The sequence below is a fragment of the Mesorhizobium sp. M1A.T.Ca.IN.004.03.1.1 genome, from assembly GCF_003997555.1.
Lineage (GTDB): Bacteria > Pseudomonadota > Alphaproteobacteria > Rhizobiales > Rhizobiaceae > Mesorhizobium.
The window spans coordinates 164,857-219,763 of the sequence record NZ_RZTV01000002.1 but is presented as its reverse complement, the minus strand read 5'-3'; the positions used below and the strand labels follow the sequence as shown (position 1 = coordinate 219,763).

Sequence of the window (54,907 nt, the reverse complement as noted above, 5' to 3'; positions counted from 1 at the left end):
CAAATACGTGCTGATCGGCGAGGGCGCGCGCGGCTCTTTGGCCAAGCAACTGATCGACAAATACCAGCTTGCCGACGGCCGCGAGCCAGCCAAGTTCGGCATCGGTCTCAAGGAACTCTGGCAGGTCAAGCCTGAGAACCACAAGCCGGGGCTGGTGCAGCACTCCTTCGGCTGGCCGCTCGACATGAAAACCGGCGGCGGCTCCTTCCTCTACCATCTCGAAGACAACCAGGTGGCGGTCGGCTTCGTCGTCCATCTGAACTATAAGAACCCCTGGCTCTCGCCCTTCGAGGAATTCCAGCGCTTCAAGACTCATCCGGCGATCAGAGGCACCTTCGAGGGCGCCAAGCGGATCGGCTATGGCGCTCGCGCCATCACCGAGGGGGGCTGGCAATCGGTGCCGAAGCTTTCATTCCCGGGCGGCGTGCTGATGGGCTGCGCGGCCGGCTTCGTCAACGTGCCCCGCATCAAGGGCTCGCACAATGCGGTGCTGTCGGGCATGCTGGCGGCCGAGCATGTCGCGGACGCCATTGCCGCCGGCCGGGCCAATGACGAGCTCGCCTCCTATGAAGACGCCTGGCGCGGCAGCGACATCGGCAGGGACCTGAAGAAGGTGCGCAACGTGAAGCCGCTGTGGTCGCGCTTCGGCACCATCGTCGGTGTCGGTATCGGTGGTCTCGACATGTGGCTGAACACGCTGTTCGGCTTCTCGCCCTTCGGCACGCTGAAGCACGGCAAGGCCGACTATGCGACGCTCGAGCCCGCCTCCAAGCACCAGAAAATCGCTTATCCGAAGGCGGATGGCGTCTTGACCTTCGACCGGCTCTCCTCGGTGTTTTTGTCCAACACCAACCATGAGGAAAATGAGCCCGTGCACCTCATCGTCGGCGACATGGCGCTGCAGCAGCGTTCCGAGCACGACGTGTTCGCCGGGCCATCGACCCGCTACTGCCCGGCCGGCGTCTATGAGTGGGTGGACAAGGACGGCAATGCCGCTGCCGATCCGTCCGCCAAGGACGTGCGCTTCGTCATCAACGCGCAGAACTGCGTCCACTGCAAGACTTGCGACATCAAGGACCCGAACCGGAACATCAATTGGGTGCCCCCGCAAGGCGGAGAGGGGCCGGTCTACCAAGGCATGTGAGCCCCACGTCTGGCCGGGCCGGCTCGCCAGCCGCCATCCTGTGGGAGAAGCTGGTTCGAGCCGGGTAAGAGGCGGCACCAAGAGCAATACGGTTGCGACGGCGCAACCTCAAGGCTGTTGAATCCGCTGCCTGCTTGTGTTCCCTTTCCCTGAGGATAGGGAGGAGACGGTTATGCGCCTGGCGGTTCTGACATGCCTTGTCGCGCTCGGCGCGCTCTGCGCGCCGCAGGCTTCGGCCGGCACCAAGGTGCTGGTCCAGACGCGCACCTATGACATTGCCGGCAATTCGGGCGCGGCGCTCATCGAGGCGATGGGCAGCAGGGGCCCCAAGCACGGCTTCATGACGCATGCCATCGCCCAGACCGCCTATACGGCCGACTGGGAGCTTGGCGTTATCCAGGACAAGGGCTCGTGCCGGATACGGCAGGCAAACGGAACGCTCAGTCTCTTCTACACTTTCCCCCGCTTGGCGTCGCCAGCCACGCCTGCATTGAAGGAGCGCTGGAACCGGTTCTTCGCCGGCGTGCGCGCCCACGAGGGAACCCATGGCCGCATTGCCCGGGAAATGATGCGCGTCACCGATCGCTCGATCACCGGTCTTAGGGTCGCTAACGACCCCTATTGCTACAAGGCGCGCAGCGAGGCGCGCCGGCGCATCCAGGCCGTCTATGCCGAATACGAGGCCAGGCAAAATGCCTTCGATGCCCGCGAGCACCGCGAAGGAGGTCATGTCGAGCACCTCGTCGCTGCTTTGATCAGGCCTTAGCGGCACAAGCAGAAACCGGCGATGCGGCGGGAAGCAATGCGACGCTAACCGCCCGTGTTGCCAAGTTGTGCGTTTGCCGCCAGCGCCGACTGATGCTCGTCCTCGGGCTGTCGGCCGTCGGACCGCAACGAGAACTCGATCAGCACCGGCAAGTGGTCGGAACCGGCGTCTTCCAGCCGCGTCGCCGAGTGGATGGTCACGGCGCCCTTGCTGAACACCTGGTCGATCGGCAGGCCGGCGAAGCGCCGGATGAAATCCGGTAGCTTCCGATGGATCCAGGTCGGCCCGGCCGACGGCATAACGCTCAGTCCGCCGAGCGAGGCGACACGACGCACTGCAGCGCTCCACGGCACGGCGTTGCAGTCGCCGGCCATGATGGCGGTTTCGCCGAGCGCGGCAAGCGGCCCCGCCAGCTCGCCGATCTGCCAGTACTGCTCGCGCGGCCACGGCCAGCTCAAATGGATTGCCGCGACATCGACGCCGGTGCCGCCGAAATCGATCGTGGCGGTAGCCATCGCGCCGCGCGGCTCGCAATGCGGCGCCGTGCCGGCGGCAAAAGGCCGTCGCGAGAGCAGCGCGACGCCGAACACGCCGTTGGGGTAAGGGCAGAGGATGCGGTACGGATAGGCGCCGGTGATATAGCCGAGCTCTCTCGTCCACATTCCCGACACCTCGTCGAGGGTGATCACATCAGGGTTGGTGCGGCCGATCAGCGACAGCACCTTCTTGGGCGTCGGATTGTCGAAGCGAAGATTGATCTGCAGCAGGCTATAGACGATACGGTCGGCAGGTTTGGCGACCGCCTGCTGCGGCCACAACCTGGGCAGCGCGCTGGCCGTCGTGGCGAGGCAGGCGAGGGCGAAGAGCAGCGCTGCTGCCGCCTGCAGCCGGTAGGAACTGGCAAGCAGCGCCACCGCCAGCAGCGCCGTGAACACGCTCAGGTGAATACGAAAATGCGAGAACGAATCGAGGGCCGGATGCAGCGCGCCGAGGAATCCGGCCAGCAGCGCGGCCGTGAGTGCCGTCATCGCCAGGAATGCCACCCCAGCCGTCATGTTTGAGCGCGCGCCGCCTGTTGTCATGGTCAGTCGTGTTCTGCCGAATGTCGCCGGCATCTTTTTGCAGCGACATACTCTCGCTCAGGCCTGCTTATCGGCAAAATTGCGGCCCGGGCAAGACGATGAGTTGCCTCGGCTACTGGAAAGCAGTCTCGGAGAAGCTTCTCAACTTGCGCGAATGCAGCCGCTCCATCGGCATTTCGGCCAGCTTCTCCATCGCCCTGATGCCGATGGTGAGGTGCTGCGCCACCTGCCGCTTGTAGAATTCCGTCGCCATGCCGGGCAGTTTCAGTTCGCCATGCAAAGGCTTGTCGGAGACGCACAGCAGCGTGCCGTAGGGCACGCGGAAGCGGAAGCCGTTGGCGGCGATCGTCGCCGATTCCATGTCGAGCGCGATGGCGCGCGACTGCGAAAGGCGCTGCACCGGTCCGCGCTGGTCACGCAGTTCCCAGTTGCGGTTGTCGATGGTGGCGACGGTGCCGGTGCGCATGATGCGCTTGAGATCGTAGCCGGAAAGTCCCGTTACCTCGGCGACCGCTTCCTGCAGCGCCACCTGGATCTCGGCCAGCGGCGGGATCGGCACCCAGACCGGCAGGTCGTCGTCGAGCACATGATCCTCGCGCACATAAGCATGGGCCAGCACATAGTCGCCCAGTGCCTGCGTATTGCGCAGGCCGGCGCAGTGGCCGAGCATCACCCAGGCATGTGGCCGAAGCACCGCGATATGGTCGGTGATGGTCTTGGCGTTGGACGGGCCGACGCCGATATTGACCATGGTGATGCCGCCATGGCCCGACTTCTTCAGGTGGTAGGCCGGCATTTGCGGCAGGCGCTGTGGCGGGGTGCCTTCGCTCGCCGCGCCGGCCCCGGCCTTAGTCACGAGGTTGCCCGGCTCGACGAATTCGCTGTAACCGCCGCCGCCGCTCTCCATCAGCTCGCGGGCCCGCGCCACGAACTCGTCGATGTAAAACTGGTAATTGGTGAACAGCACGAAATTCTGGAAATGCTGCGGGCTGGTCGCCGTGTAGTGCGTCATGCGGTGCAGCGAATAGTCGATGCGCTGGGCCGTGAACGGCGCCAGCGGCCTCGGCTCGCCGAACGCCACCTCGAAAGTGCCGTTGGCGATCTGGTCGTCCGTGCCGTCGAGATCCGGCACGTCGAACAGGTCGCGTATCGGCCGCCTGATCCGCTCGGCAGCCGTGCCATCGACATAGGTGCCCTCCAGGAAGGCGAAATGCAGCGGGATCGGCGTCGTCGATTCCGACACCGTGACCTGGACGCCGTGATTGCGCATGATGAGCCGAAGCTGCTCGACGAGATAGTTCTCGAACAGCTTTGGCTGGGTGATGGTGGTGGCAAAATGCCCGGGCGTCGGCATATGGCCGTAGGCCTGGCGCGAGTCGATCTGCGTGAACGAGGTGGTGGTGACGCCGATCTGCGGATAGAAGGCCCGGTAGCGCCTGCTCTCGTCGCCGCCGGCGGCGAGCTTGGCGAAGGAATCGCGCAGGAATTTGGTGTTGCGGTCGTAGAGCGCCTCCAGCGCCGCGACCGCCTTCTTGGCGTCGTCAAAACTCTGCCTGCCGAAAGGCTCCGGCATGACGACCGATTCGATGGCTTGGGGGTAGATTCGCTTTTCCATGGCCCAATATAGGGATTTGGAAGAGCGCTTGGGAGGGGGAGGCGGGCGCGAAGCCCGCCTTGCGGAGTATTTTTCTCTGGCCGTGTCAGCCACGCTGCAGGCTGACCAGCAGCACGAAGCCGATGCCTGCCTTCTTCGGCGTTGGCGCCTCGATGACCGAACCGGCGTCGGCGCGCATCATCGGCACCGCCAGCACAGGAGCGGCAAGCACCATCAGGATGAGCATCGCACGCGGCAGGAGCCGAAGAGCTTTGAGGGTGGAGGCAGCGATGCGGTTCATGGTGGTCGTTCCGGTTTCGAGTATTGGTCGTTTCAGCGGCCGAAATGGTTCATGCAGTCCAGCCGGCAGGTATCGGGCCATTCGCGGTGAGCGCGCCGGACGGCCGGCTTCGGCCACGAGGATGGCGAAGAACATGCCGAACAGGCTCATCAGCAGGCAGACGATGGTGAAGCGGCGGACAAGCATTGGTCTCTCCTTCAATGGCGAGGAGAATGCCCGAACGCCTCTGAACCGGTTCTGAGACCGGTATTCATCTGCGGTTCAAATTGGCTGATGGGGTCATGACCCGGCCAAGGCCTGCGAAATGCCTTGTCCAGCGCTGCGCTCAGAAACGGCGCTCAAAAAGAAAACGGGGCGCCGGGCCCCGTTTTTGCATCGTCATCCGTTCGACTGTCAGAGCTTGTGCCAGGTCTGGGTCTTGCAGATCAGCCCGCCCAGAACGCAGCCGCTCATTTTTAGCGAGGTGCCGGAAAGCGTCGCCTTGCCGGAATAGGTCTTGTCGGTTTCCGGGTCTGTTATTGTGCCGGTGTACTTGTTGTCGCCGGTCGCCTTGAAGGAGCCGATCGTCTTGCCGGCATATTTGCCGGACTTGAGCGTGATGGAAAACGCCCCGCCGCCGGCGATCGCCGCTGTCGATCCGGCCTGCGTCTTCCAATTGCCCTCGATCGGGTCGGCCGACGCGGCGCCTGCCATCATCAAGGTGGCCGCCAGGGCCAGGCTGACTTTTCGAAACATGCTTGTCCTCCCTTTAGGGTTCCGGCGGGCCTCGTTCCGCCTCTCTGTCCCTTACGCAAACGTAAAGCTAATCCAGCCATCGCCAAAACGAAAGCGGTGCCGCGACGGAAGCTTGTAAGGATTTCGGCCGCGTCGGTCGCTGGAAATGAACGGATGGCGAAAAAGGCTTCGGTTTCCGTGGTTAGCGAAGTCTTGATTCCCGCGCCTCAAATTTTCGACGAATTTGGCGCAGATCGGCTGAATTGCTGGATTCCTATGCTTAACGGTTCTTCGCGTTTACCTCTTGTTTTAGCTTTGTTTTCTTCAAATTAAGCAAGCCATTTAACGACGGATTCAAGGCGAGCCGTCATCCTCGAAAGCATCGAAAGAGCGGCCCGCCCAGGGGAATTCCAGGGACAGAAGGAGGCAGCTCTCGGGAGCAGACAGGGGATTGAAATGGCACGCTTTGAAATGCTTGAAGCCGGCTTCGGCGCCATGGGGGCAACTGCCCAGGCCGACATTCTTTTCGAACTGGGCATGATGTATGCGACCGGCCGCGATTGCGAGACCGACGTCATTGCCGCCCACAAATGGTTCAACATCGCCGCGATCAAGGGATCGCTCCGCGCCGCCGAGCTGCGCTCGGAATTGTCGGCATCGATGTCGAAGGCCGAGATCGCCAAGGCGCTGCGCGAAGCGCGCGAATGGATGACGATGCACTGATTTTGCGGGGTAAGGGCCGGAAGCTCTTAAGGGACAAGGCCGCAAAAGGCCGGTTAACCAGACCAAGAACGCGGCAGGTCAACGAACTCAAGCCGTGCGACAACACAGGGAAGCGAGCGGGTTCAGGTGCGCGGGGCGCCGGGAAGCTCGACTGCAAAAGCCGCGACCGGCCGGGACAAGGCCGGCGCGGCTTTTGCATTTGCGCAGTCTCCGGCTGTATGGGAACGGCGGCTTGGCCCAAGAACTCCCCGTCGGAATGAACCAAATCCCGATACATTGTGCTCTCGACAGTTCCGGCGAAGGGTGAAATTGTCCCGGCTCTCTGGAAGAAGCGTGGCCGGAACGGCCGCGCGCAAGTGGAGGAGTTCTATTGTCATGAAAAGATTGGGTATTTTGAGCGCGGCCGCATTGGGCCTGACGATGAGCGCATCGGTTGCCTTCGCCGACGACATCACGATTTCGGTGGTCGGCCCGATGACCGGGCAGCTCGCCAACATCGGCGACCAGTTCAAGCAGGGCGCGCAGGCCGCGGCGGATGCCATCAATGCCGCCGGAGGTGTCAACGGCAACAAGATCAAGATCGACATCCAGGACGACCAATGCGATCCGAAGCAGGCCGTGTCGGTCGCCAACCGTATCGTTGCCAACGGCGTCAAGTTCGTCGACGGCCATGCCTGCTCGGGCTCGAGCATTCCCGCTTCCGCCGTCTACGCCGAAGCCGGCACCCTGATGATGAGCCCGGCCTCGTCGAATCCGGAACTGACCGACGCCGCGGCCAAGGCCGGCTGGCCGACGATCATGCGCCTCTACACGCGTGACGATGCGCAGGGCGCTTTCATCGGTCCATGGATCGCCAAGAAATATGCCGGCAAGAACGTCGTCGTCCTGCACGACAAGAGCGCCTACGGTCAGGGCGTTGCCGATGCTGTCAAGGCGACCATGAATGCCGGCGGCCTCAAGGAGGTCGACTATGAAGGCATCAATGCCGGCGAGAAGGACTATTCGGCTTTGGTCACCAAGCTGAAAGAGCTCAAGGCCGACGTCGTCTATTTCGGCGGCTACCATCCGGAGGCCGGCTTGATCCTGCGCCAGGCAGCGGAGCAGAACGTCAAGTTCCAGCTGATCATGCCGGACTCGATCGCCTCGCCGGAATTCTGGCAGATCGCCGGCCCGGCCGGTGAAGGCACAATGTTCGTCTTCCCCTCGGATCCGCAGTCGAAGCCGGAAGCGAAGGAGGCCGTGGCCAAGATCAAGCAAGGCGGCTTCACACCGGAAGGTTTCACGCTGTTCTCCTATGCAGTGATCCAGGCGGTGGCCGAAGGCGTCAAGCGCGCCGGCACCGACGACCCGGCCAAGGTCGCCGAGGCGCTGAAGGACGGCAAGCCGATCAGCACCGTGGTCGGCGACGTGATCTTCGACGAGAAGGGCGACCTGAAGAACGCCAGCTACGACATCAACCAGTGGCACGACGGCAAATACGCGCCGATCAAGCCGTAATTCGTTCTGCAGATCGATTGGAAATGGCCGGGATTTGTCCCGGCCGTTTTCGTATGTGCCTTGGCACTGATTTGGAGGCCAGTTCGGCGCTCTACGGCGCCCCCCTGGAGTCCTGCCGCCCCAGCCAGTTTGTCCCGTTGCCGATCCAAGGCGACCGGCAGCTCAGCCCCGTGCGTCCTCGAACCGCACCAGCACCGTGCCGTCGCTCACTTGCGCGCCTTCGGCCGCGATCTCGGCAATCACCCCATCATGGGGTGCGGCGATCGTGTGCTCCATCTTCATCGCTTCGAGGATTAGGAGCGGCTGGCCCTTGATAACGGTATCGCCCGCTGCCGCGCGCACCAGCTTGACCGATCCCGGCATCGGCGCGCGCAGGCTGTCCGACGCGGCCGCGGCCTCATCCGCCTTGGCCAGCGGATCCGGCACCGTGAATGTATATCCGACCGCTCCTTCGAACACCGTGACATGGCCCGGCCAGCGCGCGCTGCGCGGCATGCTCCTGAGGTCGTGCGCGTTGATCGCGTCATGCGGCGCCTCCAGCGCCACCTGGAAGCGGCCGTCAGGCCGCGCCGATACCCGGGCCAGGATGTTCTCCTCGCCGTAACGCAACCGGGTGCGGCGCGCCAGCGTATGGAAATGCGCATAGCCGGCGAGCGAGGACCACGGATCGGCGGCCGGACCCGCCGTGCTTGCGTCGGTCGCTGCCAGCGCCGCCGCGGCGATCGCTTCATCGCTTGGCGGGGGAACAGCGACGAGAGCATCCTGATGCCGGCCGATCAGGCCGGTGTCGATATCGCCCGCCGCGAAATCGGCGTCGGCGGCGAGTGCTGCAAGGAAGGCGGTGTTGACCGTCGAGCCGGCAACTTCGGTTCGGGCCAGCGCCTTGTGCAGCGCGCCAAGCGCGGTGGTTCTGTCCCTAGCGTGCACCACCAGCTTGGCGATCATCGGATCGTAGAAGGGCGAGATCGCATCGCCGGCCCGCACGCCGGTCTCGATGCGCATGGCGGCATCCTCCGGCGGCGTGTCGGGGAATTTGAGATGATAAAGCGTGCCCGTCGCCGGCAGGAATCCCTTGGCCGCGTCCTCGGCGTAGATGCGCGCCTCGAAAGCATGTCCGGCAAGGGCGATCTCGTTCTGCGCCTTCGGCAGTTTTTCGCCGGCGGCGACACGAAGCTGCCATTCGACCAGATCGACGCCGGTGACCATCTCGGTGACGGGATGCTCGACCTGCAGCCGTGTGTTCATCTCCATGAACCAGAAGCGGTCGGCTTTGAGGGCCTCGGAAGCATCGACGATGAATTCGATCGTGCCGGCGCCCGAATAGCTGATTGCCTTGGCGGCCTTCACCGCCGCTTCCGTCATCGCCTTGCGCAGCGCCGGCGTCATGCCGGGGGCGGGCGCCTCCTCGATCACCTTCTGGTGGCGGCGCTGCGCCGAGCAGTCGCGCTCGAAAAGATGCACGACATTGCCGAAATTGTCGCCGAACACCTGGACTTCGATGTGTCGCGGCTTGTCGACATATTTTTCGACCAGAACGCGGTCGTCGCCGAAGGCAGCCTTGGCCTCGCGCCGCGCTCCGGACAGCGCCTCGGAGAAGTCGTCCGGATGGTCGACGCGCCGCATGCCCTTGCCGCCGCCGCCGGCGCGCGCCTTGATCAGCACCGGGTAGCCGATCTCGCGCGCTTTTGTGGCAAGCAGCACAATCTCCTGCGCTTCGCCGTGATAGCCCGGCACCACCGGAACGCCGGCCTTTTCCATCAACCGCTTGGCGGCATCCTTCAGCCCCATGGCGCGGATCGAGGCGGCGGACGGGCCGATGAAGATGAGGCCCGCCGCCGTCACCTGGTCGACGAAGTCGGGGTTCTCCGACAGGAAGCCGTAGCCGGGGTGGATTGCCTCGGCGCCTGTGGCAAGCGCCGCGGCAATGATCCTGTCGCCGCGCAGATAGCTGTCACCGACCGGCGAGGGGCCGATATGCACCGCCTCGTCGGCCATCTCGACATGCAGCGCTCGCGCGTCGGCATCCGAATAGACGGCGACTGTTCGCACGCCGAGCTTGCGCGCGGTGCGGATGACGCGGCAAGCGATCTCGCCGCGATTGGCGATCAGGATCTTGCCGAACATGGAGCCTCCCGAGTTTGCGACGGGCAGCGCCAATTCGGCAGGCGCGGGCCTACTTCGATGCGGCGATCTCGCAGGCGCCGCCCGTAGTCACCTTGTAGTGCGCGCGCGTGGCCAGGCAGGATTTCATCGCCAGCTCTTCCGCAACCTTTTGGGACGGCGCATTCAGGTGTCCACCACAGATGATGTAAGACGACATGATCCGGGCATAAGGCGTGGTCGCGTAGGCTGAATGGCCGCTCGCCGCCAAATAGGCCTTGTACGCCCTGTTGCACGGATCCTTGGGATTGCGTGGGATGTAGGGTGGAAAGCGCTTGTCCCCCTCGCTTCCAGCCAGCGACCCGGCGACGACAGCGCCGCACGAGGCGCATATAAGCATTCCTGCAAGTATCGACGCGGATGCTTTCCGCAGATATTCTCGTATCATTTTTACCCCATCCCCATGAGACAATGCAGGATGAGCAATATCGAATATTTGCCGGCGTCGCTAGATGGTCACTCAAGAATCTCGATCTCGTGAACGGGTGGAACGTCTTTGTCATAAAGTTCAGGCTCCCCCAATCGCAGCAACGGCTGAGCTGTATAGTCTGGCAGTCAGATCGTCGAAGCAGCAGAAAGTGACGGTCTCGGGGATGGCGTTTTCGCCTAGAAAAACAGCAACCGTGCCGACGGCTACTTCGGCAGCCTGATCTTTCGGATAGCCGTAGATGCCGGTCGAGATCGCCGGAAATGCTATCGTTCGACAGTCCTTACCGGCGGCAATCTCCAGCGAGCGCCGATAGCAGGAGGCGAGCAACTCCGCCTCGCTCTCGCCCCCGCCGTGCCAGACCGGGCCGACAGTGTGAATGACATAGCGCGCCGGCAGCCGGTAGCCTTTCGTCAGTTTGGCATCCCCGGTCCTGCAGCCGTTCAGCGTGCGGCATTCGGCGACCAGCTCCGGCCCGGCGGCGCGGTGGATAGCGCCGTCGACACCACCGCCGCCGAGCAGCGAGGAATTGGCGGCATTGACGATGGCATCGACCTTAAGCCTGGTGATGTCGCCGGTATGCACGCGGATCCTATCGCTGACGCCGCTCATCGTCACATCCTGAACACGCCGAACTTCGTTTCCTCGACCCCGGTATTGAGCGCCGCCGAGAGGCTGAGCGCCAGCACCTCGCGCGTCCTGGCCGGATCGATGATGCCGTCGTCCCAAAGCCTTGCCGAAGAATAGAGCGGGTGACCCTCATGCTCGTATTTCATCAGGATCGGCTTCCTGAATTTCGCTTCCTCTTCGGCGCTCCACTCACCGCCCTTGCGCTCGATGCCCTCGCGCTTGACCATGGCGAGCACCGTCGCCGCCTGCTCGCCGCCCATCACCGAAATGCGCGCATTCGGCCACATCCACAGGAAGCGGGGCGAATAGGCGCGGCCGCACATGCCGTAATTGCCGGCGCCGAACGAACCGCCGATGATCACCGTAAGCTTCGGCACGCGTGCCGTGGCGACCGCCGTGACCAGCTTGGCGCCGTCCTTGGCGATGCCGCCGGCCTCATACTTTCGCCCGACCATGAAGCCGGTGATGTTCTGCAGGAAGATCAGCGGAATGCCGCGCTGGCAGCAGAGCTCGATGAAATGCGCGCCCTTCAGCGCGCTTTCCGAGAACAGCACCCCATTGTTGCCGAGGATGCCGACCGGCATGCCGTGCAGATGCGCAAAACCGGTGACCAAGGTGGTGCCGTAATTCTGCTTGAACTCGTCGAACTCGGAACCGTCGACCAGACGCGCGATCACCTCGCGAACGTCATAGGGCTGGCGCAAATCAGTCGGCACGATGCCGTAGAGTTCATGCGGATCGTGAAGCGGTGATACTGGTTTCTGTAAGTTCAGGCTTACGGCCTTGTTCCGATTCAGGTTCTTGACGATGCGTCGGCAAATGGCCAGCGCGTGCTCGTCATCCATGGCATAGTGGTCGGCGACGCCGGAAAGCCTGGTGTGGACCTCGGCGCCGCCGAGCTCCTCGGCGCTGACATCCTCGCCGGTGGCAGCCTTCACCAGCGGCGGGCCGCCAAGAAAAATGGTCGCCTGGTTGCGCACCATGATCGTTTCGTCCGACATCGCCGGCACATAGGCCCCGCCCGCCGTGCAGGAGCCCATGACGCAAGCGATCTGCGGGATGCCGGCTGCCGACATGTTGGCCTGGTTGTAGAAGATGCGGCCGAAATGCTCACGGTCGGGGAAGACCTCGTCCTGGTTGGGCAGGTTGGCGCCGCCGCTGTCGACCAGGTAGACGCAAGGCAGCTTGTTCTGCAGCGCGATCTCCTGCGCGCGCAGATGCTTCTTCACCGTCACCGGATAATAGGTGCCGCCTTTCACCGTCGCGTCGTTGACGACGACCATCACCTCCCGGCCTTCGACACGGCCGATGCCGGTGATGATGCCGGCCGACGGAATATCCTCGCCATACATCGACCATGCCGCGAACTGGCCGACCTCGAGAAAAGGCGAGCCGGTGTCGAGCAGTTGCGCCAATCTTTCGCGCGGCAGCAGCTTGCCGCGGCTTTGGTGGCGCTCGCGCGCCTCGTCCGAGCCGCCTCGCTCGATGCCCGCCGCCTTCTCGGCGATATCGTCGACCAGCGCCCGCATGCGCTCGGCATTGGCGCGGAAGCTTTCCGAGGAGGGGGAGATTTGGGTTTGGAGTGTGGCCACGTTATTCCTCACACCTCTTGATGCCGCAACGCAACCAGTGTAACAGCCCGCACCCGGATGCTGCGTGCGCAGCGCGGCATCTTTTGTACGAATGACACCTCAGGAGGCGACGATGAAAGGCATCGATATGCGTTTCAACAAATGTCTCCCCTCGGCCATGGCCTGACGCCGCCGAAGGGCGGCTTTCCACGTCCCGGATTCGAGCAAAAGGAACACGGCGCCTGCAAGCGCTGTGGGTGTCACTATGTATGTGCGGTTTGTAACGCCGCTGATCCATCCGAAGAGCCGGGTAGAGAGCGGCTTTTTCCATGCGTCCTGGTACTTGTACCGGAATGGCTGCCCGGACTGGATCCATGGCGAACTGGAGGATCAGTTCGACTGGTTCAATCGGCATTTGCCCATTCCTGGCCGGGTTGGGCGGCATTTCAAGCGCCGTGAGCCGATTTGGGGCGTCTGCTGGTTCCACCCGAACGCCAAGGAAGCCATCAGCCGTGCGCGCTATTGCGCCTGGCTGATCGAGGAGGGCGGCTTGCCTGTGCGCTCGATCACGTCCCGGCGCCAGCGTGAGGTTCTGTGGCGCGATGAGCATCAGATCGTCGCCAAGCCGACCGACGACCTGCCCAAGGCGTTCGGCTGAGGTGACGGAGGGAGACATCACACTCCCTCCGCCATGATCTCGCGGCCGATCAGCCAGCGGCGGATCTCGCTGGTGCCGGCGCCGATCTCGTAGAGCTTGGCGTCGCGCAGAAGCCGCCCGGTCGGATAATCGTTGATATAGCCGTTGCCGCCGAGCAGCTGGATGGCATCGAGCGCCATCTGCGTCGCCTTTTCGGCCGCGAAGAGCACGCAGCCGGCGGCGTCCTTGCGCGTGGTCTCGCCGCGGTCGCAGGCACCGGCCACGGCGTAGACATAGGCGCGCGCCGCGTTCATCGTCGAATACATGTCGGCAAGCTTGCCCTGCACCAGCTGAAAACTGCCGATCGGCTGGCCGAACTGCTTGCGCTCATGCACGTAAGGCACCGCCACGTCGAGGCAGGCCGCCATCAGCCCGATCGGCCCGCCGGAGAGCACGGCGCGCTCATAGTCGAGGCCCGACATCAGCACCTCGACGCCGCGCCCTTCCTCATGCAGCACATTCTCGAACGGCACCTCGACATTCTCGAAGACGAGCTCGCCGGTGTTCGAGCCGCGCATGCCGAGCTTGTCCAGTTTTTGGGCCACCGAAAACCCGGCAAAGGTTTTTTCGATGATGAAGGCGGTGATGCCGCGCGAATTGCGCTCCGGATCGGTCTTGGCATAGACCACCAAGGTCTCGGCATCGGGTCCGTTGGTGATCCACATTTTCGAACCGTTGAGCACATAGCGGTCGTTGCGCTTTTCGGCGCGCAGCCGCAGCGACACGACGTCCGAGCCTGATCCGGATTCCGACATCGCCAGCGCGCCGACCTTTTCGCCCGAGCAGAGCGCAGGGAGGTATTTCTCCTTCTGTGCCGGCGTTGCCCAGCGGTTGATCTGGTTGACGCAGAGATTGGAATGCGCGCCGTAGGAGAGGCCGACCGAGGCGGATGCGCGGGAAATCTCCTCCATCGCCACGACATGCGCGAGATAGCCCATACCGCTGCCGCCGAACTCGGCATCGGCGGTGATGCCGAGCAGGCCGAGCGCGCCGAGCTCCCCCCACAGATGTGCCGGGAATTCGTTGGAGCGGTCGATATCGGCCGCGATCGGCGCGATCCTGTCTTGTGCGAAGCGCCTTACGGTATCGCGCAACGCCTCGATGTCGGCATCAAGCCCGAAGTTCAGCGTATTCGTGTACATGGCGTTCCTCCCGGCGCATGACCCCGAAATCGACTTCGATAAGGATAATGCGCGAAATCAAAGTGCCGCGGCCTCCTTTGCGCGTCGGACGGGACGCGTTGCGCTGCCGGCGCCGATCTTCGCGCCGACGAGCCGCCTTGTCATCGAAAGATATGTCGTGGTGACTTCAGAGATCGACAGCCGCTCGCCCGGACGGAACCAGACGATGACGCCGGTCATCATCTGGATCAGCGCCATGGCGGTCAGGCCGACATCATCGATCTCGAAGATGCCGGCGTCGGCGCCGTCGCGCAGGATCGCGCGCAATTCCTTCTCATAGGCCGTGCGCATCTTGAGGATCTGCGTCAGTCGCTCATGCGAGAGGCTGCGCAATTCCATGTTGGAGACATGTGTGGCGCGGCGCCGCTCGATATGGAAGGCAATGTGGTTCTCGACATAGGCGGCGAGCCGCGCCGCCGGATCGGCCGCTGCCGGGCGCGCGTCATCCCAGGCCTTGAGCAGGCCTTCCATATGCTCGCGCATCAGCGTGAACAGCAGATCCTCCTTGGTGGGAAAATAGCGATAGAGCGCGGCGGCCTGCACGCCGACTTCGGTCGCCAGCTGGCGCATCGACATCGCCTCATAGCCGAGCCGCGCGATCAGCCCGACCGCCGCCTTGCGAACGGCCGCCTCGGTTTTTTCGCCATCTGAACCCGTGGTGCGTGCCATGTTTGCCTCTGCCAAGCAGATAATAAAACGAACGTTCAATTAATTCAAGCGGGCAAGCGAAGGTGTTCAGGCCGAAGGGCAATGGCCTGCCATCGGTCTGACGCAAGCCTCGGCTGGATCTGTAGAGCGGAGCGACTTAGTCGCCGCGGAAAGCGCGGCTCGCCTGATCGGTCAGGGGCTTAAGCAGATAGGAAAGCACCGTGCGGTCGCCGGTTCTCAGGAACACCTCCGCCGGCATTCCCGGCTTCAGTTCCAGCGATCCCGCCTGTTTGAGGCTGCTTTGCGTCAGCACGATGCGCACCGCGTAATAGGCGACCCCGGCTTTCTGGTCCTCGATGAGGTCGGGCGAGATACGGTCAACCTGGCCCTCGACTTCCGGCGTGATCTGCTGGCTGAAGGCCGAAAGGCGAAGCGTGGCGTTCTGTCCGATGCGCACCTGGTCGATGTCCTGCGGCGCGACGCGCGCCTCGACCACCAGCGCGTCGGCGCTCGGCACGATCTGCATGATTGCCTCGCCGGGCGCGATCACGCCGCCGATCGTGTGCACGGCCAGCTGATGCACCCGGCCCGATTGCGGGGCGCGGATATCGATCTGCTTCAGCGTTTGCTCGGCCGCGATCTGACGCTCGCGCAGTTCGCTCATCTTGCCGTCGATCTCCCTCAGTTCGCCCGCCACTTCGCTGCGCAGGTCCTGATCGATCTGGATGATCGCCAGTTCCATCTCGCTGATGCGCCCTCGCGTCTGCGCGGCGGCGGCGATCAACTGCCCGTTTTCGCCGTCGAGCCTTGCCTCGGCGCGTTCGCGATCGGCCAGACGCGAGATCGGCACCAGCTTCTTTTTCCAGAGGTCCCGCATGCCCTCGAGCTCGATCTTGGTGAGGGATATCTCCTGCTGCTTGCTCCTGAGCTGGGCCTCGATACCCGCGATCTCCTGACGGAACTGCACGATGCGCTCGCGTAGCTGTGAAATCTTGCCCTCGCGCGCCTGCCGCCGCAGCGCGAACAGCCTGTTCTCGCCGTCGATAAGATGACCGATCTGAGGGGCATGCGCGTTTCCCGACAGCTGCTCGGGATAGAGCACCGCCTGGGCGCCGTCGCGTTCGGCAATCAGCCGGGCGCGGCGGGCAGAGAGCTCGTCGAGACCGTTGTCGACGATGGCGAGATTGGCACGCGCCACCGTGTCGTCCAGCCGCACCAGGACATCGCCCGCCTCGACCGTGCTGCCGTTCTGCACGTTGAGAGCGCCGACGACGCCGCCTTGCGGATGCTGGACGGACTTCACGTTCGAGCCGACGACCAGATGGCCGCCTGCGACCACGGCTCCGGCAAGACTGCTTGATGCCGCCCAAAGGCCGAGCCCGCCGACAAGCAGCGCCGCTGCGATTGCTCCCGCCCGGACGTTCCTGCGAATGGCCTGACGCAAGCGCTGCTGCTGGGGCGAAGCACCTTCGATCGGCTTCGAACCGCGGTCGAGCAGCGCGATCGCGCGCGCCCTGGCGGACAATACGATGTCGCGCACCACGCGCAACGCATCGGCTTTGAAATCGGGAGTTGCCGACCTCATCTCAGCCCGCCGATCCGACCGCATGCAGCGGTTTCGTCACCGGCTGCAAAGCCTGCCGTGCGATCTCGCTCTTCAGCCCGAATGCCTGCTGTCTGCCGCCATTCAGCACCAGCAAGTGGTCGAGCGCGGCGAGGGCGCTGGGACGATGCGCGACCACGATGACGATGCCGCCGCGCGCTTTGATGCCTTCGATGGCACGCGTCAGCGCTTGGTCGCCCGCGGCATCGAGGTTGGAATTCGGCTCGTCGAGCACGACGAGGAACGGATTGCCGAACAGCGCGCGCGCCAGGCCTACACGCTGACGCTGTCCGGCGGAAAGTGCCGCGCCGCTCTCGCCGATCTCGGTTTGATAGCCTTCGGGCAGGCGCAGGATCATGTCGTGCACGCCGGCAGCCTGGGAGGCCTCGATGATCGCCTCCGGCATGGCGTTCTCGTCGAAGCGGCTGATGTTCTGGGCGACCGTACCGGCGAACAATTCGACATCCTGCGGCAGATAGCCGATATGGCGGCCAAGCGCCTGCGCCGGCCACTGCTCGATTGCAGCGCCGTCGAGACGGATCTTGCCGCGCATCGTGGGCCATACGCCGACGAGCGCGCGCACGAGCGAGGATTTTCCGGAGCCGCTCGGGCCGATCAGGCCCATGCCGGAGCCGGCGTCGAGCGAAAAGTCGATATCCTCCAGCAGGATGCGCCGTCCACCAGGCGCCGTCACCCCGACGGTTTCCACAGCGAGTGTCGCGTTTGGCGCCGGAAGCTCCATGCCGCCATCGTCGACCGGAAAGGCGGCAAACAGATCGACCAGCCTCTGCCAGCTCTGGCGCGCGCTGAGGAAGTGCTTCCAATACGCGGTGGCGAGCTCGATCGGCGCCAGCGCCCGCGATGTCAGGATTGAACTGGCGATGATGATGCCGGGCGTGGCCTGCTGGTAAATGACCAGATAGGCGCCGAGCGCCAGGACCATCGACTGCAGCATCATGCGCATGATGCGCGAAGCCGCACCCAATCCGCTCGTCAGGTCGCTCGCCTGCGCCTGCGCCTCGCGGAAGGCGTTGTTTGCTTGGCTCCAGCGCCCGGCCAGCCTCTCGCCCATGCCCATGGCGGCCAGCACTTCGGCGTTGCGGGCGCTCGCCTGCGCGATCGCGCCGCGCCTTGTGCCGAAGCCCGACATTGCCTTGGTCGGGGCGCGGACCAGGCGATCGGTGAGCCCCGTCAGCGCGATCAGCAGCAGCGCGCCGATGAGCGCCGCGACGCCGATCCAGGGATGGAAAAGAAAGCAGATCACAACATAGAGCGGCATCCATGGCAGATCGAACAGCGCACCCGGGCCGGGGCTGGAAAGGAAGCCGCTGACCTGGTCGAGATCGCGTAGCGCCTGCAGGCCTTCGCCGCGATCAGGCGTTCTGAGCGGCAGCCGCACGAGGCAGTTGAAGACGCGGCCGGCGATGAGCTCGTCGATGCCGGCGCCGATGCGTGTCAGCACGCGCGCACGGATCGCTTCGAGGACGCCCTGGAAGGCATAAAGCACGGCGACCAGAATGATCAGCGCCACCAGCGTCGGCACGCTGCGGCTAGGCAGAACGCGGTCATAGACCTGCAGCATGAACAGCGAACCGGACAGCATCAGCACGTTGATGAGGCCGCTGAGGCCGGCGACGGCCGCATACGGGCCGCGGAAGGAGGCGAGCGCCTTGCGAAGCTCGGAAGGTTTCAGGTCAGCTAAAGGCGAGCGTGTCAGATGGTTACCCCCGAAAAAACCGCGCCCGGCTTGAGGCGGGTTGGCGGGCCGCGATCGAGGCGCGGCCCGCGGTCAAGATCAGCCGACGAGTGCCGTCGTTTGATGGTCGGAATGGCCGGCAATCTGCGCCAGGATCTTGGTGATCGCGGACTGCGCCGCATCGGCCGCGTTGGCAAAGACCGGATTGTCGGCCGGCAGGTGGTCGTGCAGCCCCGCTGCCGCCCGTTCCACAGCCTGCTGGACATGGTCCGACAGATCCGGCGCGTTGTCCGGATTGGCGTGCGAGGCGTGACGGAACAAGAATTGGTCACTGTCCAAGGCCACCGCATCATGCTTGGGCGCGTCGGTGGAGTCGGTGAGACCAGGCGTGCCCCGGTCGCCAACAGGATGCTTGCCGAAGAAGTCGGCGAGCCAGTTTTTGGTGCCGTTGCCCGTGTTCGGTCCGCTGGTCGGCGCGGCCGGGGCGTGGCTTGAATCGGATCCTGAATCTTCTGCCGATGCCGTCGCCGCGAGCGTGCCCGATTTCATTGCCGGGTCGATCAGGTCGCGCTTGACGTTCTTGGTGCCGATTGTCGCCGTCTGCGTCGAAGTGGCGATATTGGCGCCAGAAAAAGTGACGTTATAGGTGCCGGGCTTCAGCGCTAGATCATAGCCGCCGGCGGCCGAGGTCGTGGTCTTAAAGGTCTGGCCGGCTGAGTTCCTGGCGGTCACAGTGATGGTGCCCAGCCCTTCGCCCGGATCGTAGAAACGGTCGCCGTCCTTGTCGTCGAAAGCGACGCCGGTGAGGAAGAGATCCGTGCCGCTCTTGGCGAAATCCTCGGTGACGAAGGCGCTGCTGCGGCCCTTGTAGTCGCCGACCTCGAAGGCGAGCCCAACTTCACGGAAGTTGGAATTGAGGATGTTGGCCCGGTGCCCGGGAGAATTCATCAGATTGGTGTGGAGAAGCTTGACCTCGTCGACATAGCCGGTCGGCGCGCGGGTCGTTGCCCAGGCGATGTTCTCGCCCGTGGCCCATGAGCCGCTCAGCGTATAACCGGCATTCGTCATGCGCGTCGTCGGCGACGAACCCCCGGAACCGGTGTGGGAGAATGTGTCGGTGGCCAGCATCCACTTGTCGTGGCCCTCGGCGGCTTCGCTGAGATCGTTGTCGAAGGCCAGGGGCTGGGCGCCGGTCTTGGCGCGCTCAGCATTGATGAGCTCGAGCAGATACTGCTCGTTGGCACTGTGCTGCGGCATCGGATATCCCCGTTGATACTGTTTGGTGAGCCCCCTGATCTCCGTCACCCGCCTTTCCGGCTATGGAGCAAATATGTTCATCATGCGGCGCTAAAGTAACAAATCGGAATATACGCACATATCGTGTGCGTATCGCACCAGAAGCAATGTCGGACGGTTTGCCGATCGGTGGATGGAAGCTGATTTCGGCGGACTTGCCTAGGCGATGATCCTGAAGTCGATAGGTGCACTATCGTCCGTGCGTTCTTCGACCTCGACCCTGATGACCGTCGCGCCCCTAGGCCCCCGCCACAGCCGATCGACCATCGAGTCGATCGCTGCGTCGGCGCCGGCGATGAGCGCCGTGACCGAACCGTCGTGCTCGTTTCGCACCCAGCCCGTCAGTCCGAGGCGCACGGCTTCGTCCCGCGCCCAAACCCGGTAGCTGACCCCTTGCACCTTGCCGGAGATGCGCGCCCGAACGGTTCTCTTCTGCTCGACCATGCTCGTCTCCGCCTTCGAAGCCTTACGGAATCCGGCTCGGCGCCGCGCAAACGCAACGGCTGTGGATCGCCGTTAGTTCCCCCGCGCCGTCGCCAGCGCGCCAGGCAATTCCTCGGCGAAGATGTCGAGCTCATGGTCGAGGCCGACGCTGACCCGGATGCAGCGGTCGAGCCGCGGCGCCATCGGCTTGCGGATGAAGACGTCGCGCGAGAGCAGCGCCTGCATCACCTTCAGCGCGAAGGCGCCGTCGCGGCCGCAGTCTATGGTGACGAAATTGGTCGCCGAGGGCAGCGGCTTCAGACCGTTTTCCTCGGCGATGGCCGCAATGCGCCGGCGCCCCGCGGCCACGCGCGCCACCACCGAATTCAGATAGTCCTGATCGGCCAGCGCCTCGAGCCCGGCGATCTGCGCCATGCGGCTGACGCCGTAGTGGTTGCGGATCTTTTCGAAGTCGCGGATCACTTCCCGTTCGGCCACCGCATAGCCGCAGCGAATGCCGGCAAGCCCATACGCCTTGGAGAAGGTGCGCATGCGCACGACGTTCGGCCGCGCGACGTCGATTGGCGGCTGCGCCGATGCCGGTCCCAGCTCGCCATAGGCCTCGTCCAGCACCAGCATGGTGGTTTCCGGCAGCGCCTCGATGAAGCCGACGACGTCCGGCGCCTCCCACCAGCTTCCCATCGGATTGTCCGGATTGGAGAGATAGACGAGCGGCGCTCGTTCCCTGGCGACAGCGGCAAGCAGTCCGTCGAGGTCCTCCTTGTCGTCGGCGTAGGGAACCGTCACCAGCCGGCCGCCGACGCCGGCGATGTGGAAGTTGAAGGTGGGATAGGCGCCAAGCGAGGTCACCACCGCGTCGCCCGGCGCGACATACATGCGCGCCACAAGGCCGAGCAGTCCGTCAATGCCTTCGCCGACCACCACGTTCTCGACGCCGACATTGTGATGCGCGGCCGCCGCGACTTTGAGGTCGAAATTGTCGGGGTCGCAATACATCCACTGGTCGCGCGCGACGCTCTCCATGCGGGCAATCACGCGCGGCGAGGGCCCAAAGCTGCTCTCATTGGCGCCGATGCGGGCGCGGAAAGGCCGCCCGCGCTCGCGCTCTTGCGCCTCCGGCCCGACAAACGGCACCGTGGTTGGAAGCGCGCCGACGATCGGCGTAAGGGAAGGGCGCGGGCGCATGGCAAGGGCTCGGTTGAGAGGAGCTTCTTGGTAGCGTGGGCGAGGGGTGGGTGCAAGCTGCGCGAGAAACAACGAAGACGCACCATAGCCGGACTAGATTCTCCCGCCCGCTTTTGCTAGCGACGCAGGATGAGCAACCGATTGCCGCCTTCCTGGGCAAAGCACCTGAAAACTCAACCCTCGGCTAAGGCGGCACCGCCGAAAACCGTAGCACCCAAAGCACAGCTGAGGTCCGGTCCGTCTCGCGTGCAAGCCGACGACATGCTGTTGAGGCAGGCGCTCGAGCTTCAGAAAGCTGAGCAATTGCCGGAGGCGGAGGAACTCTGCTTTCGTGTCCTGGCGCGTACCCCAAACCATCCGCTGGCTTTTTACATCCTGGGAACCCTCGGCATCGGATTCGACAACGAGAAGGCTTTGCGGTACTTCGCCCGGGCGGTCGGAGAGGAGCCACGAAATCCTTACTACCACCTTAGTCTCGGTGAGACCTACCTGAAGCTCAGCGAGTTTACGCCGGCAATCAGGCACTTTCAGCAGGCCTTGGCCTTGAAACCGGATCTGGTGGAAGCGCTTTGCGCCCTGGGCGAAGCTTACAAGGCGTTTGACAAGGGAGAAATGGCGCTGCCGCTCTTTGAGAAGGCACTCAAGATCGACCGGGATCATCCTGTGGCCCGGTTGGGATTGCCGGGTGCACTCGCGAGCCTCGGTCGTATGGACGAAGCCGCGGTTCATCTGAAAGAGGCAATAGATCGGCGCATCGCGGTACCGGCTGCCTACAATGCACTTGTACACACGCGCAAATTCACCGAAGAGCCGCCAGAACTCGCGGCAATCCTCACCGAGCTTCGAGATCCGGACCATGGGTCGGAGGGAGCAGCATCGCTCCATCACGCGGCCGGGAAGCTGTTCAACGACCTCCGTCGCTACAAGGAGGCGATGGACCACTTCAAGAAAGGGAATCAAGTCAGGGGCCTAAAATTCGATCTGGAAAACTACCGTCGCTTGGTCGATGCCGTGATCGAGACCTTCACACCCGAACTGGTGGCGTCAATGGCCGCTTACGGCGATCCGTCTGAGGTGCCTGTGTTCGTCGTCGGCATGCCGCGCTCGGGCACGACGCTGACCGAGCAGATTTGCGCCAGCCATCCTGATGTTCATGGCGCCGGCGAGCTCAGCAAGCTTAGACGAATGGCCAATGGGCTAGGCCTCAAATACAGCTCCGACACAGACGTCGGCAAATCGGTCGCGGCGATTACTCCCGAACTGACCAAGACGCTGGCATCGGAGCATCTTGCCTATCTGCGTGAGCGTGCGCCTGACGCGCTTCGAATCGTCGACAAGATGCCCCACAATTTCGAGTTGATAGGGCTGATCGGCATTCTGTTTTCCAACGCGCGCATCATTCATTGCCGCCGCGATGCCATCGACAATTGCATCTCCTGCTTCGTGCTGCAGTTCAATGAAACGCACAACTACAGCGCAGATCTTGAGACACTGGGGCTCTACTACAGAGAATATGACCGCCTGATGCGGCACTGGAACAAGGTTCTTCCGGGCCGCATCTTCGAAAACCGGTATGAGACCTTGATTGAAGATCAAGAGGAGCACTCGCACCGTCTCATAGATTATCTCGGGTTGCCTTGGGACGATGCGTGCTTGCGCTTTTTTGACAGGGACGGCTCAGTAAACACCTATAGCAATTGGCAGGTGCGCCAGCCGATCTACAAGTCGTCCGTCAAGCGTTGGAGGAACTATGAAGGCGAGATCCAACCGCTGATCGAAGCCTTGGGCAACTTGGCTGAGGTTGACCTGTAATTTAGTTTCCTACTAGAAAAATTCTGGCCGGAAGGTACACCGCAAAATCGCTCGTGTGGCGATTGGCAGAACGTTCATTGTTTCGTCGTTCTCTGGCGAAGCAAGGAGGGAAGCGGCACGGCGGAGACCAGGAGCCGGGGCGTGAACGGCGGATTTCTGCCATCTTATCGAGTGCAGCACTGCGCAATGGTGCTTTGAGGAACTGCCCGCAGAAAAGAAAAAACCCGGCAGTTGCCCGCCGGGTTTCGATTTCAGTTGGACGCTGCTGATTAGAACGAACGCTGGAAGCGGAGCATACCGCCGACGCTGTTCTTCTTATTGGCGTTGGTCCAGTTTCGGTCGTCCAGGTCGCCGAATTTGCCATCGTGCAAGTAATCGACCTCGGCCGTAACCGTGAAGCCAGGCACAATGTCGTAGGCGACGTTGGCTGCGACGCCGTAGTTCTTGGCGTCATCAGCAGAGGCCTGGAGGTTGAACGAGGTCTTCTCGTTGAACTTGTAGGTGCCGCCGCCCCAGACTGCCCAGTTTCCGCCCCACTGCTTGTAGAAGTTTCGGTCGATGTGGTCGTCCGACCCGTAGCCGGCCATGAGGAAAAGCGACAGCTCGTTGGTCGCGTTCACATCCAAGCGGACCTTGCCTGCCCATTCATCCCAGGCGCTGTCATAGGCGACGACGCCCGTGATGGCGCCCCAGCCCTGGGTATACTTCACGCCGCCGACAACATGCGGAACATAGCTGTCGATGGTGTCATTGCCCGAACCGGCATTGTAGAGGTAATTGCCAACCCCATCAACAACCGGGCCGCCAGCGGAACCGGACCCTTCTTCCAGCGAGACCACAGCCGAGAAGCCGTTGCCGGCGTCAAAGTAGTACTGGACGACGTTGGTGTCGAAGCCGCCATAGGGAACCAGCGTATCGTTGATGACGTTGCCGGCGTATCCGATGAACGTGTTGAAGGCCGATTCGTCCTTGCCGACGCGCAGGCCGCCGAGCTGGATCCAGGCGAAATTCAGCGTGATGCCCTTGTTACCGGCGGGATTGCCGATCGGCTGGCCGCCGGCGGTGACCGAATCGCCATAGCCGTTGGAATTGCCGAAGTTGATGCGCGTCTCGGTGTAAGTCTTCAACGTGCCGAGCTCGGTCTCCTGGCCAGTCCAGGTCTTCAGCGTAAAGCGGGTGTTCTTGTACCAGGTACCCTGGTCGCCGCCATTCCGCACGTCGAGGCTGCGCGCGCCATCGAACGAACCGACATCGCCGAGGCCAATGTCGTAACGGACATAGCCGCCAATGCGCAGGCAGGTCTCAGTGCCGGGGATATAGAAGTAGCCCGAGCCGTATACGTCGCAGATCTTGACGTATTCAGCCGGTTCCGGCTCGGCGACGGTCACCGCGTCGGCGGCGCGAGCACCGGAAACTGCGATCAGGGCCGCAGCTGAGCCGAGAAGAAGGCTCTTGATGTTCATTTTCTGACCTCCAGTCAGAATCGAACGGCAGCGTCGATTTCACTCGACTGTCACCGGTGTCAGTGCTTTGTTATTGCTGTATTTTTTTGCCGGGTAGCCGCTACCACAGACGTTTGCTGGCGAACGCGTGCCCGGATCCCGATTTGAGATAGCGCTCGAACGAAGTCGCCTTTGCTCGGCTTGAAAGGCCATGTAGGTCACGATTCGCCGCGGCAGAAATTTGGAAGTGTGACTGGACTTTCCTGCGTGATGCTCAGCAATTCGTCGCCGCAGGTCCGATGTTATGCCGATATAGCGCTCGCCGTCCGAAGCCTCGCTCTCAAGCAGATAGACGTACCACACGAACCGGCCCTCCTTCGCCAAGGCTTCGGAGGGCATCCTCTCCGCCATCCTGCTTCGCACGAACGGTTGGGGCCTGTCCTGCGTAGCTCGGAGAGCGAAGCAGGATGCTCGCCGTCCGAAGCCTCGCTCTCAAGCAGATAGACGTACCACACGAACCGGCCCTCCTTCGCCAAGGCTTCGGAGGGCATCCTCTCCGCCATCCTGCTTCGCACGAACGGTTGGGGCTTGTCCTGCGTAGCTCGGAGAGCGAAGCAGGATGGCGGAGAGGATGGGATTCGAACCCACGAGAAGCTTTTGACCTCTACTCCCTTAGCAGGGGAGCGCCTTCGACCACTCGGCCACCTCTCCGTCGCGCCGGTGGATAAAGAAAAGCGCCGGCACAATCAACAAGCCCGCGCCGTAATCGCTGAAAATTCGACGCCGGCAGCAGGATGAGTGTTCCCATGCGGCGATTCCATGGCGATTCCCTGACCACTGACTCGGGCCTCACGCCGCAATTGCGGCCCCTCACTGCCGGATTCGGCCGGGCGGCGGGCCTCATTGGTTAACGAGAGCTTTCGGAGTGAGGCCAAATCGTGTCATTTGTGCAACAACGTCCGGGGATAGCGCCCGGATGGGGCTTCTGCCGATACGATCGTGGTTGAACGCTGCCGCCGCCTGGGTAAAGGTCACGTTCGAAGGAGCGGCGCGGTGCGCATCTTTTTCGGTAAGTGGGGATGGGGCAGGGAACGCTGTCCTTCAGCAAAAAATACCCAGACCCGTTTTTTAACTTTTGACTGGAGGTCAGAAAATGAACATCAAGAGCCTTCTTCTCGGCTCAGCTGCGGCCCTGATCGCAGTTTCCGGTGCCCGCGCCGCCGACGCGGTGACCGTCGCCGAGCCGGAACCGGCTGAATACGTCAAGATCTGCGACGTGTACGGCTCGGGCTACTTCTACATCCCCGGCACCGAGACCTGCCTGCGCATCGGCGGCTATGTCCGTTACGACATCGGCGTCGGCGACGTCGGCTCGTTCGACGGCGCGACGTCTGCCGATGTTGAGGATGGCGGCAGCAACGACACCTTCTACAAGAATGCTCGCTTCACGCTGAAGACCTGGACCGGCCAGGAGACCGAGCTCGGCACGTTGAAGACCTACACCGAGACCCGCTGGAACTTCGGCAACCGCAACGCCGATCTGGGCGCGGACGGCTCCGTCAATCCGGCCTTTAACAAGGGCACTTCGCTGAACTTCGCCTGGATCCAGCTCGGTGGCCTGCGCGTTGGTAAGGACGAATCGGCCTTCAACACGTTCATCGGTTATGCCGGCAACGTCATCCAGGATACGCTGGTTCCCTACGGCGACTTCGACACCAACGTCGTCCAGTACTACTTCGACGCAGGCAACGGCTTCTCGGCCGTGATCTCGCTCGAAGAAGGCGCGGGCGGCGGCACGGATGGTTCCTACGGCGTGGGCACGATCGACAGCTACGTTCCGCATGTCGTCGGCGGCGTGAAGTGGACGCAGGGCTGGGGCGCCATCACCGGCGTCGTTGCCTACGACAGCAACTATGAAGAAGTCGCCACAAAGATTCGTTTGGACGTGAACGTCAACGACGCGATCTCGCTGTTCATCATCGGCGGCTACGGCACCGATGACAACCTGTCGGACCCGACCTATGCCTTCGCAGCTGGCGGTCGCGGCTTCTACAAGCAGTGGGACGGCAACTGGGCAGTCTGGGGCGGTGGCACCTACAAGTTCAACGAGAAGACCTCGTTCAACGCCCAGATCTCGTATGACGAAGGTGAGAACCTCGGCATCGCCGCCAACATCGCTTACGATATTGTCCCGGGCCTGACGGTCACGGCCGAAGTCGACTATGTCAATGCAGGCAAAATCGACGAGCTCGATACCCGTGGCACGAACCACAACTGGACCGGTATTACTGATGGCGACGACGCGATCGGCGGCATGCTCCGCTTCCAGCGCTCCTTCTAAGGGCTGGACTGCTACATCTGAAATCCGGCCCGGGCGTCTCCACGCCCGGGCCGTTTTTGTTTCGCGACTGGATCAACGCAACGAAAGGATGGGGGTGAAAACGGTAAGCTGATCGGGTCTGTAGGGCGACTTTGTGGGATCCGCCGTCGGTGGATGGGGTCGGCCGCCAGATTCGAAAACTCTTGAAAGGACGCTCCCGAGCGGTTACGGCTGAACGCTTAACCACAGGGGGTGTGGCTAAAAATGTCGAACGAAGCGATTCAAGAGGGGGAGCCCTCTGGTCATTTTGCGGTATTTTCTTCTCAGAATTCGAAGTTTAGGTACACCTACAACAAGATCCGGGAAGTAAAATCGTACAGGGTCAGTGAGCTCTTTACAGCATACCGGGACATACTCTGGGATGATGGGCGGCATAAATACAATGTCAGCTCATTCATTGGTGAAATAGACGAGATCCTTCTGGGAGAGCGTTTCAGCACCTTTGACCAGAACACCCTGGACAATCTTGTCGGCACCTTGCGCCAGCGCGGGAACAGCAACGCAACCATCAATCGCAAGATGGCTGCACTCAGCAAGCTGCTGCGCAAGGCTCATAAGATGGGAGATATCCACAGCCTGCCCGAGTTCCGCCGCCAGAAGGAGCGGGCGGGACGGATTCGTTTCCTCGAAAGGGACGAAGAGACAAGGCTGTTCGCCGCCATCAAGAGCCGCAGCGAGGATGCTTACAGACTTTCCGTCTTCCTGGTCGACACCGGCTGCCGTCTCGGCGAGGCGCTCGGCCTGATCTGGAACGACATCCAGGAACACCGCGTCAGCTTCTGGATCACAAAGTCGGGCCGCAGCCGCACCATCCCGATGACCGAACGGGTCAAGGAGGTGATCAAGCTGCCGCCGACCACCGAAGGCCGCCGGCCAAAGGGTCCGTTCACCAAGCTCACCCAGGCGCAGTACCGCGCCATCTGGAACGAGGCGAAGGCCGAAGTCGGTCTTGGCGCCGATGAGCAGGTGGTGCCGCATATCCTGCGCCACACCTGCGCTTCGCGACTCGTCCAGGGCGGCATCGATATCCGGCGCGTGCAGATGTGGCTCGGCCACCAGACGCTGTCGATGACCATGCGTTACGCGCACCTCGCCACCAACGACCTCGATGGCTGCGTCGTGGTGCTCGAGAAGCCGCGCGCCGAAGAGGCGCCGCGGCCGGCAGAGAACTCGGTGTTTGCGTCCCCGTTGACCACGCCGTCACCGACCAAAGCCGCCCGCAAGGAGAGCGGCTCGGAGCCGGCGAAGGCAGGCCGAAAGAGCTCGAAGGGCAAATAGGCGGCACGACACGCGCCGGGAATCTATATTTCAAAACAGGCCCGGGGCGGAGTTAGTCTCGGGCTTTACTTTACGTGGACTTGACTTCGGCGCGATCGAGGAAATCCGCAATCTTCTTCGGCAGGTTGCCGGTTTCCAGCAAGGGCGCGTGTCCCTGGCCTTCCACCGTGATCGTCTCCATGCCGGGATGACGCTTTGCCATCTCCTCGATCGTCGCGGTGGAGAGAAGCGTCGAATTGCCGCCGCGTATGGCGAGCAACGGCACGGCGGCAAGCGCGTTGAACTGTGGCCAAAGATCCGGCAGTGGCTTGCTGAAGTCGACATTGGCCAGGGTCTCGACCAGGGCAGGATCGAAATCGGGCACCAGCCCGGCATCCGTGTCGCGGCAGATGGCGCCAACCATACGCGCCCAGTCGGCATCGGTGAGCGCAGGGAAGCCGGCACCATGCACGCGCCGCTGCGTGTCGACCGCCTCGGCGAATGTCTTCGGCCTCGGCGCGCGATCGAGATATGAGCGGATATGGGCCAGACCTTCCGCCTCGATCACCGGGCCAATATCGTTGAGGACAATGGCTTTCAAGGCGGCCGGCTTCAGCGCGCCGAGCACATGGATGATCAGTCCGCCGCGCGAGGTGCCGATGAAGCCAGCCTCTTCGATACCCAGCGCTGACAAGCCAGCGAGCACGTCGCCGGCTTCGACGCCGACATTGTAGTGGCTGATGTCGGGATCGTAGTCGGATCGGCCACGGCCGCGATAGTCGAAAGCGACGACCTTGCGCGGCGTCTTCGCCTTGCCGGAGAGGTAAAGCGCGAGCTCATGGAAGTCGCGCGCATTGCGGGTGAGGCCGGGCAGGCAAACGATCGGCCAGCCACCGTTCGCCTCGCCATAAATGCGGGCATGCAGTTTCAGCCCATCGGGTGCGGCATAGAAGAAGTCGGAGAAACCGTCGCTCGCCATCGGGATGCTGCTCCTCGCTGAGGTGACCGACAGCTACAGGCGAGGGCGGCCGCGGTCAAATGATGGGAAGGCACGTTACACAACCTTGCCACGCTGGCGGGACAGCATCTCCTCTGTTCTGTCGGACATCTCCCCGCAAGGGGATTTGACTGTCATCTAAGCTTTTACCCATCGCCAAAGCGGCATGAACGAGCCGGCAGCGAAACTGCCAATCTCCAAGTGCGGGAGGTGTCCGGCAGGACAGAGGGGCGCGAAGGATCGCCAACCTGAGGCTTGCATACGCCCCACGGCGATCAACTCCGCCCGTTCACCAGATCCCCGACGATGTCGTATTTGCCGGAAATACGCATCTTGTAGACTTCATAATTCTCCATCACGCGCTGCACGTAACTTCTTGTTTCCGTGTAGGGGATCCGCTCGACCCAGTCGACGACGGCGTCCACGTCCTTGCCGCGCGGATCACCGTATTTCGCCACCCACTGGGCGGCGCGGTTTGGGCCGGCATTGTACCCCGCGAAGGTCAGCACATAGGAGCCGTTGAAGCGGTCGAGCTGCTCGCCGAGAAAAGCTGACCCCAGCGTCGCGTTGTAACCGGCATCGGTCGTCAGCCGCGTTTGCGAGAAGGTCATGCCGGCCTTCTTCGCCAGTTGCTTGGCGGTACCCGGCATCAACTGCAAGAGGCCGCGCGCGCCCGCGCTGGAAATCGCCGCGACATTGAACTCGCTCTCCTGGCGGGCGATGGCATAGGCCAGCGCCTTGCCGGAGCCGGAGATATCGGCCGAATCGGGAATGACACCCAACGGATGCGAAAGCGCACCCACATCGATGCCGCGCTGGGCGGCGATCTTGCCGACCTTCAGCGCCATGAAATGGTTGCCCTGTTTTTCGGCAAGCCCCGCCAGCAGCGCAAGCTCGCCGGGGCTGGTCAGCTGCCCCGCGAGGTCGCGGTAGAGCGTCTCGGCATAGCGGTCATACCCTGCCTCCTGCAGCCGCTTGATCGCTTTCACCGCCTCGCGGCCCTCGAAGCTTTGGCGGTCGGCCGCGCTGGGCGTGGGATGGACGATGCTCAGGGTTCTGAGGCCCACACGCTCGCCGGCAAGCTGGCCGTAGAAGGTGGTGCCGTAGCTGGCTGCCCGGGTGAAATAGTCCTTGGCGCTGCCCGGGCCGCCGACTTCCGCGGCGCGGCCAAGCCAGTAATAGGCGCGCGACAGCGACACCGGTCCCTGGGCGAGCTCGGCGATGCGTGAAAAATGCGAGGCGGCTGCTGCCGGGTCGTTGAGACCGCGCAATGCATACCAGCCGGCATGGAACTCGGCTTCCGCGGCGCTGGCCGCGCTTTCGGCCGCATGCATGGAGGCAATCTTGTAGGCGGTCTTTATGTCGCCCTGATCGACCAGCTCGCGCGAAAGAACGCGCCGCTCCACCCACCAGGCATCGGGATCGACCAGCGCGTCGCGATTGGTCGGCGCCTTCATCACGACTGCCGCGGCATCGGCAAGTTTTTGCTGCTTGCGCAGATATTCTGCCTCGGCGAAGAAATAGCCGGCCGAACGCTGCGCCGCCGGCACCGCCTTCAACAGTTTCGCCGCGTTTTTTTCGCCTTTATCGACCGCCACCCAGGCATCCGCCAGTTGCTGGGCGCCGGCAATGCCGGCGACGCGCAGCGCCGAGGACGGCCGGTCGGCATAGAACATGCGCTCCATGCGATAGCGATGATCGGCCGCAGGGATCAGCGTGCCGAATTCCTTGATGATGGAAGTTTCGTCCTGGGCATCCAGCTTCTCCGTGCGCCAGAAGGGCACCAGCACCGCGCGCGCCGCCGCTTGATCGCCCAGCGCCACCTGCGAGCGGGCAAGGATGATCACGCCTTCCGGCGTCAGCGGCTGGCTGCGGCCGAAGGCCCGCACCACCACTTGCGGCGGCGGGTTCTCGCGATAGAGCGCGCGCTCGCTGTTCCTGCGCAGCGCGATCGTGCCCGGCCATCCAGGCAGCATCTTGGCGGCATCGGCGATTTCGCCGCTCGGCACCTGGTCGCCGCCATAGAGCGCGATCGCCCAGGCCAGAATGTGCCGGTCGAGCGAGGTGGCGGGCAGCGTGTCGCGAGCATTGCGCGCCGCGGCGATGTTGTTCACCGCGAGCGCGTCGAGACCGCTCTTCAATTGCGCGATGCTGGCCGGGGGCTGAGGCTGCTGCGCCTGGTCCGCGGCCGACGGCGAGCCCGGCGCGGCAATCGCCGCCGTCACACGCACGTCGACGCTGCCGCCGATCGCCATACCCGGTATCAGCGCGACGGCCGCGCTCAAAAGCGCGAACAGATGAGGCCGATTTGTCGGCATGTTCCACCCCGGCACATTGTCAGCAGGCAGGGCCTTCGAGGCCGACCCGGAGCCTAAACTTAGGTCGTGAAAGGCTCGTAAACAAAAGGTTATCGAGGCCGTTCGAATTACGCTTGCTGGCACTACAGCAATGCTTGCCGCTGAACCGTGTCGAGACTATGGTGCGCGGCTTCGCTTTCGATTAGAAGGCGTCGAAATTAACGCATCGACAAAACGCTGATGCATGTCGCCCAAAGTGGGCACCCGGCTTTGGGAGAGCGACATGCTTAGACCAACAAAGTCCCAAGGAGTTTGGACAATATGCTGAGAGGCTCGCTGACTGCGCTCGTGACACCGTTCGAAAAGAGCGGGCGTTTCGACGAGAAAGCCTTTCGCGCGTTTGTCGAATGGCAGATCGCCGAGGGCACCAAGGGCCTCGTGCCCGTCGGCACCACCGGCGAGTCGCCGACGCTGTCGCATGACGAGCACCGCAATGTCGTCAAGGTCTGCATCGAGGTCGCCAGGGGCAGGGTTCCAGTTGTGGCCGGTGCCGGCTCCAACAACACCGAGGAAGCCGTCGGCCTGGTGCAGTATGCCGAAAAGGCCGGCGCCGATGCAGCCCTGGTCGTCACGCCTTATTACAACAAGCCGACCCAGCGCGGCCTCTACGAGCATTTCGCAGCCGTTGCCAGGGCAACCAAGCTGCCGATCATCATCTACAACATCCCGCCGCGCTCGGTGATCGACATGACGCCGGAGACGATGGGCAGGCTGCGCCACGACTTCAAGAACATCGCCGGCGTTAAGGATGCGACCGGCAAGGTCGAGCGTGTCTCGGAACAGCGCATGACCTGCGGCAAGGATTTCATCCAGCTTTCCGGTGAGGATGCGTCCGCGCTCGGCTTCAACGCGCATGGCGGCGTCGGCTGCATCTCGGTGACGTCGAATGTCGCGCCGCGCCTTTGCGCCGAGTTCCAGGAAGCCACGCTCTCCGGCGACAGCGCCAAGGCGCTAGAACTGCAGGATCGTCTCCTGCCGCTGCATAAAGCAATTTTCGTGGAGCCCGGCGTATCCGGCGCCAAATACGCCCTGTCGAAGCTGGGCAAGGTCGAGAACGTGGTCCGCTCGCCGCTGGTGACGGTCGAAGCTTCGACCGCCGAGAAGCTCGACGCGGCGCTGAAGCACGCCGGCTTGATTAATTAGGGATGAGGCGCCACCTCTCCGCATTATGAATCAAGTCAAGAAAGCCGACCCCAACAACAGGACGGTCGCCGAAAACCGCAAGGCGCGCTTTTCCTACGAGGTGCTCGACACGATCGAGACCGGCTTGGTGCTGACCGGCACCGAGGTCAAGTCGCTGCGCCAGGGCCAGGCGAACATCCAGGAAAGCTATGCCTCCGCCGAAGGCGGCGAGATCTGGCTGATCAATTCCTATCTGCCGGAATATCTGCAGGCCAACCGCTTCAACCATGAGCCGCGCCGGCGCCGTAAGCTGCTCGTCAGCAAGCGCGAGATGGCCAAACTTGCCCAGAGCGTGGAGCGCGAAGGCATGACGCTGGTGCCGCTGAAAATCTATTTCAACGATCGCGGCCGCGCCAAGCTCCTGCTCGCCATCGCCCGCGGCAAGAAGCTGCACGACAAGCGCGAGACCGAAAAGCAGCGCGACTGGTCGCGCGAGAAGGGACGGCTCCTTAAGGAGCGCGGATAAAGCCACCTTCGATATGCGGGCAAGGCGAGCAGGGAGCCAAGGCTTGAGGAACGGCTTGATTGCCCTGGCCCTGGCTTTCGTCTTTCTGGCGCTTGCCACATGGGCAGAGGGCTTCTTCCGGCACCGTGCTTTCCCGCCGGATCGCGGCAAATTCCCCTTAAGGGGCATCGATGTTTCGCATCACCAGGGCAGGATCGACTGGCCGCGCGTCGCGGCCGACGATGTCGTTTTCGCCATCATTAAGGCGACGGAAGGTGGTGATTATGTCGATGATGCCTTTGCTGAGAATTTACGCCAGGCCCGCGCGGCGGGCCTCGCTGTGGGCGCCTATCATTTCTTCACCTTCTGCCGCCCGGGTGCCGACCAGGCCAGGAATTTCATCTCGGTCGTGCCGCGCGGCGAGCAGCTCTTGCCGCCGGTAGTCGACATCGAGTTCCACGGCAATTGTCCGCGACGCCCTTCGCCCGCCGAGCTGAACGCCGAACTGCTGGCATTCCTTGGCCCGGTCGAGGCGGCTTACGGCAAGCCGGCCATTCTCTATATTACCGATGAGACGGCACCGACCTATGCCGCTCATATCGCGGTTCGCCAGCGCTGGCTGCGCTCTGTGCGGGGGCCGCTGAACGACGACGACTGGGTCTATTGGCAATATCTCGACACAGGCCGTGTCGACGGCATCGACGGCGACGTGGACCTGAATGTGCTGAAGGGCGGGCCGGCGAGGCTGTCGGAGTTGTTTGCCGCGGCGCCGGACCCTAGCTCTTCAGGAAGGCTGCTATCTCCTTGAAGACATCGACGAACATCGCTTCCGTCAGGACACCGGTGTTGGTGTTGTAGCGCGAGCAGTGATAGCTGGAGAACAGCGTGATGCCGCCGGCCTGCTGGCGTCCGCCGTGGCGGAACGGAAGGGTGGCGACTCGCCCGCCCAGCGCCCGCACCGTCGACTGATGCGCGATCGAGCCCAGCGTCAGGATGGCCCGCAGGTTGGCAAAGCGCGCGATCGTCGGTTTGAGGAAGGTGCGGCAGGTGGCGATCTCGGCGCCCACCGGCTTGTTTTCCGGCGGCACGCATCGCACCGCATTGGTGATCGCGGTGCCGACGAGCTCCAGCCCGTCATCGGGCCTGGCCTTGAATTCCCCGCGCGCCAACCCTTGGGCGATCAAAGTTGCGTAGAGCAGGTCGCCGGCATAGTCGCCGGTGAAGGGACGCCCGGTGCGGTTGGCGCCGCGCAGGCCGGGCGCCAGCCCGACGATGAGGAGCCTGACCGAGTCCTCGCCCTCCGGCGGCAGGAAGGTCGGCACCGGTGCATTGAACCAGCCCGGCTCGCGCTGGCGCCAGGCGGCGATGAAGTCGTGCAGCCGCGGGCAAAGCGGACAATCGCGGTCAGGCTCGGGGGAGGGCGCGGCGCTCAAGGCTGCCGCGCTCAATAATCGTCCTCGTCGGCTTCAGCAGGCTCAGGCCGGCGGACCGGCCGTTCCGATGGATCGCGGCCGACTTCGTTCTTCAGCGTCATGAGGTCGATGAAGTGGTCGGCCTGGCGGCGCAAGTCGTCGGAGATCATCGGCGGCTGCGAGGCCATGGTCGAGATGATCGAAACCTTGCGGCCACGCCGCTGCAGCGCCTCGACCAACGTGCGGAAGTCGCCGTCGCCGGAGAAGATGACATAGTGGTCGACGACATCGGCAAGCTCCAGCGCATCGACGGTGAGCTCGATGTCCATGTTGCCCTTGATCTTGCGCCGGCCGGTCGAGTCGGTGAACTCCTTGGCTGGCTTGGTCACCACCTTGAAGCCGTTATAGTCCAGCCAGTCGATCAGCGGCCGGATCGAGGAATATTCCTGATCCTCGACCAGCGCGGTGTAGTAATAGGCCCTGAGCAGGTAGCCGCGTTTCTGAAAGCTCGACAGAAGCTTGCGGTAGTCTATGTCGAAGCCCAGCGCCCGCGAGGTGGCGTAGAGGTTGGCGCCGTCGATGAAAAGAGCGATCTTTTCACGGGGATCGAACATTGAAAAATATCCCTTTTCAAAAATTTCTGTCGTCTAAAAGGACGTGACGGGTAGGCCCGATAATGGTCCCTCTTCCCGCCCCTTTCGAGATAACGCCAGATTTATGGATATCCAAGGGCAGGGCGCGCATTGCAAGCAATTGTGATCGGCACCAGGTAAGCAAGGCGAAGTCCGATATTGAGCCGGGCAGGGGCTCGTGCTTCGGCGGTGCCCGCCATAAAGCTTGTATTTCGGCGGCGTCCTTGTTATGGAGCCCGCCAGTTTTCCATCAAATCCACGCATGAAAGGGGCAGTCCATGGCCCGCGTAACCGTTGAAGATTGCATCGACAAGGTCGACAACCGTTTCGAGCTCGTGCTGCTCGCCGGCCACCGTGCCCGCCAGATCAGCCAGGGCGCGCAGATCACCGTTCCTCGCGACAATGACAAGAATCCGGTCATTGCGCTGCGCGAGATCGCCGACGAGACGCTGTCGCCGGACGACCTCAAGGAAGACCTGATCCACTCGCTGCAGAAGCATGTGGAGGTCGACGAGCCGGAGGCCGAGGGCGAGGCCATCGCCGACCAGACCGGCGCTGCCACCGCTGGTGCCGACACCGACGATGCCGAAGAGAACATCGCCTTCGACCGCATGAGCGAGGAAGACCTGCTCGCCGGCATCGAGGGTCTGGTGCCGCCGGAAAAGAGCGACGACTACTAAGCTCTTGGACACGGGCCTGGATCAAGCATCCGGGACTTCCGTATCGTCAGTTTCGTGGCTATCTATGGGATGCGTCGCACGCCGGTGCGGCGCATCAATCATTTCATCACCGCGAGATTTCGCCCATGATGCGTCAGTATGAGCTTGTCGAGCGCGTGCAGCGCTACAAGCCTGACGTCAACGAGGCGCTGCTCAACAAGGCCTATGTCTACGCCATGCAAAAGCATGGCCACCAGAAGCGCGCCTCGGGCGATCCCTATTTCTCGCATCCGCTGGAAGTGGCGGCCATCCTCACCGAGATGCATATGGATGAGGCGACCATCGCCGTTGCCCTGCTGCACGACACGATCGAGGACACGACCGCCACTAGGGCCGAGATCGATGAATTGTTCGGCCCCGAGATGGGCAAGCTGGTCGAGGGACTGACCAAGCTGAAGAAGCTCGACCTCGTCTCCAAGAAGGCCGAGCAGGCGGAGAACCTGCGCAAGCTGCTGCTGGCGATCTCCGAGGATATTCGCGTTCTGCTGGTCAAGCTCGCCGATCGCCTGCACAACATGCGCACGCTCGACCATATGCCCGAGTCCAAGCGCCTGCGCATCGCCGAGGAGACGATGGACATCTATGCGCCGCTCGCCGGCCGCATGGGCATGCAAGGCATGCGCGAGGAACTTGAGGAGATCGCCTTCCGCTACATCAATCCGGAAGCCTATCGCGCCGTCACCGCGCGGCTCGCCGAGATCTTCGAGCGCAACAAGGGGGTGCTGGACGAGATCGAGAAGGCGCTGTCCGGCCTGTTCGAAAAACACGCGATCAAAGCCGGCGTCAAGAGCCGGCAGAAAAAGCCGTGGTCGGTGTTCCGCAAGATGGAGGCCAAGGCGCTCTCCTTCGAGCAGCTCTCCGACATCTTCGGCTTCCGTGTGGTCGTCGACACCGTCGAGGACTGCTACCGCGCGCTTGGCGCCATCCACACCACCTGGTCGATGGTGCCCGGGCGCTTCAAGGATTACATCTCGACGCCGAAGCAGAATGACTACCGCTCGATCCACACCACCATTGTCGGCCCCTCGCGCCAGCGCGTCGAACTGCAGATCCGCACCCGCGAGATGAACAAGATCGCCGAATACGGCGTTGCCGCGCATTCGATCTACAAGGACAGCGGCGGCAAGCCGAACGGCGCAGCGCACGCGATCTCCAAGGAGACCAACGCCTATGCCTGGCTGCGCCGCACCATCGAGCAACTGGCCGAGGGCGACAATCCCGAGGATTTCCTGGAAAACACCAAGCTCGAGCTGTTCCAGGACCAGGTGTTCTGCTTCACGCCCAAGGGCATGCTGATCGCCCTGCCGCGCGGCGCCACCCCCATCGACTTCGCCTATGCCGTCCACACCGATGTCGGCGACACCTGTGTCGGCGCCAAGGTCAACGGCCGCATCATGCCGCTGATGACGGAGTTGAAGAACGGCGACGAGGTCGAGATCATCCGCTCCAAGGCGCAGGTGCCGCCGGCAGCCTGGGAATCGGTCGTCGTCACCGGCAAGGCGCGCGCCGCCATCCGCCGCGCCACCAAGAATGCCATCCGCAAGCAATATTCCGGGCTCGGCGCCCGCATCCTCGAACGCGCCTTCGAGCGCGCCGGCAAGAACTTCACCAAGGAAAGCCTGAAGCCGGTTCTGCATCGCCTGGCGCGCAAGGATATAGAGGACGTGCTGGCCTCTGTCGGCCGCGGCGAGCTTGCCTCGACCGATGTCATGAAAGCAGTCTTCCCCGACTACAAGGACGAGCGCGTCACGGTCGCGGCGCCCAAGCAGCGCGAGGAAGGCTGGTCCAAGATCCGCAACGCCGCGGGCATGCTGTTCCAGATGCCCGGCCGCGCCGCGCGCAAGGGCAAGGACCAGCAGCGCGACGGTGCGGTGCCCATCCGCGGCGTGCGCGGCGACCTGCCGGTGCGCTTCGCGCCGGAAGGGGCGGTGCCCGGCGACCGCATCGTCGGCATCATTCAGCCAGGAACCGGTATCACCATTTATCCTATCCAGTCGCCGGCCCTGCAGGCTTTCGACGACCAGCCCGAGCGCTGGATCGATGTGCGCTGGGACATCGACGAGCGTACCAAGGAGCGCTTCCCGGCCCGCATCTCGGTCACAGCCATCAATGCGCCGGGCTCGCTCGCCGACATCGCGCAGGTCGTCGCGTCTAACGATGCCAACATCCACACGCTGTCGATGGTGCGCACCGCGCCCGATTTCACCGAGATGCTGATCGACCTCGAGGTTTGGGACCTGAAGCACCTCAACCGGCTGCTGTCGCAGCTCAAGGATAATTCGAGCGTCAGCGACGCACGGCGTGTGAATGGGTGAATAGTAAATAGTGAATAGTGAATTAGGTTGCCTATCACTACCATTCACCATTCACTCATCGCTATTCTATTCACTACTCATTACTCACCACTCGCCAAGAGCATGGAGCGAACAATGAACACCGATGAAGTGCTGGGCATTTTCCGCGAGGCCGGCGCGGTTCTCGAGGGGCACTTCATCCTGACGTCCGGACTGCGCAGCCCGATCTTCCTGCAGAAGGCGCGCGTCTTCATGCATGCCGACAAGACCGAGCGCCTGTGCAAGGCGCTGGCCGAGAAGATTCGTGAGGCGGTGCCGGGCAGGATCGACTATGTCGTCGGCCCGGCGATCGGCGGCCTGATCCCGGCCTACGAGACCTCGCGCCATCTCGGCGCGCCGGCGGTCTGGGTCGAGCGGGAAGGGGGCGAGTTCCGACTGCGTCGCTTCGAGATCGCAAAGGGATCGCGCGTCGTCATTGTCGAGGACATCGTCACCACGGGTCTCTCGATTCGCGAGACCATCGACTGCCTGCGCCAGCTCGGCGCCGAGGTGGTGGCGGCCGCCTGCATCATCGACCGCTCGGCCGGCAAGACCGATGTCGGCGTGCCGCTGATTGCGCTCGCCGAATATGAGGTGCCGGCCTACCCGCCCGACCGCCTGCCGCCGGAACTTGCCGCCATCCCTGCCGTTAAGCCGGGAAGCCGAAATATCTGACCTGGCGATGAATGAAAACAAGCACCTGAGGGTGCCGGTTGAATCTCTTTGCCAGCGAAGCGCGCAGAGGCCCCATGATAGCCGGCATCGATCATTTCGTCCTGACGGTCCGGTCTGTCGAAGCGACTTGCGACTTCTATCAGCGCGTGCTGGGCATGGGGCGGCTGGACGAGCCGAGCCGGCCGACCGCGCTTCTGTTCGGATCGCAGAAGATCAATCTGCACGAGGTCGCTCGCACCTTTGAGCCGAAGGCGAAGGCGCCGACGCCGGGCTCCGGCGATTTCTGCCTCATTGCTGCGGTGCCTCTTGCCGACATCCGCGCCAGCCTCGCAGCCAACGGTGTGGCGGTCGAAGTCGGTCCGGTCGAGCGCACCGGTGCTCGCGGCAGGATGATGTCGGTCTATTTCCGCGATCCCGACGACAACCTGGTCGAGGTCAGCGAATATCGAACTTAGCTGAAAAGCCCAGGCTGACCGCGTCCGATACCTCGGCGCCGCGGTCGCGCAAGGACGAATGGCCAAACATGCTTTGCCCAGTCTTCCTCAGTTTCGCCAGAATGGCGCTCATGTAAGAGCCTGCGGCAGACCATCGCGGCGACGTTTCGCTGTTCCGTGGTCTGGCAATCGCCGCTATAGCAAAGTTTTGTTGCCTTCCTGCGCCGGTGAAGCGCAAGATAATGTTGGCGCGACCCGGCTGGCAGGGAAGCGTGTGTTGGACCAGGAACCGAAACAGAGTGCTTTTTCGACGCCGAGAGCCTGATGGCCTCCTGGAGCGGGTGCGTACTTACCTATGGCCGCGCCGCTCGTTCTCGCGCTCCGTTCAGTATTTCTCCAAGCGCATTCTGCGGCTGAAAGCGACGCCCCATTCGGTGGCCGCCGGAGTCGCGGCAGGCGTTTTCGCCTCCTTCTTCCCGCTGGGCTTCCACTTCATCATCGCCGCCGTGCTCTGCTGGGTGATCGCCGGCAATCTGGTGGCGGCAGCCCTCGGTGCGGTGTTCTTCGGCAATCCGCTGTCCTTCCCGCTGCTCTGGGGCGCGTCCTGGGAGACTGGCAAGCTCATCCTGCATGAACATCTGCCCAGGCATGGGCCGCCGGAGCATCTCGGGGAAATGATGCACACGCTTTCCTTCGCCAAGCTGTGGCACCCGATCCTGGAGCCGATGCTTCTCGGCGCGGTGCCCCTCGGCTTGGTCTTTGGGCTCGTCTTCTATGGTGTCACGCGGTGGGGCATGACCGCTTTTCGCGCGCAACGGCAGCGGCGAATGACCGAGCGAGCCAGGAAGGCCCGGCAGGGCGGACGGGAAGTTCCCGCGGAATGATCATCGGCATCGGCAGTGACCTGATCGACATCAGACGTATCGAGAAGTCCCTGGAACGGCACGGCCAGCGCTTTATCCAGCGTATCTACACCGAGGTCGAGCAGGCCAAGTCGGAGAAGCGCGCGGCCCGTGCCGCTTCCTACGCCAAGCGCTTCGCCGCCAAGGAGGCCTGCGCCAAGGCGCTTGGCACCGGCATGGCCGAGGGCGTCTTCTGGCGCGACATGGGCGTGGTCAACCTGCCCAGCGGAGCGCCCACCATGGCGCTCACCGGCGGCGCTGCCGCCAGGCTGGAAAAAATCCTGCCCAAGGGCCACCATGCGCTGATCCACCTCACTATCACCGACGATTTTCCACTTGCTCAAGCCTTTGTGATCATCGAGGCAGTGCCCGCCGAACAAGCGCCACATTGATTCCATCTGACCACGGGCGGCATGACGTTGCCCAGCGCGCGCCGAGACTCTATACCAACCAACGCACAATCGAGGACGACATGAGCGTGGCTGAAAAATCGCAGAAGAAATCCGGCGGGCTTGGGGAAACCTTTTCCGTCATCATCCAGGCTCTGCTGCTCGCGCTTGTCATCCGCACGCTGCTGTTCCAGCCCTTCTCCATCCCCTCCGGCTCGATGCGGCCGACGCTGCTCGAAGGCGACTATCTGTTCGTCACCAAATGGGCCTATGGCTATTCGCGCTACTCGCTGCCCTTCGGCCCCAATATTTTCTCCGGCCGCATCTGGGGCTCTGAGCCCAAGCGCGGCGACGTGGTGGTGTTCAAGTTCCCGCCGGATCCGTCCGTCGACTACATCAAGCGCGTCGTCGGCCTGCCCGGCGACAAGATCCAGGTCAAGGACGGCCAGCTCTTCATCAACGGCACCGCCGTGCCGCGCGAAAAGGTCGGCCAGATCGACAATCCCGACATCACCGAGGTCGACCGTCCCGTCGACGTCTATCGCGAGACGCTGCCCAACGGCGTCACTTATGACACGCTCGATCTGACGCCCAATTCGATCGGCGACAACACGCGCGAGTTCGACGTGCCGCCCGGCCACTATTTCATGATGGGCGACAATCGCGACAATTCCTCCGACAGCCGCTTCACCGTCGGTTTCGTGCCGGCCGAGAACCTCGTCGGCCGCGCCAACGTCATCTTCTTCTCGATCGCCGACGGCGCAAGCCCGTTGGAAATCTGGAAGTGGCCGTCGCTGATGCGTGCCGGCCGCCTGTTCCATCTCGTCCACTAAGGTCATGGCGGCGACCAAGCGTTTGACCGCCGATGCCCTTGCCGAAGCGCTTGTCGAGCGCACCGGCCACGCCTTCGCCGACCGCCAGCGTCTGCAGCGCGCGCTGACCCATGCCAGCGCGCGTTCGACGCATGCCGGCGTCGACTACGAACGCTTCGAATTTTTGGGCGACCGCGTTCTCGGCCTGGTCGTGGCCGACATGCTGCTCGCTGCCTTTCCGGATGCCGCCGAGGGCGAGCTGTCGCTTCGCCTCAACGCGCTGGTCAATGCCGAGGCGCTCTCCGAGATCGCCGAGGAGATCGGCCTGCCGGAGCTGATCCGCGCCGGCTCCGACGTGCGCAATCTCGAAGGCCGCAAGCGAACCAATCTGCGTGCCGACGCGCTGGAGTCGCTGATCGCCGTGCTTTATCTGGATGGTGGCCTTGAGACTGCCCGCGCGTTTATCCATCGCTACTGGCAGCCGCGCTCGCAGGCGATCGGTGCTGCCCGCCGCGACGCCAAGACCGAGCTGCAGGAGTGGGCGCACCAGGCGGCGTCGGGCGCGGTGCCGGCCTACCGGGTGGATGCTCGCGAAGGGCCCGACCACGACCCGCTGTTCACCGTCAGCGTCAAGGTCGGCTCTTTCGCGCCGGCGATCGGCAGCGGCCGTTCCAAGCGCGAAGCGGAGCAGGCGGCGGCGGCCGCGTTGCTGCTGCGCGAAGGCGTATGGAGCGCTGCATGACCGCCACCGAAACCTCCGAAACGCCTCCTACGCGCTCAGGCTTCGTCGCCCTGATTGGCGCGCCCAATGCCGGCAAGTCGACGCTGGTCAATCAGCTGGTCGGCGCGAAAGTGTCGATCGTCACCCACAAGGTGCAGACCACCCGAGCCATCGTGCGCGGCATCGCCACGCATCACAACGCGCAGATCGTCTTCGTCGACACGCCCGGCATCTTCAAGCCGAGGCGGCGGCTGGACACGGCAATGGTCACCACCGCCTGGGGCGGCGCCAAGGATGCCGATGTCGTGGTGCTGCTGATCGATGCCGAACGCGGCATCAAAGGCGATGCCGACGCCATCCTCGACCGGCTGAAGGACGTCAAGCAGCCGATGCTGCTCGTCCTCAACAAGGTCGACCGGGTCAAGCCGGATACGCTTCTTGCTTTGGCCGCGGCAGCGAACGAAAGAGTGCCTTTCAAGCGCACCTTCATGGTCTCGGCGCTCACCGGCTCCGGCTGCAAGGACCTGCTCGATTATCTTGCCGAGACGCTTCCAGCCGGTCCCTGGTACTATCCGGAAGACCAGATATCCGACCTGCCGATGCGCCAGCTCGCGGCCGAGATCACGCGTGAAAAGCTTTATCTGAGACTCCATCAGGAGCTTCCCTATTCCTCGCATGTCGAGACCGAGAAGTGGGAGGAGAAGAAGGACGGCTCGGTGCGCATCGAGCAGGTCATCTATGTCGAGCGCGAGAGCCAGAAGAAGATCGTGCTTGGCCACAAGGGCGAGACGATCCGCGCCATCGGCCAGGCCGCGCGCGCCGAGATCGCCGAGATCCTCGAGCAGAAGGTGCATCTCATCCTGTTCGTCAAGGTGCGCGAGAACTGGGGCGACGACCCGGAGCGCTATCGGGAGATGGGATTGGAGTTTCCCAACTGATCCATGTCGACCAAAAGCGACGCGGTTTTGGGATAACGACATGCACAGCCCGAAGATAGATATCGACACCGCTCTCGTGCGGCGGCTCGTCGACGCGCAGTTTCCCGAATGGCGGCATCTGCCTGTGAAGCCGGTCGCGTTCGGCGGCTGGGACAACCGCACCTTCCATCTCGGCGACACGATGGCGGTCAGGCTGCCAAGTGCTGCTCCCTATGCGCTGCAGGTCGAGAAGGAGCATCGCTGGCTGCCCAAGCTCGCGCCGCTTCTGCCGCTGCCGATTCCCGAGCCGCTCGCCATGGGCGAGCCGGCGGCGGGCTATCCCTGGCACTGGTCCGTCTACCGCTGGATCGAAGGCGAGACGGCGAAAACCGGGCACATCGCCGACCTTCGCGCGTTCGCGGTCTCGCTCGCTGAGTTCCTCGTTGCCCTGAAACGGATTGATCCGACCGCCGGCCCGGCACCTGGCCAGCACAATTTTTATCGCGGCGGCCCGCTGGCCGTCTATAACGGCGAGGCGAAACAGGCCATCGCTGCGCTTGAAGGCCGGATCGATACGCAAGCCGCCACTGCCGTCTGGAAGGCGGCGCTTGCTGCCGGCTGGCACGGCTCGCCCGTCTGGTTCCACGGCGATGTCGCCTCAGGCAATCTGCTGGTCGAGGACGGCCGTCTGAGCGCTGTCATCGACTTCGGCACGTCGGGCGTCGGCGATCCCTCCTGCGATCTGGCGATTGCCTGGACGCTGTTCGAGGGCGAGAGCCGCGAGGCATTCCGCGCGCGCATCGCCGTCGATGACGCGACCTGGGCGCGCGGACGCGGCTGGACGCTGTGGAAGGCGCTCATCACCGTTGCCGGTCACGACGCCAACCAGGCCGAGGTCGGGAGGCAGCGCCGGGTGATCGACGAAGTGCTCGCCGATCATCGCAAATTGGGATGACGGCGCCAAGCAGGCGCCGCCATCGGTCGAGTATTCATGCAGTGGCAAGTCGCTTCGCCGGCCGTCGCATAAAGCTTTCCGTGCCGTAATAGGCAACGATCGCGATCGCGATGACCGCCCAGATCGCGACGCCGAGCCATTGCTGCTGGATATAGTCGCCGTCGACGAACACCTTGGCGAGGAAGCGTACGCTGTTCTGGTGTGAGACATGCATCAGGATGGCCAGCAATACGCTGCCCGTGTTCTGGTAAAGCCAGGTGAAGACGATCCCGGCCAGCACGACGTTGATCGTGCTGTAGAGGCTGAGATCGCCAAGCAGGCCGAGCGGCAAGTGCCAGATTGCCCATATCACGCCGAGGATCAGGCTGCCGGCGAGTGCTGGGCGACGGCCAAGAAAATGCGGGGTCGCAAAGCCGCGCCAGCCGGGCTCCTCGCCCAGCGGACCGCTGAATACGGCATAGAGCGCGATCATGGGCGCCACCTCGGAGAAGGCCGGAATGTTCCCCCACGACGGCTCCGCCGAACCGAGGAACGGATTGATCAGGATCGAGGCGAGCTGCGTCCCGAACGGCAGGCCGACCGCCACCAGATACCAGATCGGGCGAACGCGCCATTTCACCATCGAGGCGAGGATGGTCTTCACCGCACCCCAGCCGCCGGCGAGTGCCGCGACGGTGAAGCCCGAGATTGCCGGTCCGAAGGTGAACCAGGGAATGCTCTCGCCATGCGACAGATAGAAGGGAATGAACGCCAGCCATGTCAGGCCGAGCGCCAGCGAAAAGAAGATGGTCAACTGGTGCCCGCGCACCTCGCCCAGGAAGGAGCTCATAACGGTCCTCTCATCGGGCCATTGTTGCGAGTGGTCGCCTGCCCGAGAGGTCGACGCTTCGGGAAAAAGCCAGCCGAGCCGCTCGGCGGTCTGCGCCGGTTCACCCGGTCAACGTGCCGGTATTTGGCGCCGGCGCGGCCGAAAAATCCCGAACGGTTTCTGAGAATTTTCCGATATTGCCGCCTCGGCGGCAGCGGCAGATGTTGCCTGCCATCACTGTCAGGACAGATTTTGGGTTGCGGACGGCAATCTTGATTTCGCCGCCCAACAGGTGAAAAGCTCGACGTATGGAATGGCGCGACGAGGGAATCATTCTCGGCACCCGCAGGCATGGCGAAACCAGCGCCATCCTCGAGGTGATGACGCGCGCCCATGGCCGGCATCTCGGCCTGGTGCGGGGCGGCCGCTCGCGCAAGCAGCAGCCGGTGCTGCAGCCCGGCAATCGAGTCGACCTTTTGTGGCGGGCACGTCTCGACGAGCATCTCGGCATCTTCCAGGCCGAGGCGATCGAGATGAACGCGGCCCGGCTGATGGACAGCGCAGTCGCCGTCTACGGCCTGCAGACCATGGCCGCGCATCTCAGGCTTCTGCCCGAACGCGATGCCCATGGCGGCCTTTACGAGGCTCTTGCGGTGATGATCTCCCATCTGGGCGATGCCGATGCCGCGGGCGAGCTGGTGGCGCGCTTCGAATTGCTGATCCTGGATGAGCTCGGCTTCGGCCTCGACCTCAGCCAGTGCGCGGCGACCGGATCGCGGCAGGATCTCGCCTATGTGTCGCCGAAATCCGGGCGCGCCGTCTCGCGCGGCGCGGGCGCGGCATGGCACGACAAGATGCTGGCGCTGCCCGCCTTCCTGCAGCGCGGCTCCGGCGTTCGCGCCGATGCCGCGGCGCTGGAGGACGCCTTCCAGCTGACCGGCTTCTTCTTCACCCGCCACGTCTATGAGCCGCGCGGCATCGAGCCGCCCGACGCCCGCGCCGGCTTCCTCGCGGCTCTGCGCCGGCATCAGGCGGCGGTGAAGGTGATTGCCGGCGAATGAGGCGAGGATCTAATCGGCTCGCCGTCGTTCCAGAAAATCGTCGAGGATGGGACGCTGGCCTTTCAGGATCTTGAGACCGGCGTCTGGGAGTGAGAACCAGCCGGCTTTGTCCACTTCGGGAAATTCCTTCATGGCGCCCGACCTTGGCGGCCATTCCATGGTGAACATGTTGCTCCTGACGGCATTCACATCGATGTTCGCTTCGACGCTCCAGGCGATCACGATTTTACCGCCCGGCTGCTTGTAGCTGCCGACTGGCTGGAAATCGCCGTCGATCGCGACGCCTAGCTCCTCCTCGGCCTCACGCCGAGCGGCCACGAGATCGTCCTCGCCATCGTCGATCAGCCCCTTCGGGATCGACCAGGCCCCTTCATCTTTCCTTGCCCAGAACGGTCCGCCGGGATGGACCAGCAGGAACTCGAGCACACCGGCGGTTTGCCTGAAGATCAGCAGGCCCGCGCTTCGTTGCGGCATCGGTCATCCTCTTGGTAATTCTTTTGAGAATAGCACGAGTATTTCGCGGTCAGCGGCCGGCAATTTGCGGCCCGAGCCTCAGCCGCTTCGACGTATCGCCGTTGGATAAAGCCTGCGGTCGCTGGCAATCGGCGCCGAAACATGCTCGATCTTTGCAAGGCCGGCAGGGCGCTGATTGGGTAGCCGTCTCATCGCCGCATTTGTCGGCCACGACTGGCACGGTTTTGAGGGGAAACCGCCATGTTTTTCGGCCTGATCGCCATTGCCGCCGTCATCGCTCTATTCGTTATCATTTCACGCCAGCAGACGCGCATCGGCCTGATCGAGCGCGAGCTTGGCGCGCTGCGCAGCCTGGTGCTTTCGGGTGTCCCGCAGCCCGCGCCCCGGCCTGGCGAGGCCGCGGAAGCTGCTGCAGGCGAAGCTACCGCCGTGATTGCCGCAGCCGCCACGCCGCCGGCGGGTGAAGCAGCCCCGCAGGCCACAGCCGCCGCGACGCCCGACGAGCCAAGAGCCGAAGCGCCAGCTCAAGCGGGCGAGGGGACTCCGTCCGAACCCGCCGGAGAGGGACAATTGACGCAACCTGCCGCGCCGGCCGAAGCGGCAGTACCTGCAAGGGCCGCCCGCGATGTCGAGACGGCCCTCGGCACGCGTTGGGCGGTCTGGGTCGGCGGCATCGCGCTGGCGCTGGGTGGCCTGTTCCTGATCCGCTACACGATCGAGGCCGGCATTTTCGGCCCCGGCGTGCGACTGACCATGGCCGGCGTTCTCGGTCTTGTGCTGCTTGCCGGCGCCGAGTTCATCCGCCGCACCGGCTTGCGGGTGCCGGTGCAGGGAGCTGCCGGCGCCTACATCCCGGCGATTCTGACGGGCGCCGGCGCCTTCATCCTGTTCGGCACCGTCTATGCAGCCTATGGCATCTACGGCTTTATCGGCCCCGCGCTCGCCTTCACGCTGCTCGGCGCGATCGGCGTCGCCACCATTGCCGTCTCGCTGGTCCACGGCCTGGCGCTGGCCGGCATCGGCCTCGTCGGTGCCATGGTGACGCCGGCCCTCGTCGCCTCGGAGGCGCCGAACCCGTGGGCGCTGTTCGTCTACCTGGCGATCGTGCTTGCCGCCACGGCGGCTATCGCCCGCATCCGCGATTGGAAGGCGCTTGTCGCGGCAGCCTTCGCCGGCACCGGGATCTGGACCATCGTCTACATGACCAATGCACCGGAGGTGAATCTCTCGACGGTGCTGTTCATCAGCCTGGCCTCGCTTGCCGTGCTCGCCTTCGTCTGGCTAGCCGATTTCTTGACTGCTGGCCGCGACGACGCGGAGCCCGGCTTCGACTGGCCATCAATCGCGCCCGGCTTCTTCGTTGCGCTGACCGCGCTCGGGCTGTCGGTCGATCCGGTGTTTGTCAAGGCGGGTTATGCCTCGCACGGCGCGGTGCTGCTCGCCGCGCTGCTGGCAGTGGCGCTCTACCGGCCGCGCGCCTTGCCGCTCCTCTTCGCCGCCGGCCTGGCGACCGCGCTGATCTATCTCGGCATCATCCCGCCCGCCACCATCGGCGCCGACGCGCTGGATGTCGGCCTGGGCGCCGAGCCGCTGGCGGCATCCGACACGCTGACCTTCCGCCTCGGCATCGCGCTTGCCCTGGTCTTCATCGCAGCCGGGTTCTGGGCCGCGCGCCGCTTTGCGGCTGCTGCGCCCATCCGCGCCGCGTCATGGGCGGCATGGGGTGTCATTGTGCCGCTGGTCGTGCTCACCGCGCTCTGGCTCACCTTCGGCGACATCGACCGCGATTTTGGCTACGCGCTGCCGGCCCTGCTTCTGGTGCTCGTCTTTGCCGCCGGCGGCGAGTGGATCGCGCGTGCCGAGGAACCGCCGCTCCGCGGCGGCCCCGCCGTCTCCTTCGCGCTCGGCGGCGCCGGCGTCGCAGGCTTGTTGATGCTGCACATGGCCTTCGGCTCCGGCTGGACGACGGTGCTGCTCGGCGCCGCCGCCGTCGTGCCGGCGCTCGCGACGCGCTGGCGCAGCTTCCCGGTGCTGGGCTGGATCGCGGTCGGCGCGGCTGTCGCCGTGCTCGGCCGCGTCGCCTTCGATCCGACCATCGTCGGCGCGGCGGCACTGTCGACGACGCCGGTCTTCAATTGGCTCTTGCCGGGCTATGGCGTTCCGGCGCTCGCCTTCGGCTTCGCCGCCTGGCAACTCGCGCGCACCACCAACGGACGGCCGCGTCTTGCCATGGAAGCGGCCTCGGCGCTGTTCGGCCTGCTCACGATTGCGATGCTGGTGCGCCATGCCATGCATGGCGGCGTCATCGACACCGGCCCCGTCACCCTTGCCGAGCAGGCGATCTACACGCTGATCGCGCTCGGTGCCGGCGCCATACTGGTCGCCATCGACCTGCGCTCGCCGAGCCCGGTGTTGCGCTATGGCTCGATGGCCGCCGGCGTGCTCTCGGTCGCCTTCATCGTCATCCGGCATTTCGTGGTGCTGAACCCGCTGCTGACGGATGAATCGACCGGCGCCGTCCCGTTCTTCAACCTGTTGTTGCTCGCCTATCTGCTGCCGGCGGTCGCAGCAGGAGCATTGGCGCTTTATGTCCGGGAGAGGCGCCCGAGATGGTATGCCGCGATGCTGGCGCTGGTCGCTTCGCTGCTCGCCTTCGCCTACGCCACGCTGTCGGTCCGGCGCCTGTTCAAGGGCGAGTTCATCGGCCTGTGGAGCGGCCTCGGCCAGCTCGAGACCTATACCTATTCGGCGCTCTGGCTGGTCATCGGCGTGGCGCTGCTGACCGCCGGCGTCTGGCTGAGGTCGCAGGTGCTGCGCATTGCCTCGGCCGTGCTGATCGCAGTCGCCGTGCTGAAGGTCTTCCTCTTCGACATGTCGGAGCTGGAAGGCGTGCTGCGCGCGCTCTCCTTCATCGGTCTGGGCGCCGTGCTGATCGGTATCGGACTTTTCTATCAGCGTCTGCTGACAAGGGCGGCGAGGTTAGGAGCCGACTAAAGGTCAGGCCAGATCGGTCTGCGAGAAGTCGTTGCCTTTGTAGAGCAGAGGTACGCGATAGGCTTTGGCGCATGCGTAGCTGAAGCAGTCGCCGAAATTCAGTTTGGCTGGGTGGCCCACATATCGACCATAATCTTGCGCGGCCCTTACAGCGAGTTCTCGGATCCGCGTGTCCAGCGGGACCTCAACGGCCTTGAGTTCGGCCAGGAAACCCAAGACGATCATTTTACATCGTTCGATCAGGGCGGGTGGTGTCGGAAGCTGGTCGCCGTTTTCCGCTACGGACTTCCTGCGAGCTATCCCAACAATCGCCTCGAATGCGGAACTCGGCGAGAAATAAAGCTTCTCGGCGGCTTCCATTTTCCTAAGAAGGCGGTTCGCATCCGGCTCTTCCGATATGATAGCGATGATAGCGGAAGCATCGAGGAACATCAGAGGTCATCCCATCCTTCGTCCAAGAATTTCTTCATGTCGAAGTCCGGGTCGTCCGGACCGAGCGCCCTCGCTGCGTCCTGATACTTTCTAATGCGCTCGCTTAGTGGGAGGACGGCATGTGCCCGTTCGAGCTCACGCTTGAGCGCGATCCGCACGGCTTCAGTCTTCGTGGGCGCCTTGATCGCGGACTGCAGCTGACGAGCTAGCGCGTCAACCTCGTCATCGCGGATATACAAAGACATTGTCGAATTCCTCCGGCGTATATTCTAAGATGAATATGCAAGATATTCAATGACGAATATTCGATGGCCAGAACCGGTATTCAACCTTGGTTCCGCTTCCGCTCGCGCCGGGAATAAACCGGCATCCGCCGGCGTTATCCAGGTGCTTGGGTACCGGAGCGGGTGGTCCGCTTCGTGCTGGCTGCTTGCGCCGCGTCGGGAAGGCGCGTTCAATCGAGATGGAAGACGACCACGAAACAAGCGGTCATGGACGAGAAGAAGGCAGCGATCCTGAGCGAGATACCGCGTCTGCGCCGCTACGCGCGCTCGTTGCTGCGCGACCGCGATTCCGCCGACGATCTCGTCCAGGACTGCCTCGAGCGGGCGCTTGTGCGGCTCGACAACTGGCAAACTGGAGAAAGCCCGAGGAGGTGGCTGTTTACGATCATGCATCATCTGTTCATCGACCAGATGCGCAAGGGTAACCGGCGAGGCGAGGCGGCAATGTTGCCTCTGGAAGCCGGCGAGGCCCAGGCCGCGCCCGCCGATCAGGTCGAAAGCATAGCCTCGCGCGAGATCATGGATGCCCTGCAGGCGATCGGCCCCGATCGCCGCGCGGCATTGGTCATGGTCGCTATCGAAGGCTTTTCCTATGCCGAGGCCGCCAACATCCTGGGCGTGCCGGCCGGCACGCTGATGTCGCGCATCGCGCGCGGCCGCGAGGAACTGCGTGGCCTGCTGGACGACTCCTCGCGCCGCCGCTCGATAAGGATCGTCGAGCGATGACCCGGCGCGATTTCACCGAACGCGATATCCATATGGCCCTCGATGGCGAGCTGCCGGGCGAGGAGCGCATGGCCTATGACGCCTGGCTCGAAGCCAATCCCGAAATGAAGGCGAAGAGCGCCCGTTACATAGCCGACCGTGCGGCGCTCCGCGCCGCCCTGGCCGGCGTGATGGACGAACCGGTGCCGGCAAGGCTACGGCACGCGGTGCTTGGCGAAGCGCCGGCGCGGACGCCTGCCTGGCGCTCGCGCTGGTGGCTTTCGGCGGCGGCGGCAGCCGTGCTGATGGTCGGCGGGTTCGGTGGCTATCTCGCCGGCATCGACGGCATTGGCCGCAGCGGTGAGAGCGACGACCAACTCGCGGAGCAGGCGATTTCCGCCCATCTCATCTACGCCGCCGAGAAGCGTCACGCGGTCGAGGTGCCGGCAAGCGACAAGGACCATCTGCAGACCTGGCTGTCCAACCGGGTAGGGCTGAAGCTGGTGGCGCCCGATCTCGCGGCCGAGGGCTTCGCACTCGTCGGCGGCCGGCTGTTGCCGGCGGGCGAGCGTGGCAAGGCCGCGATGTTGCTTTACGAGGACGCCAAGGGCGAGCGCATCTCGCTCTTCGTCACCGCCGAATCATCGCAGACCACCAAGGGAACCTATACGGCCGAGGCTGACGGTCCGGAAGCGGTGTATTGGCTGGACAAGGGCTATGGCTGCGCCGTCGTCGGCACATTGCCGCCGGAGCGTCTGTCGGAGGTCGCCAAGAGCGCCTATGGCCAGCTTCTGGCCGGTATTTCGAGCTGAGGAGGCGGCTGTTTTCAACGGCCTACGCTGTTTCGAATTAGTGGTTTAGTTCAAAGCCGTGGTGCTTTTCTGCCGCCGCGGAACCTGTCACAATTCGGCCCTAATCAAGGAGCGATAGCGCTTGATGAAGACCGGCGCTTCGGCCGGGGTGCTGCTTTTGACCGGGGCCGTTTCCTTTAATCCAATCGAGGTTCTCCCAAACCCCGCATGCCTGCCGAGATCCGCAAGGCCCGCGCGTCGGACGTCGATGACCTCGCCGCCATCGAGAAGGCTGTTTTCTCAAGCGATCGCCTGTCGCGCCGCTCTTTTCGCCAGTTGATCGAGCGTGAGACCGCCGAGATGCTGGTGGCCGAGAATGACGGCCATGTCGCCGGCTACGCGGTGGTCTTGTTTCGCAAGGGCAGCGGCGTGGCCCGGCTCTATTCCATCGCCGTCGGTCCGTTCTTCGGCAATCTCGGCATCGGCCGCCAACTGCTGGCCGCGGCCGAAGAGGCGGCTTATGAACACGATCGCATGATGCTGCGGCTCGAGGTTCGCGAGGACAATCAGCGCGCCATCGGCATCTACGAGCAGGCAGGCTACCGAAAAATCGGCCGCGAGCCCGACTATTACGAGGACGGCGCCACCGCGCTGCGTTACGAAAAGACGCTGCGCGGCGATGTCCCGACCAGCACCGGGGTGCCGTTTTACCAGCAGACCTGCGAGTTCACCTGCGGTCCGTGCTGCCTGATGATGGCAATGGCCAATTTCGATTCCGGCTTCGTGCCCGATCCGGTCATGGAAATACGCCTGTGGCGCGAGGCGACCACGGTATTCATGATGTCGGGGCCGGGCGGCTGCGAGCCTTTCGGCTTGGCGGTTGCCGGCTATGAAAGCGGGCTTGCCGCCGAGATCTTCGTATCCTTTCACGGCGCGCTGTTCCTGCAGTCGGTGCGCAGCGAGGACAAGCGCCGGGTGATGGAGCTCGCCCAGGTCGACTTCCGCCGGCGCGCGGAACTTTACGGCATCCCGGTGAATTACCGTCCGTTCGGCATCGACGACATCCGCGCCGCCCTTGCCGAGGGCAAGCTGGTGCTGGTGCTGATCAGCGGCTTCCTGATGTTCGGCAAGAAGGTGCCGCATTGGGTGCTGGCCATCGGCGACGACGGTGACCATATCCTCATCCACGATCCTTGGGTCGAAGACGAAAGGCAGGAAACCATCCTCGACGCCGCCAACATTCCCGTGCCCTATGGCATCTTCATGAACATGGCTCAGTTCGGCCGCGACGGGTTGCGCGCCGCCATCAACCTGGGAAAACGCTGACACAATGACCTGGGTCATCCTAACAGGCAGGCAGAACGATCTCGACCAGGTGGCGACGCCGCACAAGATCATCACCAACCGCGACTATCTCGCGCATCCGGCGCTGTTTCGCGGCCAGCGGCCGAAGGTGATCAACCTTTCGAACAACTACGGCTATCAGAGCCGCGGCTATTATGCCTCGCTGCTCGCCGGATCGCGCGGCCACAAAGTGATTCCGACCGTCGAGACCATGATCGATCTGTCGGAGCGCAAGCTCTATGAGCATGCGTTGCCGGAACTCGAGCTCGCTCTCAACAAATGCCGCAAGGATCTCGACGGAACCTTTCCGACGAAGGTCGCAGTCTTTTTTGGCATCGGGCCCTCGAAAGTTTGGGACCGGTTCACCAAGCTCTTGTTCGACTGGTTTCGCGCGCCGGCGCTCGAGGTCCACATCAAGGACAGCGCCGAATGGGCTTCGATCCGCAAGATCGGCTTCCTGCCGCTCGCGCGCATGAGCGAGGAGCAAGAAGAAGTCTTCCTGCAATGCCTGGAGACCTACACCAACCGCGAGTGGCGCGACACCAAGGGGCGCACGCCGGCGCGCTACACGTTCGCGACGCTCGTCGATCCGCATGAGGAATTGCCGCCTTCGGAGATTTCGTCCCTGCGCTACTGGGCGAGGATCGCGGAGAAGATGGGCGTCGAGGTCGAGCCGATCACCAGGAAGGATTTGGCCAAGCTCGCCAATTACGACGCGCTGTTCATCCGCGAGACGACATCCATCTCCAACCACACCTACCGCTTCGCGCGCCGCGCCCAGCAGGAGGGCATGCCGGTGATCGACGACCCGCTGTCGATGATCCGCTGCACCAACAAGGTCTATCTCAACGAGCTGATGACCTACAACAAGGTGCCGGTACCGCCGACGGTGATGATTGCCGGCACCTCCGATCTGGAGCTCGCCGCCCAGACGCTGGGCTTTCCGCTGGTGCTGAAAATCCCGGACTCATCCTTCTCGCGCGGGGTCAAGAAATGCGAGAACCTTGCCGATCTGACAAAGCTGGCGACCGAGTGGCTGGAGGATTCCGACCTCCTCATCGCGCAGAAATTCATCCCCACCGAATATGATTGGCGCGTCGGCGTGCTCGGCGGCCAACCGCTGTTTGCCGTGCATTACCTGATGGCCAAAAAACACTGGCAGATCGTCAACCACAAGGCCAACGGCAAGCCCGATCAGGGCGGCATCAAGACCTTCACGCTGAAGCAGACGCCGCCGCACGTGGTCGAGACGGCGGTCAAGGCGGCGCGCTGCATCGGCGACGGGCTCTACGGCGTCGACCTCAAGGAAACCAAGGACGGCGTCTTCGTCATCGAGGTCAACGATAACCCCAATCTCGACCATGGCTGGGAGGATTCCGGCGAGAAGGACGAGCTCTGGGTGCGGCTTACGCAATGGTTCCTGGAGCGGCTGGAGCGCACTGGTCGCTAAAGCATTTTGCATCCGGACGGGATCGCCTGGCGTCGCTGAATCCGGCTAAGACAATCAACTGAATGGGGGCAAGATGCTGTTTTTCGTTGTCGAGGATTTTCGCGGCTGCGACCGCAAGGAAATCTACCGGCGGTTCCGCAATCGGGGCCGGCTGAAACCGGACGCGCTTGTCGTTCACCATAGCTGGATCGCAGGCGACATGAGCCGCTGCTTCCTGCTTGTCGAGGCCGATGACGTCACGCTGCTGCAGCGTTGGGTCATCGAATGGGCCGATCTGGTGGAGTTCGAGATCGTTCCGGTAGCAACCAGCAAGGACATGGTCGCGGCCCTGGCCGGGCATCTCTGACTGCTAGGCACCGAGCGCCGGCGACCTGACCGCGCGCACGCATTCCGCGATCAGCCACTCGCGAAACGCCGCCACCACATCGCGCC

General features: G+C 63.5%; 55 protein-coding genes, 1 tRNA gene and 1 pseudogene (2 of these 57 running past the window's edge). 28 read left to right on the top strand and 29 right to left on the bottom strand.

Features of this window, described 5'->3' with window-relative positions; translation table 11 throughout:
• Positions 1-1,144, top strand: partial view of an electron transfer flavoprotein-ubiquinone oxidoreductase gene (locus EOD29_RS07015; RefSeq protein ID WP_127246258.1) — the 3' portion only. The gene continues 536 nt to the left of window position 1, outside the view; 1,144 of the gene's 1,680 nt are visible here — the last part of the coding sequence; its start codon lies beyond the left edge, outside the window; it ends in the stop codon at positions 1,142-1,144.
• Positions 1,145-1,316: 172 nt separating this feature from the next.
• The gene (locus EOD29_RS07010) at positions 1,317-1,910 is read left to right on the top strand and encodes a DUF922 domain-containing protein (protein WP_127246257.1); all 594 of its coding nucleotides are present in this window, start codon (positions 1,317-1,319) and stop codon (positions 1,908-1,910) included.
• A 44-nt stretch (positions 1,911-1,954) separates the two neighbouring features.
• Here EOD29_RS07010 and EOD29_RS07005 read toward each other — a convergent pair whose 3' ends face one another.
• The 4 genes from EOD29_RS07005 to EOD29_RS06990 form a co-directional block, all read right to left on the bottom strand.
• Complete coding sequence (locus EOD29_RS07005) at positions 1,955-2,938, bottom strand: endonuclease/exonuclease/phosphatase family protein (protein ID WP_245475267.1); 984 nt, start codon at positions 2,936-2,938, stop codon at positions 1,955-1,957.
• A 166-nt stretch (positions 2,939-3,104) separates the two neighbouring features.
• Complete coding sequence (locus tag EOD29_RS07000; RefSeq protein WP_245299647.1) at positions 3,105-4,565, bottom strand: AMP nucleosidase; 1,461 nt, start codon at positions 4,563-4,565, stop codon at positions 3,105-3,107.
• Between the two features lie 127 nt (positions 4,566-4,692).
• Positions 4,693-4,887 carry a hypothetical protein gene (locus EOD29_RS06995; protein WP_067321018.1) on the bottom strand — a complete coding sequence of 65 codons (195 nt, stop codon included), beginning with the start codon at positions 4,885-4,887 and terminating at the stop codon, positions 4,693-4,695.
• Positions 4,888-5,280: 393 nt separating this feature from the next.
• Positions 5,281-5,622, bottom strand: coding sequence for a DUF2147 domain-containing protein (locus EOD29_RS06990; RefSeq protein ID WP_127217155.1), 342 nt, complete (start codon positions 5,620-5,622; stop codon positions 5,281-5,283).
• Positions 5,623-6,057: 435 nt separating this feature from the next.
• On the opposite strand from EOD29_RS06990, the gene EOD29_RS06985 reads away from it, so the two are divergent.
• Both EOD29_RS06985 and EOD29_RS06980 read left to right on the top strand, forming a co-directional pair.
• Positions 6,058-6,324, top strand: a complete 267-nt coding sequence (locus tag EOD29_RS06985; protein WP_066997543.1) for a sel1 repeat family protein — start codon at positions 6,058-6,060, stop codon at positions 6,322-6,324.
• Positions 6,325-6,699: 375 nt separating this feature from the next.
• Entirely contained in the window at positions 6,700-7,821 is a 1,122-nt protein-coding gene (locus EOD29_RS06980) for an ABC transporter substrate-binding protein (RefSeq protein ID WP_067321025.1), read from the top strand.
• 162 nt (positions 7,822-7,983) lie between these two features.
• Here EOD29_RS06980 and EOD29_RS06975 read toward each other — a convergent pair whose 3' ends face one another.
• From EOD29_RS06975 to EOD29_RS06960, 4 genes are all read right to left on the bottom strand, one after another.
• Positions 7,984-9,945: an acetyl/propionyl/methylcrotonyl-CoA carboxylase subunit alpha gene (locus tag EOD29_RS06975; protein ID WP_127246256.1), complete on the bottom strand. Its 1,962-nt coding sequence runs from the start codon at positions 9,943-9,945 to the stop codon at positions 7,984-7,986.
• A 49-nt stretch (positions 9,946-9,994) separates the two neighbouring features.
• Positions 9,995-10,369 carry a hypothetical protein gene (locus EOD29_RS06970; protein WP_067321032.1) on the bottom strand — a complete coding sequence of 125 codons (375 nt, stop codon included), beginning with the start codon at positions 10,367-10,369 and terminating at the stop codon, positions 9,995-9,997.
• Positions 10,370-10,489: 120 nt separating this feature from the next.
• The gene (locus EOD29_RS06965) at positions 10,490-11,020 is read right to left on the bottom strand and encodes an O-acetyl-ADP-ribose deacetylase (RefSeq protein WP_127246255.1); all 531 of its coding nucleotides are present in this window, start codon (positions 11,018-11,020) and stop codon (positions 10,490-10,492) included.
• A 2-nt stretch (positions 11,021-11,022) separates the two neighbouring features.
• A complete protein-coding gene (locus tag EOD29_RS06960; RefSeq protein ID WP_067321039.1) occupies positions 11,023-12,630 on the bottom strand; it encodes a carboxyl transferase domain-containing protein in 1,608 nt (535 codons plus the stop codon).
• A gap of 244 nt (positions 12,631-12,874) precedes the next feature.
• Here EOD29_RS06960 and EOD29_RS06955 point away from each other — a divergent pair, with 244 nt between their 5' ends.
• Positions 12,875-13,267: a hypothetical protein gene (locus tag EOD29_RS06955; RefSeq protein ID WP_127246254.1), complete on the top strand. Its 393-nt coding sequence runs from the start codon at positions 12,875-12,877 to the stop codon at positions 13,265-13,267.
• A gap of 17 nt (positions 13,268-13,284) precedes the next feature.
• Here EOD29_RS06955 and EOD29_RS06950 read toward each other — a convergent pair whose 3' ends face one another.
• From EOD29_RS06950 to EOD29_RS06920, 7 genes are all read right to left on the bottom strand, one after another.
• A complete protein-coding gene (locus tag EOD29_RS06950) occupies positions 13,285-14,448 on the bottom strand; it encodes an isovaleryl-CoA dehydrogenase (protein WP_066997520.1) in 1,164 nt (387 codons plus the stop codon).
• A 57-nt stretch (positions 14,449-14,505) separates the two neighbouring features.
• Positions 14,506-15,156, bottom strand: a complete 651-nt coding sequence (locus EOD29_RS06945) for a TetR/AcrR family transcriptional regulator (RefSeq protein WP_127246253.1) — start codon at positions 15,154-15,156, stop codon at positions 14,506-14,508.
• Between the two features lie 136 nt (positions 15,157-15,292).
• Positions 15,293-16,720 (bottom strand): HlyD family type I secretion periplasmic adaptor subunit, encoded by a 1,428-nt coding sequence (locus EOD29_RS06940; protein ID WP_127246252.1) that lies wholly within the window; start codon positions 16,718-16,720, stop codon positions 15,293-15,295.
• A gap of 1 nt (position 16,721) precedes the next feature.
• Entirely contained in the window at positions 16,722-18,431 is a 1,710-nt protein-coding gene (locus EOD29_RS06935) for a type I secretion system permease/ATPase (RefSeq protein ID WP_127246251.1), read from the bottom strand.
• A 102-nt stretch (positions 18,432-18,533) separates the two neighbouring features.
• Entirely contained in the window at positions 18,534-19,691 is a 1,158-nt protein-coding gene (locus tag EOD29_RS06930) for a CAP domain-containing protein (RefSeq protein WP_127246250.1), read from the bottom strand.
• Positions 19,692-19,889: 198 nt separating this feature from the next.
• A complete protein-coding gene (locus tag EOD29_RS06925) occupies positions 19,890-20,174 on the bottom strand; it encodes an acylphosphatase (RefSeq protein ID WP_067321058.1) in 285 nt (94 codons plus the stop codon).
• Positions 20,175-20,246: 72 nt separating this feature from the next.
• Positions 20,247-21,359: a pyridoxal phosphate-dependent aminotransferase gene (locus tag EOD29_RS06920; RefSeq protein WP_095827203.1), complete on the bottom strand. Its 1,113-nt coding sequence runs from the start codon at positions 21,357-21,359 to the stop codon at positions 20,247-20,249.
• A 129-nt stretch (positions 21,360-21,488) separates the two neighbouring features.
• Between EOD29_RS06920 and EOD29_RS06915 the strand changes: the two genes are divergently transcribed.
• Entirely contained in the window at positions 21,489-23,171 is a 1,683-nt protein-coding gene (locus EOD29_RS06915; RefSeq protein ID WP_127246249.1) for a sulfotransferase, read from the top strand.
• Positions 23,172-23,440: 269 nt separating this feature from the next.
• On the opposite strand, the gene EOD29_RS06910 is transcribed toward EOD29_RS06915, so the two are convergent.
• The 3 genes and pseudogenes from EOD29_RS06910 to EOD29_RS06900 form a co-directional block, all read right to left on the bottom strand.
• A complete protein-coding gene (locus tag EOD29_RS06910) occupies positions 23,441-24,634 on the bottom strand; it encodes a porin (RefSeq protein WP_095828819.1) in 1,194 nt (397 codons plus the stop codon).
• A gap of 100 nt (positions 24,635-24,734) precedes the next feature.
• A pseudogene (locus tag EOD29_RS06905) lies at positions 24,735-24,976 on the bottom strand (GIY-YIG nuclease family protein).
• A gap of 257 nt (positions 24,977-25,233) precedes the next feature.
• Positions 25,234-25,324 (bottom strand) — tRNA-Ser (locus EOD29_RS06900).
• 442 nt (positions 25,325-25,766) lie between these two features.
• On the opposite strand from EOD29_RS06900, the gene EOD29_RS06895 reads away from it, so the two are divergent.
• Complete coding sequence (locus EOD29_RS06895) at positions 25,767-26,954, top strand: porin (protein ID WP_095828820.1); 1,188 nt, start codon at positions 25,767-25,769, stop codon at positions 26,952-26,954.
• A gap of 243 nt (positions 26,955-27,197) precedes the next feature.
• A complete protein-coding gene (locus tag EOD29_RS06890) occupies positions 27,198-28,271 on the top strand; it encodes a site-specific integrase (RefSeq protein ID WP_127246248.1) in 1,074 nt (357 codons plus the stop codon).
• Positions 28,272-28,341: 70 nt separating this feature from the next.
• Here the strand turns inward: EOD29_RS06890 and EOD29_RS06885 are convergent, their stop codons facing one another.
• Together EOD29_RS06885 and EOD29_RS06880 are read right to left on the bottom strand one after the other, a co-directional pair.
• Positions 28,342-29,229, bottom strand: coding sequence for an alpha/beta hydrolase (locus EOD29_RS06885; protein ID WP_127246247.1), 888 nt, complete (start codon positions 29,227-29,229; stop codon positions 28,342-28,344).
• Between the two features lie 293 nt (positions 29,230-29,522).
• Positions 29,523-31,565, bottom strand: coding sequence for a lytic transglycosylase domain-containing protein (locus tag EOD29_RS06880; protein ID WP_095800126.1), 2,043 nt, complete (start codon positions 31,563-31,565; stop codon positions 29,523-29,525).
• A gap of 300 nt (positions 31,566-31,865) precedes the next feature.
• Here EOD29_RS06880 and dapA point away from each other — a divergent pair, with 300 nt between their 5' ends.
• From dapA to EOD29_RS06865, 3 genes are all read left to right on the top strand, one after another.
• Positions 31,866-32,747, top strand: a complete 882-nt coding sequence (gene dapA / locus EOD29_RS06875) for a 4-hydroxy-tetrahydrodipicolinate synthase (RefSeq protein WP_095823685.1) — start codon at positions 31,866-31,868, stop codon at positions 32,745-32,747.
• A gap of 25 nt (positions 32,748-32,772) precedes the next feature.
• Positions 32,773-33,252, top strand: a complete 480-nt coding sequence (gene smpB / locus EOD29_RS06870) for an SsrA-binding protein SmpB (RefSeq protein ID WP_067321086.1) — start codon at positions 32,773-32,775, stop codon at positions 33,250-33,252.
• 85 nt (positions 33,253-33,337) lie between these two features.
• A complete protein-coding gene (locus EOD29_RS06865; RefSeq protein WP_245322309.1) occupies positions 33,338-34,039 on the top strand; it encodes a glycoside hydrolase family 25 protein in 702 nt (233 codons plus the stop codon).
• Here EOD29_RS06865 and EOD29_RS06860 read toward each other — a convergent pair.
• Together EOD29_RS06860 and EOD29_RS06855 are read right to left on the bottom strand one after the other, a co-directional pair.
• Positions 34,008-34,679, bottom strand: a complete 672-nt coding sequence (locus EOD29_RS06860; protein ID WP_164747319.1) for a uracil-DNA glycosylase — start codon at positions 34,677-34,679, stop codon at positions 34,008-34,010. The genes EOD29_RS06865 and EOD29_RS06860 overlap by 32 nt on opposite strands.
• Positions 34,676-35,257 carry an NYN domain-containing protein gene (locus tag EOD29_RS06855; RefSeq protein ID WP_066997475.1) on the bottom strand — a complete coding sequence of 194 codons (582 nt, stop codon included), beginning with the start codon at positions 35,255-35,257 and terminating at the stop codon, positions 34,676-34,678. Before EOD29_RS06855 ends, EOD29_RS06860 begins: the two co-directional genes overlap by 4 nt.
• 296 nt (positions 35,258-35,553) lie before the next feature.
• On the opposite strand from EOD29_RS06855, the gene rpoZ reads away from it, so the two are divergent.
• The 4 genes from rpoZ (at position 35,554) to EOD29_RS06835 (ending at position 39,457) form a co-directional block, all read left to right on the top strand.
• Positions 35,554-35,955: a DNA-directed RNA polymerase subunit omega gene (gene rpoZ, locus EOD29_RS06850; protein ID WP_067321093.1), complete on the top strand. Its 402-nt coding sequence runs from the start codon at positions 35,554-35,556 to the stop codon at positions 35,953-35,955.
• A 125-nt stretch (positions 35,956-36,080) separates the two neighbouring features.
• On the top strand, positions 36,081-38,309 hold the full coding sequence (locus EOD29_RS06845) for a bifunctional (p)ppGpp synthetase/guanosine-3',5'-bis(diphosphate) 3'-pyrophosphohydrolase (protein ID WP_066997471.1): 2,229 nt from the start codon (positions 36,081-36,083) through the stop codon (positions 38,307-38,309).
• Positions 38,310-38,423: 114 nt separating this feature from the next.
• Complete coding sequence (pyrE, locus tag EOD29_RS06840) at positions 38,424-39,002, top strand: orotate phosphoribosyltransferase (RefSeq protein WP_095823682.1); 579 nt, start codon at positions 38,424-38,426, stop codon at positions 39,000-39,002.
• A gap of 74 nt (positions 39,003-39,076) precedes the next feature.
• Positions 39,077-39,457, top strand: coding sequence for a VOC family protein (locus EOD29_RS06835; protein WP_127246246.1), 381 nt, complete (start codon positions 39,077-39,079; stop codon positions 39,455-39,457).
• Here the strand turns inward: EOD29_RS06835 and EOD29_RS37820 are convergent.
• Positions 39,438-39,569 (bottom strand): hypothetical protein, encoded by a 132-nt coding sequence (locus tag EOD29_RS37820; protein ID WP_259979799.1) that lies wholly within the window; start codon positions 39,567-39,569, stop codon positions 39,438-39,440. The two genes, EOD29_RS06835 and EOD29_RS37820, sit on opposite strands and share 20 nt — an antisense overlap.
• A 166-nt stretch (positions 39,570-39,735) precedes the next feature.
• On the opposite strand from EOD29_RS37820, the gene EOD29_RS06830 reads away from it, so the two are divergent.
• From EOD29_RS06830 to EOD29_RS06805, 6 genes are all read left to right on the top strand, one after another.
• Complete coding sequence (locus tag EOD29_RS06830) at positions 39,736-40,320, top strand: DUF2062 domain-containing protein (protein WP_067321101.1); 585 nt, start codon at positions 39,736-39,738, stop codon at positions 40,318-40,320.
• The gene (acpS, locus tag EOD29_RS06825; RefSeq protein WP_067321104.1) at positions 40,317-40,730 is read left to right on the top strand and encodes a holo-ACP synthase; all 414 of its coding nucleotides are present in this window, start codon (positions 40,317-40,319) and stop codon (positions 40,728-40,730) included. Before EOD29_RS06830 ends, acpS begins: the two co-directional genes overlap by 4 nt.
• Before the next feature lie 80 nt (positions 40,731-40,810).
• Positions 40,811-41,560, top strand: coding sequence for a signal peptidase I (gene lepB / locus EOD29_RS06820; protein WP_066997458.1), 750 nt, complete (start codon positions 40,811-40,813; stop codon positions 41,558-41,560).
• 4 nt (positions 41,561-41,564) lie between these two features.
• Positions 41,565-42,281 carry a ribonuclease III gene (rnc, locus tag EOD29_RS06815; RefSeq protein ID WP_066997455.1) on the top strand — a complete coding sequence of 239 codons (717 nt, stop codon included), beginning with the start codon at positions 41,565-41,567 and terminating at the stop codon, positions 42,279-42,281.
• The gene (gene era, locus EOD29_RS06810) at positions 42,266-43,198 is read left to right on the top strand and encodes a GTPase Era (protein WP_206520454.1); all 933 of its coding nucleotides are present in this window, start codon (positions 42,266-42,268) and stop codon (positions 43,196-43,198) included. Before rnc ends, era begins: the two co-directional genes overlap by 16 nt.
• 40 nt (positions 43,199-43,238) lie before the next feature.
• Complete coding sequence (locus tag EOD29_RS06805; protein ID WP_127246244.1) at positions 43,239-44,132, top strand: aminoglycoside phosphotransferase family protein; 894 nt, start codon at positions 43,239-43,241, stop codon at positions 44,130-44,132.
• Positions 44,133-44,166: 34 nt separating this feature from the next.
• Here the strand turns inward: EOD29_RS06805 and EOD29_RS06800 are convergent, their stop codons facing one another.
• Together EOD29_RS06800 and EOD29_RS35840 are read right to left on the bottom strand one after the other, a co-directional pair.
• A complete protein-coding gene (locus tag EOD29_RS06800; protein WP_095800117.1) occupies positions 44,167-44,961 on the bottom strand; it encodes a type II CAAX endopeptidase family protein in 795 nt (264 codons plus the stop codon).
• 100 nt (positions 44,962-45,061) lie between these two features.
• Positions 45,062-45,229: a hypothetical protein gene (locus EOD29_RS35840; protein ID WP_164763703.1), complete on the bottom strand. Its 168-nt coding sequence runs from the start codon at positions 45,227-45,229 to the stop codon at positions 45,062-45,064.
• 19 nt (positions 45,230-45,248) lie between these two features.
• On the opposite strand from EOD29_RS35840, the gene recO reads away from it, so the two are divergent.
• Positions 45,249-46,001 carry a DNA repair protein RecO gene (gene recO, locus EOD29_RS06795; RefSeq protein WP_127246243.1) on the top strand — a complete coding sequence of 251 codons (753 nt, stop codon included), beginning with the start codon at positions 45,249-45,251 and terminating at the stop codon, positions 45,999-46,001.
• A gap of 9 nt (positions 46,002-46,010) precedes the next feature.
• Here the strand turns inward: recO and EOD29_RS06790 are convergent, their stop codons facing one another.
• A complete protein-coding gene (locus EOD29_RS06790; protein ID WP_127246242.1) occupies positions 46,011-46,475 on the bottom strand; it encodes an NUDIX domain-containing protein in 465 nt (154 codons plus the stop codon).
• 240 nt (positions 46,476-46,715) lie between these two features.
• Here EOD29_RS06790 and EOD29_RS06785 point away from each other — a divergent pair, with 240 nt between their 5' ends.
• Positions 46,716-49,469, top strand: coding sequence for a DUF2339 domain-containing protein (locus EOD29_RS06785; protein WP_127246241.1), 2,754 nt, complete (start codon positions 46,716-46,718; stop codon positions 49,467-49,469).
• 3 nt (positions 49,470-49,472) lie between these two features.
• Here the strand turns inward: EOD29_RS06785 and EOD29_RS06780 are convergent, their stop codons facing one another.
• On the bottom strand, positions 49,473-49,901 hold the full coding sequence (locus EOD29_RS06780; protein ID WP_095800114.1) for a type II toxin-antitoxin system VapC family toxin: 429 nt from the start codon (positions 49,899-49,901) through the stop codon (positions 49,473-49,475).
• Positions 49,901-50,146, bottom strand: coding sequence for a type II toxin-antitoxin system VapB family antitoxin (locus EOD29_RS06775; RefSeq protein WP_127246240.1), 246 nt, complete (start codon positions 50,144-50,146; stop codon positions 49,901-49,903). The genes EOD29_RS06780 and EOD29_RS06775 overlap by 1 nt, the downstream gene beginning before the upstream one ends.
• Before the next feature lie 246 nt (positions 50,147-50,392).
• Here EOD29_RS06775 and EOD29_RS06770 point away from each other — a divergent pair, with 246 nt between their 5' ends.
• The 5 genes from EOD29_RS06770 to EOD29_RS06750 all read left to right on the top strand — a co-directional run bounded on the left by EOD29_RS06770 (position 50,393) and on the right by EOD29_RS06750 (position 54,821).
• Complete coding sequence (locus tag EOD29_RS06770; RefSeq protein ID WP_127246239.1) at positions 50,393-50,911, top strand: RNA polymerase sigma factor; 519 nt, start codon at positions 50,393-50,395, stop codon at positions 50,909-50,911.
• A complete protein-coding gene (locus EOD29_RS06765; RefSeq protein WP_067321126.1) occupies positions 50,908-51,702 on the top strand; it encodes an anti-sigma factor in 795 nt (264 codons plus the stop codon). Before EOD29_RS06770 ends, EOD29_RS06765 begins: the two co-directional genes overlap by 4 nt.
• 207 nt (positions 51,703-51,909) lie before the next feature.
• Positions 51,910-53,007 (top strand): GNAT family N-acetyltransferase/peptidase C39 family protein, encoded by a 1,098-nt coding sequence (locus tag EOD29_RS06760; protein WP_095823676.1) that lies wholly within the window; start codon positions 51,910-51,912, stop codon positions 53,005-53,007.
• A 4-nt stretch (positions 53,008-53,011) separates the two neighbouring features.
• Positions 53,012-54,475 (top strand): RimK family protein, encoded by a 1,464-nt coding sequence (locus EOD29_RS06755; protein ID WP_067321133.1) that lies wholly within the window; start codon positions 53,012-53,014, stop codon positions 54,473-54,475.
• Between the two features lie 73 nt (positions 54,476-54,548).
• Positions 54,549-54,821, top strand: a complete 273-nt coding sequence (locus EOD29_RS06750; protein WP_127216105.1) for a DUF3303 family protein — start codon at positions 54,549-54,551, stop codon at positions 54,819-54,821.
• A gap of 3 nt (positions 54,822-54,824) precedes the next feature.
• On the opposite strand, the gene EOD29_RS06745 is transcribed toward EOD29_RS06750, so the two are convergent.
• Positions 54,825-54,907: the final stretch of a LysR substrate-binding domain-containing protein gene (locus tag EOD29_RS06745; RefSeq protein ID WP_127246238.1), read on the bottom strand. The gene runs 832 nt beyond the window's last position; only the last 83 of its 915 coding nucleotides appear in the window; the start codon falls outside the window, past its right edge — the gene reads right to left on this strand; it ends in the stop codon at positions 54,825-54,827.

Excerpts from the sequence above, each read along its gene's own strand:
- EOD29_RS07010 (WP_127246257.1), top strand. The coding sequence starts at position 1,317 with ATGCGCCTGGCGGTTCTGACATGCCTTGTCGCGCTCGGCGCGCTCTGC.
- EOD29_RS07005 (WP_245475267.1), bottom strand. The coding sequence starts at position 2,938 with ATGACGGCACTCACGGCCGCGCTGCTGGCCGGATTCCTCGGCGCGCTG.
- EOD29_RS07000 (WP_245299647.1), bottom strand. The coding sequence starts at position 4,565 with ATGCCGGAGCCTTTCGGCAGGCAGAGTTTTGACGACGCCAAGAAGGCG.
- EOD29_RS06995 (WP_067321018.1), bottom strand. The coding sequence starts at position 4,887 with ATGAACCGCATCGCTGCCTCCACCCTCAAAGCTCTTCGGCTCCTGCCG.
- EOD29_RS06990 (WP_127217155.1), bottom strand. The coding sequence starts at position 5,622 with ATGTTTCGAAAAGTCAGCCTGGCCCTGGCGGCCACCTTGATGATGGCA.
- EOD29_RS06985 (WP_066997543.1), top strand. The coding sequence starts at position 6,058 with ATGGCACGCTTTGAAATGCTTGAAGCCGGCTTCGGCGCCATGGGGGCA.
- EOD29_RS06980 (WP_067321025.1), top strand. The coding sequence starts at position 6,700 with ATGAAAAGATTGGGTATTTTGAGCGCGGCCGCATTGGGCCTGACGATG.
- EOD29_RS06975 (WP_127246256.1), bottom strand. The coding sequence starts at position 9,945 with ATGTTCGGCAAGATCCTGATCGCCAATCGCGGCGAGATCGCTTGCCGC.
- EOD29_RS06970 (WP_067321032.1), bottom strand. The coding sequence starts at position 10,369 with ATGATACGAGAATATCTGCGGAAAGCATCCGCGTCGATACTTGCAGGA.
- EOD29_RS06965 (WP_127246255.1), bottom strand. The coding sequence starts at position 11,020 with ATGAGCGGCGTCAGCGATAGGATCCGCGTGCATACCGGCGACATCACC.
- EOD29_RS06955 (WP_127246254.1), top strand. The coding sequence starts at position 12,875 with ATGTATGTGCGGTTTGTAACGCCGCTGATCCATCCGAAGAGCCGGGTA.
- EOD29_RS06950 (WP_066997520.1), bottom strand. The coding sequence starts at position 14,448 with ATGTACACGAATACGCTGAACTTCGGGCTTGATGCCGACATCGAGGCG.
- EOD29_RS06945 (WP_127246253.1), bottom strand. The coding sequence starts at position 15,156 with ATGGCACGCACCACGGGTTCAGATGGCGAAAAAACCGAGGCGGCCGTT.
- EOD29_RS06940 (WP_127246252.1), bottom strand. The coding sequence starts at position 16,720 with ATGAGGTCGGCAACTCCCGATTTCAAAGCCGATGCGTTGCGCGTGGTG.
- EOD29_RS06930 (WP_127246250.1), bottom strand. The coding sequence starts at position 19,691 with ATGCCGCAGCACAGTGCCAACGAGCAGTATCTGCTCGAGCTCATCAAT.
- EOD29_RS06925 (WP_067321058.1), bottom strand. The coding sequence starts at position 20,174 with ATGGTCGAGCAGAAGAGAACCGTTCGGGCGCGCATCTCCGGCAAGGTG.
- EOD29_RS06920 (WP_095827203.1), bottom strand. The coding sequence starts at position 21,359 with ATGCGCCCGCGCCCTTCCCTTACGCCGATCGTCGGCGCGCTTCCAACC.
- EOD29_RS06915 (WP_127246249.1), top strand. The coding sequence starts at position 21,489 with ATGAGCAACCGATTGCCGCCTTCCTGGGCAAAGCACCTGAAAACTCAA.
- EOD29_RS06910 (WP_095828819.1), bottom strand. The coding sequence starts at position 24,634 with ATGAACATCAAGAGCCTTCTTCTCGGCTCAGCTGCGGCCCTGATCGCA.
- EOD29_RS06895 (WP_095828820.1), top strand. The coding sequence starts at position 25,767 with ATGAACATCAAGAGCCTTCTTCTCGGCTCAGCTGCGGCCCTGATCGCA.
- EOD29_RS06890 (WP_127246248.1), top strand. The coding sequence starts at position 27,198 with ATGTCGAACGAAGCGATTCAAGAGGGGGAGCCCTCTGGTCATTTTGCG.
- EOD29_RS06885 (WP_127246247.1), bottom strand. The coding sequence starts at position 29,229 with ATGGCGAGCGACGGTTTCTCCGACTTCTTCTATGCCGCACCCGATGGG.
- EOD29_RS06880 (WP_095800126.1), bottom strand. The coding sequence starts at position 31,565 with ATGCCGACAAATCGGCCTCATCTGTTCGCGCTTTTGAGCGCGGCCGTC.
- dapA (WP_095823685.1), top strand. The coding sequence starts at position 31,866 with ATGCTGAGAGGCTCGCTGACTGCGCTCGTGACACCGTTCGAAAAGAGC.
- smpB (WP_067321086.1), top strand. The coding sequence starts at position 32,773 with ATGAATCAAGTCAAGAAAGCCGACCCCAACAACAGGACGGTCGCCGAA.
- EOD29_RS06855 (WP_066997475.1), bottom strand. The coding sequence starts at position 35,257 with ATGTTCGATCCCCGTGAAAAGATCGCTCTTTTCATCGACGGCGCCAAC.
- rpoZ (WP_067321093.1), top strand. The coding sequence starts at position 35,554 with ATGGCCCGCGTAACCGTTGAAGATTGCATCGACAAGGTCGACAACCGT.
- EOD29_RS06845 (WP_066997471.1), top strand. The coding sequence starts at position 36,081 with ATGATGCGTCAGTATGAGCTTGTCGAGCGCGTGCAGCGCTACAAGCCT.
- pyrE (WP_095823682.1), top strand. The coding sequence starts at position 38,424 with ATGAACACCGATGAAGTGCTGGGCATTTTCCGCGAGGCCGGCGCGGTT.
- EOD29_RS06835 (WP_127246246.1), top strand. The coding sequence starts at position 39,077 with ATGATAGCCGGCATCGATCATTTCGTCCTGACGGTCCGGTCTGTCGAA.
- EOD29_RS37820 (WP_259979799.1), bottom strand. The coding sequence starts at position 39,569 with ATGAGCGCCATTCTGGCGAAACTGAGGAAGACTGGGCAAAGCATGTTT.
- acpS (WP_067321104.1), top strand. The coding sequence starts at position 40,317 with ATGATCATCGGCATCGGCAGTGACCTGATCGACATCAGACGTATCGAG.
- lepB (WP_066997458.1), top strand. The coding sequence starts at position 40,811 with ATGAGCGTGGCTGAAAAATCGCAGAAGAAATCCGGCGGGCTTGGGGAA.
- rnc (WP_066997455.1), top strand. The coding sequence starts at position 41,565 with ATGGCGGCGACCAAGCGTTTGACCGCCGATGCCCTTGCCGAAGCGCTT.
- era (WP_206520454.1), top strand. The coding sequence starts at position 42,266 with ATGGAGCGCTGCATGACCGCCACCGAAACCTCCGAAACGCCTCCTACG.
- EOD29_RS06805 (WP_127246244.1), top strand. The coding sequence starts at position 43,239 with ATGCACAGCCCGAAGATAGATATCGACACCGCTCTCGTGCGGCGGCTC.
- EOD29_RS06800 (WP_095800117.1), bottom strand. The coding sequence starts at position 44,961 with ATGAGCTCCTTCCTGGGCGAGGTGCGCGGGCACCAGTTGACCATCTTC.
- recO (WP_127246243.1), top strand. The coding sequence starts at position 45,249 with ATGGAATGGCGCGACGAGGGAATCATTCTCGGCACCCGCAGGCATGGC.
- EOD29_RS06790 (WP_127246242.1), bottom strand. The coding sequence starts at position 46,475 with ATGCCGCAACGAAGCGCGGGCCTGCTGATCTTCAGGCAAACCGCCGGT.
- EOD29_RS06785 (WP_127246241.1), top strand. The coding sequence starts at position 46,716 with ATGTTTTTCGGCCTGATCGCCATTGCCGCCGTCATCGCTCTATTCGTT.
- EOD29_RS06780 (WP_095800114.1), bottom strand. The coding sequence starts at position 49,901 with ATGTTCCTCGATGCTTCCGCTATCATCGCTATCATATCGGAAGAGCCG.
- EOD29_RS06775 (WP_127246240.1), bottom strand. The coding sequence starts at position 50,146 with ATGTCTTTGTATATCCGCGATGACGAGGTTGACGCGCTAGCTCGTCAG.
- EOD29_RS06770 (WP_127246239.1), top strand. The coding sequence starts at position 50,393 with ATGGACGAGAAGAAGGCAGCGATCCTGAGCGAGATACCGCGTCTGCGC.
- EOD29_RS06765 (WP_067321126.1), top strand. The coding sequence starts at position 50,908 with ATGACCCGGCGCGATTTCACCGAACGCGATATCCATATGGCCCTCGAT.
- EOD29_RS06760 (WP_095823676.1), top strand. The coding sequence starts at position 51,910 with ATGCCTGCCGAGATCCGCAAGGCCCGCGCGTCGGACGTCGATGACCTC.
- EOD29_RS06755 (WP_067321133.1), top strand. The coding sequence starts at position 53,012 with ATGACCTGGGTCATCCTAACAGGCAGGCAGAACGATCTCGACCAGGTG.
- EOD29_RS06750 (WP_127216105.1), top strand. The coding sequence starts at position 54,549 with ATGCTGTTTTTCGTTGTCGAGGATTTTCGCGGCTGCGACCGCAAGGAA.